Here is a 57,671-nt window from a genome sequence, read left to right as displayed (position 1 = left end):
CGAAGAAATGATCGGCGTTTGCAATTTCAGCAATATCGTTCGTGGTGTCTTTCAGGCCTGTCATCTGGGTTACGCAATCAGTGCAGCGCATCAGGGAAAAGGAATGATGCGCGAAGCGGTTGAATCCGGAATTCAGTTTATGTTTGAACAACAAGGCCTGCACAGGATTATGGCGAACTACCGCCCTGAAAATCTGCGCAGCGCTGCACTGCTGGCCAGTCTGGGATTTGAACGCGAAGGGTTTGCCAGACGCTACCTGAAAATAAACGGCGCCTGGTGTGACCATGTTCTGACTGCAAAAGTCCGCGATGACGACTGAGTCATTATAAAATTACAAATATCTGATACACATATCGTTAGTCGCTATGTCTCTATTTTTGCGTATGACTGCAATGGTCTTCGCGACCGTGTTCGCATGCAGCACAGCTTCCGCTCAGAATAACCCACCTGATGCAAAATCTCAGGACGCTGAGTCTGCAAGACCGAAAATCGCACTGGTTTTGTCCGGTGGCGGAGCGCGTGGATTTGCACATATCGGTGTTCTTCGTGCCTTGCGGCGCATGCAGGTTCCGGTTGATATGGTGGTTGGAACCAGTATGGGTGCTGTTGTAGGCGGTGCCTACGCCGCCGGACGCACACCGGAACAACTGGAGGAAATAGTCCGCAGTACACGCTGGGATGAGGTACTGGCTGACAGACCTGCACGAAACGAACTCGAATACCGACGCAAAATTGAAGACACGCTGCTGCCGACACGTATTGAAATGGCTGTCACGAAGTCCGGCGTATATTTACCTAAGGCTGCAGCAGGCAACGCCAGCCTGGAACACGCACTTACTCGTCTCCTGCCGGAAGGAATGCGCGACCAGCCGGTGAATCAATTGTCGCTGCCATTTATTTCAGTTGCCTCCGATCTGACAACCGGCGAGCTGGTTGAACTGAACGATACCCCATTACTCGCATCCATGCGTGCCTCGCTAGCCGTCCCGGGTGTTTTTGCACCGGTTCGTATCAAGGAAAAATTAGTTGTGGATGGCGGACTCGTCAGCAATTTGCCAGTAGAGCTGGCGCGTACTATGGGAGCCGACATTGTCATTGCAGTTAACGTCGGAACACCACTATCTCCGGAAAAAGATATACACAGTGCTTTCGATGTGGCCAATCAAATGCTGCAAATTCTGACCGAACAGAATGTACAGCGCTCAATAAAACAATTAAGAAAGCAGGATGTCCTGATCGCCCCGAAACTCGATGGCATCAGCTTTCTCGACTTTTCTGCGTTTCCGCGCGCTATCAAAGCAGGGGAACAAGCTGCTGAACTCGCACGCGAGCAATTGATTAAACTGGCGATACCACGTGAAATGTTTGCTGAACTGGAAGAGTTCCGCGTTATGAACACCCGGCATGCAAAAGATACCGTTCGCGTCATGCCAATTGCCAGCCTCGAAGTCAAAGGAACGCAGTACGTGAACCCTGAAGCACTGATTACGCAGACAGGTTTGCACGAAGGACAGAATCTGACTCAGGATGAAATCAGGCAAGCAGCAACACGTCTTTACGGGCGTGGCGACCTTGAGGAAGTCAAAGCCATCATCGATGATAGCGGCAATGAACGCAAAGTCACCATACTGACGAAAGAGTCCCAGTCCAGTCGCAACCGCCTGCGTCTGGGCATGGAGCTTTCCAGCGACTTTAACGATGACAGCCGTTTCGCACTGAGCCTGATGCATGTTGCATCCAGCCTGAACGGATATGGTGCAGAATTGCGTACACTGGCAAAGATCGGAAGTCAGCAGCAGTTCAGCACTCAATTGTGGCAGCCACTGGCACCGGCCTCAGCATGGTACGTCGCTCCGGGACTGGAATACAATGCGTCTGGACTCGATTTCTATCAGGGAACGACACGAATCGCCAGAATTAACAGCAGCCAGACCGGCGCCAGCTTCGCACTCGGGCGTCAGCTCGGTAACTGGGGCAGTATCGAAGCCGGTATTCAGCGCGGATTCCAGAAAATCAATGCCATTCTTCCGAGCGAGATCGAAAACGATCCCAAAGCACGTTATTTTGCGACGACAAGATTTATCCATTTTCACGCCGACACACTGGATTCGATCAGTTTCCCGACCAGTGGCTCCATGATTGACTTTGCATGGCAAAGTTCACCCGGCAAAGAGGGCAAACAGGCAGCGCAGGCAAGCGCTGAAATTTCAGCCATGAAAGCCTTGTCGTTTGGTGATTGGGCGGGTCACCTTTATGGTGAATGGACAAGGGCGCAAAATACGACAACGCCTTCGCCGCTGGGAGGATTTCTGCGTCTGACCGGACTTCCCAGAAACTCACTGTACGGTGATACAACCTTGTTCGGCAGACTGGTAGTCGCACGGCGTATCGGCGCGCTGCCATCCACAATCGGTGGCGCAGTACGCCTGGGATTCTCGATGGAGCTGGGTGGCAGCTATGGCGGCAATGAACCATATTCAATTGGCCGCATGAAGCAGGCTGCCAGCGCCAGCTTATCCGTGGACACACGGTTTGGTCCCGTGTATCTGGGTGCCGGTGCGACCCGGGGAGCCGGGTCGGGGGTTTATCTCTTTCTCGGACCAATATGGTGAGTAATTGATGCCGGCTCAGGTTTTGCCTGTGGCCGGCGCAAAGCGGTAAATGCGGAGAACTCCCATGAACGGAAACCGACAACCAGTGTAAAGCCATCTTTTTGCTCTGGCGGCAAACGACGCTCTTCCTGATGGAAACGTGCCAGCTCTGCAACCAGCTGCTGAATTTTCAGTACGATTTCCTGTGCACTGCGATCTGACAAACGGGCCGGAACACACAACAGCATTTCGCCCTTTCCATCAAAGCGACCATCAAAATAATCGGCAACAACGTGTTCACGGAAATACTGCTGTACCGGTCCGTCTGAACGCCAGTGGAATGCCGGAGACACTTTCAGCCTGTACTTATTATTCGGACGCAGTTCGATCACGTCCAGCTTATCAAGCGCAATCATATTCAGAATGCACTCTGCTTCCGTCATCTGATACGTTTCGACAATTTGCTCCAGAGTCCAGTGTCCGAGGCAGGAAATAGCAACCAGCAACAGCTTGGGATCTGCCATCAGAGACTTTTCCTGCTCAAGGGTCAGCGTATCATTCGGCGGCGTCACATCAGCCGACTGCCGCAGAATGTCTTCCAAAGCAACGCCGGCAGCCTTACAAATTTCCGCTAAACGGGTCAGGCTCATATCTTTTTGTCCGAACATCCGTTTGACGCTGGACTCACTCATACCAATACGTTCAGCAAGCATCTTGTAGGTGACACCCGCAGCACGCAGCTCAGAACGTAACACTTGCAGAATCAATTCCGGGGAACTCATCTGGTCTCCTTTTTGAAAGAATAGAGTTTCAAAATTTAATACCACGACATAGATAATATCTCATTTCGAATTAAAAAACAGTACCAAATTTTCTGGAATTTTCATAAATACAAGGTAATGATTGGGCTCTGACGATGCCTGTATCTATTGAAGAGTCATATAATGCTGGCGTTCCTGCATTCCGCTCACTGATTATGCTGAAAGAAAAACTATCGCTGTATTTTCGTCTGGTACGACTGGATAAACCGGTAGGTATCATGTTATTGCTCTGGCCGACTCTGACGGCGCTCTGGCTCGCATCAGACGGACATCCCGACTGGAAGCTGGTAACCATCTACACGCTGGGTACGATACTGATGCGCTCTGCCGGATGTGCAGTCAATGATTATGCAGACCGGGATTTTGACAAGCATGTCAAACGGACAGCTGACCGCCCCGTTACGAGTGGAAAAATTTCCGGCAAGGAAGCGCTGGCGGTTGCAGCAGCCCTGGCACTGCTGTCTTTCTGCCTTGTGATTCCGATGAATACGCTGACCAAGCAAATGTCAGTCGCTGCACTGATCATTGCCGCAACTTACCCCTACTTCAAGCGATTCTTCGCGATTCCGCAAGCCTATCTCGGGATCGCGTTCGGCTTCGGGATTCCGATGGCGTTTGCCAGCATTCAGAATCAGATACCGGTTGCGGCCTGGGTATTACTCACGGCGAATATCTTCTGGGCCGTGGCCTATGATACGGAATATGCGATGGTGGATCGCGATGATGATCTGAAAATCGGCATCCGGACTTCCGCCATCACTTTTGGGCGATACGACGTTCTTGCAGTCATGCTGTGCTATGCGCTCAGTTTCGCTCTGATCACGATCACGGGTCTGCAATACGGACTGGGTATATTTTTTCTGACAGGGATGTTCGTCGCAGTACTTTTCGCAGCGTATCACTACACACTGATAAGACATCGTGAACGCATGGCTTGTTTTGCGGCGTTTCGCCACAATAACTGGTTAGGAGCGGTCATATTTGCCGGTGTCGTGGCAGATTACAGTTTCCGTTAAACCTGAATATCCGGTAAAGGCTATACTGAGTGCGCCGGATTTTGCGTTCAGACAACATCCGGTAAGATGACTGTTCTACACTGAACCTGACGTATTGTGAAGTTGTATTGCTAACACTGTGAAAGGAAAGACCATGAGCAGCACTGAACAGCAAAAAGACAAACTGATGCAGGATTTGCAGCAAGTCATCCGTGATGCCGAAGATCTGCTCCGGCACTCAGAACAACAATCCGGTGAGGGCTTTCAATCCGCCAAAGCGCGTTTTGAACATACCTTGCGCCATGCGAAAGCAGAGGTCGCACGTATCGAAGACATGGTCGTCACGCGTGCGCGCGAAACAGCCAAAGCAACCGATGTTTATGTCCGCGAAAATCCATGGCAGTCAGCTGGTATTGCGGCAGGCGTTGGCTTGCTGGTGGGTTTGCTGATCGGCCGCAGTCGTTAATCAGTATGGCACTGCTGGATTCGGTAGGCCGTCTTGCGGCCAGCATGACAGATATCCTGCAAACCCGGCTGGCGCTGGCATCGCTGGAGATCGAAGAAGAACTGCAGCGTTTTCTGCAGTTACTGCTCTGGTCTCTGGCTGCATTTTTCTGCGCCTGCTTTGCCGTGGTTTTGGTCGCTGTATTGCTGATCGCATTATTCTGGGATCATTACCGCCTGCCACTGATCGGCGGACTGATTGCTGCATTCGGCGGTGCCTCTTACTGGATGTTTGCCCATATCCGCCATCAGTTGGCCAGTAAGCCACGCTTACTGCAAGCCACACTGGATGAGCTGGAAAAAGATGCTGCACATTTACGCGGTGCTGTGCAGGAGGAAAGGCAGGAAAATGCAAACTGATCCTCAACTGCAGTTGCGCAAACAAGCCTTACTGTTAAAGATTCAGGCGCAGCGCCAGTTATGGCATTTACAGACGGAACAATTCCGTTCCGAGCACAAACTTGCCGATATGGCGCAACGTGTAATAGGACAAGCCGGCGAAGCATTTAAAAAGCGTCCGCTTGCGATAGGACTGGGCGTACTGACACTTGCCATACTAAAACCCGGTCGGGCGCTGCGACTGGCACAAGCCGGATTGCAGGCATGGCGTTTATGGCAAGATTTGTCAGCATCACGTACGGATCAGCATCCGCCGCGCTGACTGGCAATCAGCGTAAGTGCTGAGGCCGGTCGCCTGCTGCCAGACGAGAACTCAGATGATGATTCCTGAATAACCACAGACGTTCCCGCGCATCACCAGGACGGGCACCGTCCCAGACCAGCTCCCAGTCGCGGTCAGATAACAGAGATTCCGGCGCATTATTCGTCAGTCCGTTCACAATCAGCAAGTCGCATTCGCGGTACGGCTCAGTCTCTTGCCTATGCGTAATAATCCCTGAAAAATAACGCAGCATCGCCCGTTCAGACTCGCCGAGATTCTGACTCGCCATACAATGGAAATCACCCGGCATCACGGCCTGCATATCAGAAAAAACACTGCGGTAACTTTTTGCATGATCCAGCCACGGTAACCATAAAGTACAAAGTACCAGCCAGCACAGGCTCAGCCCTGCCGTCCAGATTCGCAGCGGATTACCACGCAGATGGCGCACTTGCCACAAGCACACGGCTGTCAGCACAAAGCAGGCTGCCACCACCAGTAATTGCGTATAGCTGACGGGCATCGAAAAATCTGCTGGCAAAATACGTAGCAGCCACTGCCAGGCGGGTGCCGCGTTGTATACCATTTGCCACCAGACATACAGCAGCAGGCTGCAGATCGCGCCGAACATGACCCCGATCACGACGCTCAGGCCGCGTTCCCCAATGTATCTGACTGCAGGGGCGGCCAGAACTGCGATAGGGAACAGCAAAGGCAAAGCATAGTTGTCACGGGCAGACGCTGCCGTACCCAGCACTGTCAGCATCACGATAAATACCAAACTGCACACCTGAATTGCCGGACTGCTCATGATACGGGTACGCCAGTGCCAGATTGTCAGCAAAGCCAGCGGCAGCGCCGGGAATGTAAACCATGGCAAGGTAGTAATCCAGAAATTCTCTGTATGCGGCGCACCGAGTCTGGCGACGGAAAATCCAAAAAAACGGCCAACATTATTTTCCCAGAACCATTCCATAAACAGCGGCTGGGAGGTTTGCCACAATGCGACAGGCCAGATCAGCAGCCACGGCAACGCTACCATGAAAGCAGTCAGCAGAAATTCAATATAACTGCGACGACGCCATACCGGAAACAGTAATGGCAACAGCATGGCGACGACAAAAAATACGCCCGGGCCGAGCACACCTTTCGCCATCATAGACACGCCGATCCCTGTTCCCAGTACTACTGCGGACTTAAGATCAGGCGCTTTATTCCACATCGCGAAGCCGGTGACGGATAAGGCAAAACCGGTGAGCAAAGGAACATCTGTCACCATTAAGTGCGCATGAAATATCAGCCCCAGACATCCGAACAAGGCCAGCAATGCGGACGCTGCATGACCTTTTCCCCACCAGAGCCTCGCGCAAAAAGCGACACAGAAACCAGTGATACCCATCAGGATTCCGCTGGTCAGACGGGCTGCATCATGTGCTGGCAGGAAACCGTCAAAAGTGTGGACCAGAATTGTCGCAATCCAGTAATACAGCGGTGGTTTTTCCATGAACGGCTCACCGGCCATTGCCGGGACTACCCAGTCACCGCTATCAACCATGTGATGAATAATTCCGAACACATAGGTTTCATCCTGCTTCCACGGGTCATGCCCGGTGAGTCCGGGAATCAGATAAAGCAGCGAGAAGAACAACACCCAGCTGTGATGACGACAACTTTGAATCAGTGCGCGAACAGAGGAAAAAGTAAATATCGCAGGAGCAGAAAAACGTGAGCTAAGCATGGATTGAACACAAACAGAAGCGTCTATTCATCCTGCAGCAAGCTGGCGGAGGCGGCTGACTGACTGCGCGGGATACGAAAAGTAACGCATTGTATATGCAAAAACTCATCATGTAACACATTGTGACAGATAAAAATCTCTAATTTTCAGAAAATTTCCCTTAAGAAACAGATACTTGCAAATAAATTACAGAAAACAAAAAAGCCGACCTGTTACAAGGTCGGCTTTTTTTGTACGCAAGGTAGCTGCAAATGCTACCCGATGAAACCTGCAGGCTTAGTCCTGACTACCAAGCTCATCACCAAGTTCGCGGGCGCGCGCTGCTGCCGCTTTTGCACCGCTGATGATCGATGCTGCAACACCGGCTTCCTGCATCGATGTCAGGGCAGCAAACGTCGTGCCGCCTTTTGATGTGACACGTTCACGCAACACCGACACCGGCTCGTCAGCATGGACTGCGAGGCTGGCAGCGCCTTCAAATGTCGCAATCGCAAAACGGGTTGCCTGTTCCGGCGTGAATCCCATGTCTCTCGCAGCCTGCTCCAGTGCCTCGATGAAATAGAACACATAAGCCGGGCCGCTGCCGGAAATGGCCGTCACCGCATCCAGTTGCGCTTCCTGCTCAAACCATGCGTACTGACCGACCGCCGATACAACTTGCTCTGCAACAGCACGCTGATCTGCGCTGACATCCGGCAAAGCAAACAAACCGCTAATTCCTTTTTGTACCAGCGCCGGTGTATTCGGCATGGCGCGCACAATGGCAGGATAATCACCGAGCCAGCGCGACATATCCGCAGCGCGGATACCGGCCGCCACCGAAATCAGTAACTGTTGTTTCAACCAAGGCTGAATACTGGCGATCACATCACGCATTTGCTGCGGTTTCACCGCGAGCACAATCACATCCGCTGTTGCCAGCGTTGCGTCCGGCTGCAAAGCGGTGCTGACACCCAGCTCACTTTCAAGACGACTGAGCGTTTGCTGACTGACATCCACCACATGCACAGTTGCCGGCGGATTGGATGCGGCCAGCATGCCGCGGATTAAAGCGACGGCCATATTGCCGCCACCGATAAATGCGATGTTCTGATTACGCTGCATAATGTCTCTTTCCAAAAATTGCGGTTCCGATTCTGACCATGGTGCTGCCTTCGCTGATCGCAGCCTGCATATCTGCACTCATTCCCATCGACAAAGTATCCAGTGCGATACCATGATTGCGGATTTGCTCTGCCAGTACGCGCAGACTGGCAAAAGCAGCGTGCTGTGCCGCAGTATCCTCCGTCGCTTCCGGCACCGCCATCAGTCCGCGCAATCGCAGACCGGGTAAATCCTTCACAGCCTGCGCCAGTGCCAGCGCTTCTTCCGGGCTGGCACCACTCTTACTGCTTTCTCCACTGACATTAATTTGTAAGCAAATGTTAAGCGGCGGAAGATGCGCAGGACGCTGCTCAGACAATCTTTGCGCAATTTTTAAGCGGTCAACGGAGTGCACCCAGTCAAAATGTTCGGCAACCGGACGCGTCTTATTGCTTTGTAACGGGCCGATAAAATGCCAGCACAGCGCCAGCTCAGGATGCTGATTCCGTATCAAAAGCAGCTTATCCTGGGCCTCCTGCAGATAATTCTCACCGAAATCACGCTGTCCGGCCTTTGCCGCTTCGATCACAGCATCGGCCGGAAACGTCTTGGATACCGCGACCAGACAGACACTGCCGGGAGCACGCCCTGCCTGCTGTTCAGCGCTGTCAATCTGCGCCCTCACTGCTTGCAAGTTGTCAGAAATTGGGGACATAATCAGTTACCTTCTTTGGCATAATCGTTGATTCTGCGCGGTCTGCGCAAAATGGTTTGCCTGCACTTTACTTACCTTCCCGGAATTATAAATGGACATCTCTGAACTGCTCGCGTTCTCGGTCAAGAACAATGCATCCGATCTGCACTTATCGTCCGGGCTGCCGCCGATGATACGTGTGCACGGCGATGTGCGCCGTATTAATCTGCCACCGCTGGAACACAAGGATGTGCACAGTCTGATCTATGACATCATGAATGACGGTCAGCGCAAGACTTACGAAGAAACGCTGGAGTGCGATTTCTCGTTTGCGATTCCCGGCCTTGCCCGTTTCCGTGTGAATGCATTTAATCAGGAACGCGGTCCGGCAGCGGTCATGCGTACGATTCCTTCTAAAATCCTGACGCTGGAACAATTGAACGCGCCGAAGATTTTTGCGGATCTGGCACTGAAACCGCGCGGTCTGGTACTGGTGACTGGTCCTACCGGTTCCGGTAAATCGACCACTCTGGCGGCAATGATCAATCACCTCAATGAAAATGAATACGGTCACATTCTGACCGTGGAAGATCCGATCGAGTTTGTGCACGAATCCAAAAAATGTCTGATTAACCAGCGTGAAGTCGGCCCGCACACGATGTCGTTCAACAATGCGCTGCGCTCTGCACTGCGTGAAGATCCTGATGCGATTCTGGTTGGTGAGTTGCGTGATCTGGAAACCATCCGTCTGGCACTGACCGCTGCTGAAACCGGCCACTTGGTGTTCGGTACCCTGCATACTTCCTCTGCTGCAAAAACCATCGACCGTATCGTCGACGTGTTTCCGGCGGAAGAAAAAGAAATGGTACGTGCGATGCTGTCCGAATCGCTGCAAGCGGTCATTTCACAAACCCTGCTGAAAACCAAAGATGGCAGCGGTCGTGTGGCAGCCCATGAAATCATGATCGGAACACCGGCGATCCGTAACCTGATTCGTGAAGCGAAAATTGCGCAGATGTACTCTGCGATTCAGACCGGTAATAACGTCGGTATGCAAACACTGGATCAAAATCTGACGGATCTGGTACGCCGCAATGTGATCGCTGTCGGCACCGCGCGCGCTGCCGCAAAAATCCCGGAAAACTTCCCGGGTTAAGAACAGGAGTAAGCAAACATGGAACGCGATCAGGCCACCAAATTCATGCACGACCTGCTGCGGCTGATGCTGAACAAAAACGGTTCAGACTTATTCATCACAGCAGACTTTCCACCCGCTTTCAAAATCGACGGCAAAGTCACGCCGGTATCGAATCAGCCGCTGACGCCGGCCCATACGATTGATCTGGCCCGCGCCATCATGAATGACAAGCAGGCTGCCGAATTTGAAGCATCGAAAGAATGTAATTTCGCGATTAATCCTGCAGGCATGGGACGTTTCCGCGTGTCGGCATTCATGCAGCAGGGCCGCGTCGGTATGGTTCTGCGGACAATAACCACCGCCATTCCGAAATTCGAAGATCTGGGCTTGCCGGAAGGTCTGAAAGACGTCGCCATGACCAAGCGCGGTCTGGTGATCATGGTCGGTGCAACCGGCTCCGGTAAATCCACCACGCTGGCAGCGATGGTCGGTTTCCGTAACATGAACAGCTTCGGTCACATCATCACGATTGAAGATCCGATTGAATATGTGCACCCGCACGGCAATTGCATCGTTACCCAGCGTGAAGTCGGCATTGATACCGAAGACTGGGGCATTGCACTGAAAAACTCGCTGCGTCAGGCACCGGACGTGATTCAGATCGGTGAGATCCGCGATCGCGAAACCATGGACTTTGCGATTGCGTTTGCCGAAACCGGTCACTTGTGTCTGGCGACACTGCATGCGAACAGCTCGAATCAGGCGCTGGACCGTATCATCAACTTCTTCCCGGAAGAACGCCGCGCGCAATTGCTGATGGACTTATCGCTGAACTTAAAAGGCGTGATTTCTCAGCGTCTGATTCCGCTGAAAGGCCGTAAAGGTCGTGTTGCCGCAGTGGAAATCATGCTCAACAGTCCACTGATTTCTGACCTGATTTTCAAAGGTCAGGTGCATGAAATCAAAGAGATCATGAAGAAGTCGCGTGAGCTTGGTATGCAGACTTTTGACCAGGCGCTGTTCGATTTGCACGAACAGGATAAAATCACTTACGAAGATGCATTACGTAATGCGGATTCTGTTAATGAACTGCGTCTGGCAATCATGCTCAACGGTAAAGAAGCAAAATCGCGTGATCTGAGCGCCGGCACACAACATCTGGGAATTGTCTGATGCAAACGCTGGATTTCACCGTCAACGACCTGCAGGGTCGTCCGGTCGATTTAAAACAATATGCAGGAAAAGTCGTGCTGGTGGTCAATACCGCCAGCCGTTGCGGTTTTACGCCGCAATACGAAGGTCTGGAACGCCTGTACCAGACTTACCGCGATCAGGGACTGGTGGTACTGGGTTTCCCGTGCAATCAGTTCGGCCATCAGGAACCGGGCGAAGCAACGGAAATTGCGCAGTTCTGCGAACTGCGTTTCGGTGTCAGTTTTCCGCTGTTTGAAAAGATTGAGGTGAACGGTAAAGCCGCCCATCCGTTTTATCAGCAGTTAAAATCCGCTGCACCGGGCTTACTGGGCACCGAAGCGATCAAATGGAATTTCACCAAATTCCTGATCGACCGTCACGGCAAAGTCGTACGCCGTTACGCGCCGCAATCCAAACCGGAAGAACTGGAAAGCGCCATCCGTGAATTACTCGGACTGGGCATCTGAACCGGCATTTTCACCGGAACATGCTCATTGAAAAAGCGGCGCTCAGCCGCTTTTTTGTTTTCTCTCTTTGCGATCCTGAAAACCCGGCGTAAACAGCCCGAAAACCCCTGTTTTGCGGAGTTCTGCATAGCGATCCGGCGCTCGTCGGCAGAAAGTCCGGTGCTTGCAAAATGCCGGATGCGGCATTCTGCATAGTCCCTGTGTGTTGACGCTGCAAAGATGGCGTTCAGCCGGCGCTGGTGGCAGCAGACAGGCGGCGTTCCAGCAAGACGATCCAGTGCTCTACCGGTGTTTCGGTTCCTGATTGCAAATGGGCGATGCAGCCTATATTGGCGGAAACGATGCGGTCCGGCGTGGTGGCCTGCAAAGCGTTCAGTTTGCGGTCACGCAGGGTTTGCGCCAGCGAGGATTGCAAGATCGAATACGTCCCCGCAGAGCCGCAGCATAAGTGGCTGTCAGCACACAGGCTGACCTGAATGCCGTGCTGCGCCAGCAGGCGTTCGACTTTGCCACGGATTTTCTGACCGTGCTGCAGGGTACACGGCGGATGGAACATGATTTTTTCCTGATCTGCTGGCGCTGGTGCGAGTTTGCTCAGATCATCGGCGAAACCTTCCAGCACTTCGCTGATGTCTTTGCACAGCGCCGAAACCTGACGCGCTTTGGCGGCATACGCGGCATCATCCTGCAGCATATAACCGTAGTCACGCACGGTGACCCCGCAACCGGATGCAGTCATCACAATCGCTTCGGCACCGGCTTCAATCAGCGGCCACCAGGCATCGATGTTATTGCGCATATCCTGCAGCGCGGCTTCGGTCGCATTCAGATGATGATGAATCGCGCCGCAGCAACCTGCTTTCGGCGCAGTCACCAGTTGCACGCCGAGCTTATCCAGCAAACGTGCCGCGGCCGCATTGATTTCCGGCGACATCACCGGCTGCACGCAACCATCCAGCAGCAGCATAGTGCGCTGATGGGTACGCAATGCCTGTGCGCCGCCGGTTTGCGGCGCGGCGGCAGGTCGCAGTTTATTGCGTAATCCTGCCGGCAGCAGCGGACGCAGCAACATACCGGTACGGTAAGCCGGACGGAACAGCCACTGGCGTGTCAGCCCGGTTTGCAGGGTTTTGCGCAGTAATTGCTGCGCCGGTGAACGCCCGACGCGCTGCTCGACGATATGGCGGCCTATGTCCAGCAAGCGGCTGTAATGCACGCCGGACGGGCAAGTGCTTTCGCAGTTGCGGCAAGTCAGGCAGCGGTCCAGATGGGTTTGTGTCGCTTCGGTCGGCATCTTGCCTTCCAGCACTTGCTTGATCAGATAAATGCGGCCGCGCGGCCCGTCCAGCTCATCGCCGGTGACCTGATAGGTCGGACAGGTGGCGGTACAAAAACCGCAATGCACGCATTTACGCAAAATCTCGTCTGCTTCACGCCCTTCGCGGGTGGCCAGTAACGAGGCCAGCAAATTGGTTTGCATGACTCAGAGCTCCTTATACAGACGACCGGGATTCAGAATACGCTGCGGATCCAGCGCCTGTTTCAGACGCTGGTGTACCTGCATCAGTGCGGGTGACAAAGGGCTGAACACGTCATCACCGGCAGCAGCACCACGGAATGCGGTGGCATGACCACCGGCAGCTGCGCAGACTTCGCGTATTTTGTCGGCAGATTCTTCCGAGCGCAGCCAGCGTTGCGCCCCGCCCCACTCCCACAGGGTTTTGCCATTCAGCGCCAGCGCCGGTGCGGTGGCTGGCAGTGATAAGCGCCACAGAATATGGCTGCTGTCTTCCTGAAAATAGGCGTGGCTCTGATCGCGCAGCGAACGCCACCAGTTGCCTGCGTCACGCAATTCTTCGCCACCGCTGTGGCGCACCGCTTCGCGCACCGCGGCTTCTGCACCGGAAAAACGCACGATCAGGCGTCCCATATGCCAGCTGGCAGCGCTGACCGGCAAGGCGCGTCCGCACCACTGACTGACGGTGCGCAGCGCATCGGCTTCGCTCAGCATCAGCACACGGCTTTCTTCGGCAAACGGACGCGGCAACACTTTCAGCGATGCATGGGTAATCACACCCAGACAACCGAGCGAACCGGCCAGCACGCGTGATACATCGTAGCCAGCGACGTTTTTCATCACTTGCCCGCCGAATTCCAGTAGTTGTCCCTGCCCGTCGATGATGCCTGCACCGAGTACGAAATCGCGCACCGATCCGGCATACGGACGGCGCGGCCCCGCCAGCCCCGCAGCAATCGTACCGCCGACGGTGCTGTGTTCAGAAAAATGCGGCGGTTCAAACGCCAGCATCTGACCATGCTCTGCCAGCAGCGCTTCGATGTCGCGCAAGGGCGTGCCGGCGCAAGCAGTAATCACCAGTTCGGTCGGATCATAGGCCAGCACGCCTTGCCACGGGCGCATGTCCAGTGTTTCGCCTTCGACGGCGCGGCCATACCAGGCTTTTGAATTTCCGCCGCGTATCGCCAGTGGCTGACGGCTTGCTGCCGCATCGCGTATCTGTTCTGCCAGCGCAGAAAATTGTGGAGTGGTTTGCGTCATGTGCGGAATCATCCTCAGAAACGGGGCAGTTCAGGGAAACGTAACTGTCCCTGACGGACATGCAGGCGGCCGTATTCGGCGCAACGGTGCAGGGTCGGAATCGCTTTATCCGGATTCAGCAGCATCGCCGGATCGAATGCGCGTTTCACGGCAAAAAAAGTATCCAGTTCGCTGCGCGTGAACTGCACGCACATGGATTGAATTTTTTCGATACCGACACCGTGTTCACCGGTAATCGTGCCGCCGACTTCGACACACAATTCCAGAATCGCTGCGCCGAATTGCTCAGCACGTTCAAACTCACCCGGCTGGTTTGCATCAAACATAATCAGCGGATGCAGATTGCCGTCACCGGCGTGGAAGACATTGGCGCAACGCAGGCCGTAGGTTTTTTCCATCGCAGCGATACCAAGCAGCACTTCGCCGAGACGTTTGCGCGGGATGGTGCCATCCATGCAGTAATAATCGGGCGAAATCCGTCCGGCGGCCGGAAATGCATTTTTACGGCCAGACCAGAAACGCAGACGTTCATCTTCGGTCGCAGATACCGCAATCCGGCGCGCACCGGCATTGCGCAGCACTTCGCTCATGCGCGCGATTTCTTCTTCCACTTCCGCCGGTGTGCCATCGGATTCGCACAGCAGAATCGCTGCGGCTGCGGTGTCATAACCGGCCTGCACGAAGGGTTCCACCATTTGCGAAGAGGTCTGGTCCATCATTTCCAGACCAGCCGGAATAATGCCGGCGGCGATTACATCCGCCACCGCCTGTGCGCCCTGCACCACATCATCAAACGAGGCCATGATCACACGCGCCAGTTGCGGCTTCGGTACCAGTTTCACCGTGACTTCGGTGACGATGCCGAGCATGCCTTCCGAACCGATCACCAGTGGCAGCAAATCAAAACCGGGGCTGTCCAGCGCTTCGCTGCCGACTTCCAGCACCTCGCCTTCCATCGTCAGCAAACGCACACGCAGTACGTTGTGCAGCGTCAGACCGTATTTCAGGCAGTGCACGCCGCCGGAGTTTTCCGCGACATTGCCGCCGATAGTGCAGGCAATCTGGGATGAAGGATCAGGTGCGTAATACAAACCGTGTGGTGCCACCGCATCGGAAATCGCCAGATTGCGCACACCCGGCTGCACTTTTGCCGTTCTGGCATGCGCATCAATCGTCAGAATCCGGTTCAGTTTGGCGGTAGATAACACAATGCCCTGCGCCATCGGCATGGCGCCGCCGGACAAACCGGTACCGGCACCGCGCGGCACTACCGGCACATTAAAGCGACGGCAAATCTGCAATATCGCCAGAATCTGCGCTTCGTTTTCCGGCAGACAGACCAGCAACGGCAATTGCCGGTACGCAGTCAGTCCATCGCATTCATAAGGCCGGATTTCTTCTTCGCTGTGCAACAGCGCATGGGCTGGCAAGACTTGCGCCAGCGCCCGGACCAGAGTTTTCCGGTCGGCTGTCGCGACCGGATTCATATTGTGCTCTGCCATCGTCTCCTCACACCATCGCAGAAAATCAACAGCATCACGCATCCCCGCCGGGCGCTGTCTGTGCTGTCTGGAATGAAAGCAGTGTATCGGGGAATCAACAGCCTGAGATGAATTGTTTATCCGGATCGGATTGAATAGTTTTCAAGCGCAATAAACAACAACAGTGACAGCCTCTGCATGCGTAGCAACGCAGGTTGCGCGTTGTCAAAGCCCTGAAAATGCCTTGTACAGGCCAAAATGCGGTGTTCTGCACAGCGATCCGGCGGTCGTCGGCAGAAAGTCCGGCTCTCCGGAAATGGCAAACGCGGATAGCTGCATAATGACAGATGCCGGCACGCTGATGACGATGACCGGACGTTCTCACCGCCGGAAAGCAAAACAGCCCGGCGAACCGGGCTGTTTTGTGTAGCGGATGCTGCCTGAATTACACAGAGAACGAAGAACCGCAACCGCAGGTGGTGGTTGCATTCGGGTTCTTGATCACGAACTGTGCGCCTTCCAGATCATCTTTGTAATCGATTTCTGCGCCGACCAGATACTGGTAGCTCATGGAATCGATCAGCAATTGCACGCCGTTTTTGGTCATGGTGGTGTCGTCTTCATTGGTGATTTCATCGAATGTGAAACCATACTGGAAGCCGGAGCAACCGCCACCCTGTACGAAAACGCGCAGTTTCAGATCAGGATTGCCTTCTTCTTCAATCAGTTGCGCTACTTTGGCTGCCGCACTTTCAGTGAAGTTAATCGGTGCCGGCATTTCTGCTACTTCGCTCATTTCAAACTCCTGTTTTCGGTGAATAACGCCATTATAGACCTGCTCACCGGACTATGCATTCGAGGCCGCCAGTTTCAGCACCGGCTCTTCTTCCTGATCATGGGTTAAGGTACCGGACACCAGTGCACCGCTGAGCATTTCCAGCGCTTTGTAATGCACATCACCGGCGATTCGTGCTTTTGGCTGCAGTTCCAGTAACTCGGTGGAAATCACCGGCCCCTGAATCACGCCATTCACAATCAGATGTGCGGCACGAACCTCGCCTTCGACCACCGCCTGCTCGGAAATAATCAGCATGCTGGGCTGGGAAGGATCGGCAATCACATTGCCGCAGACGCGGCCATCAATGCGCAGGCCACCCTGAAAATGCAGATCGCCTTCTATGCGGATACCGGTGCCGATCAGACTGTCTATCGTATTACGTTTAGCTTTGCGACTGAACATTGCTTCTCCATGTCACGGTTAATGGGCCGGGCACCGGCAGCAACACCGCTCAGAAACTGACGGTGTGCTGCGCACGCTGCTGGCCACGTTCCAGAATCCGGATCTGCACTGATTTCAGCACGCTGCCTTCGGGTAGCGGGATGCTGCCCTCAACCCGCTGGTAATGACGGAAGGTCAGTTTCAGCGGTGGCGTTTCCGGGTTTTTCGTATCGGGGAGGGTGATCGTAACAGGTTTTCCGCCCTGCACCAAATTCAGCGAAAACTGGATTTCCCCCGAGAAATCACTGTTCGCTTTCGCGCCCTGCACGACCAGCGCTCGGTAACGCAATTGTCCCGGCACCGGCGTTTCCAGCTTCACATTCGGCAGCGAAATACCGTCAGCGCGGGTTCCGGCTTGTGCCAGTCCTTCAAAGAACGATAAATCGTCTTTCAGCTTCTGGTTTTCCGCGGTCAGACTGCGGACTTGCTCGGTCAGCTCTTTCTGCACCGATTTTTCGATGGTGGATTTGCTGTCTACCGTGCTGGCAGCACGCTGCAGTTTATCGCGTTCCGCCAGTAACTGATCACGCTGCTCGCGTAACTCACCGACTTCTTCCAGCGCAGCACCACCGGCAGCATAACGCTGCCCCAGATGGTAAGTCCAGCCAGCCAGTGCCGCTGCCGCTGCAACTGCAGCAGCAACCACCGCCCATTTGACCGCCCAGTGACGCTCGTGGGTGATCGTCATTTTCGGCGCCAGATAGCGCCGTTGCAGGAAGCGGCTGCGGCGCATGTTACGGCAGTACCGGTACGTGCTGCAGGCCGGTTTGCTCAGGCAAACCAAACATCAGGTTCATACATTGCACAGCCTGACCTGACGCGCCTTTCACCAGATTGTCCTGCACCACCAGCACAATCACATTTTTACCATTGCCCGGACGGTGCAGCGCCAGACGCAGCATATTGGATGCGCGGACAGAACGGGTTTCCGGATGGCTGCCGAATGGCATTACGTCGATGAATTCCTCATCTTTGTACGCATCTTCAAACAGTTGTTGCAGCGCTTCATTGCTGATATCGGTTTTCAGACGCGCATACAGCGTGGAGTGCATGCCGCGTATCATCGGAATCAGATGCGGTGTGAATTGCAGGCTGACCGGTTCAGATGTCAGTTTCTGCAGTTGTTCCACGGTTTCCGGTGTATGACGGTGCGCAGACACGCCATAGGCCTTCATGGTGTCACTGGCTTCGGAGAACAGGATACCGATTTCCGCTTTACGGCCGGCACCGGACACGCCGGACTTGCAGTCGGCGATCAGGCTGTCGGCTTCGATCAGCCCCGCGCGCAACAACGGCGCATAGCCAATCTGCATAGTGGTTGGATAGCAACCCGGATTACCGATCACACGCGCATTGCGAATCGCAGCGCGGTTCAGTTCCGGCAAACCGTACACCGCTTCTGCCAGCACATCGTGGCAGGTATGCGGAATGCCGTACCATTTTTCAAACTGCGCAACATCTTTGAGGCGGAAGTCTGCTGCCAGATCGATTACTTTCACACCGGCTGCGAGTAATTCCTGCGCCTGCGCCATCGCCACACCATGCGGTGTCGCAAAGAACACCACATCACATTCGGTCAGATTCGCTTTGTCCGGCGCGGAAAACGCCAGATCCACTTTGCCGCGCAGCGACGGATACATGTCAGCGACTTTCACGCCGTCTTCTTTACGCGACGTAATCGCTGTCAGTTGCACTTCAGGATGCAGCGCCAGAATACGCAGCAATTCGACGCCGGTATAACCGGTTCCGCCAACAATACCAACTTTAATCATGGGTTTTCCTTGCAAGAAACAATGTGCTTTATTCTAACAGCAGTCTGTGACAGACAATCCAGCGCCAGAAAAAAGCCGATAAAAAAAGCCGCCTGAAAAGGCGGCTTTTTTGTACCACAAGCGGAAATAAATTAACGCTTGGAGAATTGTTTTGCGCGACGTGCTTTGCGCAGACCAACTTTTTTACGCTCAACTTCACGTGCATCGCGGGTAACGAAACCTGCTTTGGACAGTTCTGGTTTCAGCGCTGCATCGTAGTCGATCAGGGCACGTGTGATACCGTGACGAACGGCACCAGCCTGGCCGGATTCACCACCACCGTGAACGTTAACCATGATATCGAATTTTTCGATATTGCCGGTCAGTTCCAGAGGTTGACGAATAACCATCAGACCTGTTACGCGGGAGAAGTATTCGTTGGCTGGTTTGCCGTTAACAACGATCTTGCCACTGCCAGCTTTCAGGAATACACGCGCTACTGCGCTCTTACGACGGCCAGTACCGTAGTTGTAGTTACCGATCATGGCTTATCCTTAGATTTCGAGAACTTTAGGTTGCTGTGCAGCATGCGGATGAGTTGCATCAGCATACACTTTCAGCTTCTTGATCATTGCGTAGCCGAGTGGGCCTTTTGGCAACATGCCTTTAACAGCTTTTTCCAGGGCGCGGCCTGGGAAGCGTTGTTGCATTTTTTGGAAGCTGGTTTCATAGATACCGCCTGGGTAACCAGTGTGACGGTAGTATGTTTTGTTCTGTGCTTTAGTGCCAGTCACGCGCAGTTTAGCTGCGTTAACAACAACGATGAAATCACCGGTGTCGACGTGTGGAGTAAATTCTGGCTTGTGCTTACCACGCAGACGGAGTGCTACTTCGCTGGCAACACGTCCGAGTACTTTGTCTGTCGCGTCAATCACGAACCAGTCACGCTGAACCTCATGGCCCTTAGCGGAAAAGGTTTTCATGTTGAATCCTAATCAAATAAATAAGCCCTTTTGTGGTGGTTCTGCATCACTTCCTGCAGACTCTCCCTTATATTTCCCGTTCGGGCGGATCGGGAATCGGAAATTATAGGGTTTTCAAAGACTTAGTGCAAGAACTGTTTAATTTTTAGGCAGAATATTTTGACGGGCAAATGTCGCGGGCAAAAAAAAGCCTGAAGTCTGTGCTTCAGGCTTGAATCCACCAAAGGAGTAGGTGGAGGAGACAACTGCAAAGTCAGTCACATCAGTAACTAACTCACGAGTCAATAATAGACAATCCTATTGTGCAGCGCAAGATAAAATGCGCCTCAGGAAAGGAGGACTTCCTCTAAATCCTGCGGATTAGGATATGATTGCCCGCAGACGAAATTTTATTTATGAGGTCAACATGGAAACTACAGTACGCTGGACCGGTAACGGTGGCATGTCTTTTATTGCAGAAACCGGCTCAGGCCATGCAGTTATTATGGATGGCGCTCCGGAAGGCGGCGGCAAAAATCTGGGCCCGCGCCCGATGGAAATGGTATTACTGGGAACCGGCGGTTGTACCGCCTATGACGTAGTGCTGATATTGCAGCGCGGCAAACAGGATGTGCGCGGCTGCGATGTGAAGCTGACAGCGGAACGTGCCGAAACAGAGCCAAAAGTGTTTACCAACATTCACTTTCACTTCACGGTACGTGGTCGTAATCTAAAGGAAGCAACGGTAGAACGTGCAATTAAACTGTCACACGAAAAATACTGCTCTGCTTCGATCATGCTGGCAAAAACTGCCAGCATGACGCACAGCTTTGAAATTATTGATGACCTGACCCTGCCGTCCGTGCACGATCAACAGGCCTGATATTACTGCTCCGTTCCGGGCTGCCCAAACAAATCGGTGTAGCTCGGGTAATAACTCAGGTAACGAAGACAGGTAATCACTGCGAGCAACGGCAAAATCAAAACGCCGATCAGCGCGGATTTGCCGAGTATCAGCATCAGCACCTCAATAAACATGACAGGCAGCATTCCGGCAAGCATCGCCATACTTGCGCCATACACCAAAAATGCACGCCAGTTACGTGAAGTTGCATAAAAACTGAAATACATCGCTTTAATCAGCGGAAGATTTTTCCACATCACCAGCGGTGCGGCATACCAGGTCAGCATCAGTACCGGCAGCATTGCAACCATGCCCCACAAGGCCCCCGTCAGCAACTCCTGCGTATCGAGCAATTTCGGATCAATTTTATCCTGTGCTGTCAGCACCATTTCCCAACCGTTTTCACCAGGCAGCGTAGCAATCCACAAAGCAATCATCAGTGAAATACCATAGATTGCACCCAGCGTTGTCAGGCGACGCAGCGACGGTGAGTAGAATCCGGAAATCAGCGTTTGCGACGTGACCTTCTGCCCCTTCGCTGTCTGGTGTGCCGCCTCCATGAACCCCATATTAAAAACGGGAGTCAGCAACAACGGCAATACCGGACCTATATACGGCGGAATACTGAGGACAACCATCGCCAGAAGATACAAAAAAAACAATAACATCAATTGCGTCGGCTGCTGACGAAAAAGTCGTATCGCCTCTGAAAACCATTGCCAGCCTGCGCTTGCGGATAATACTTTCATGCAGAAAAATAAGGTAAAGGTGGAACCGGCCCGGTTTCACGCAGACGTAAAATGCGTTCAAAATGACCGGGATCATGCGGCGTCAGCATTTCAGCTTCGCGCGGCATATAAAAATCGTACAAACGGGATAACCAGAACCTGAGCGCTCCTGCCCGCAGCATTGCTTGCCAGACCAGTGCTTCCGGCTCAGTGAATGGCCTGACAGAGTGATACGCATTCAGCAAAGCAAGTGTGCGTGCATCATCCAGCGCCCCACTCTCGATATCAATACACCAGTCATTGACGGTCACTGCGACATCGAAAATCCAGGTATCACAGCCAGCAAAATAAAAATCAAAGAATCCTGTCAGCCGTTCGCCGTCAAACATGACATTATTCCGGAACAAATCCGCATGTACAGGACCATTCGGCAAACCACGGTACAAAGGTGATGCTTCCAGTGCATCCTGAAAATGCACTTCGGCTTTCAGCAAATGCTGTTTTTCGGCATCCAGAAACGGCAAAACATCCGGCACGGTGGCGTGACGCCATTCTGCCGCACGCAGATTTTTTTGTCTGATCGAAAAGTCAGCTGCTGCCAGATGCATCTTCGCAAGCATGGCACCAACCTCTGCACAATGCACCGGAAGCGGTGACATCTGCGAGCTGCCCTCCAGTTTACTGACGATCGCAGCGGGCTTTCCATGCAATGCAGTCACCAGCTCACCTTGCTGATTACAAACAGGGTCAGGCACCAGCACCCCGCGACTGGCAAGGTGTTTCATCAGTTTCAGATAAAACGGCAGTTGCTCAAAGCTTAGATTTTCAAAAATCGTCAGGACATACTCACCACTTTCAGTCGTGATGAAAAAATTACTGTTCTCGATACCTGATGAAATACCGCGAACCGCACTAACTTGCCCAAGAGAAAACTGTTTGATCCATTCCTGTAAATCATCCAGCGTAACGGATGTAAATACTGCCATTCTTGCCTCTGATTACTTGGTTTGGGTTTGACTGGCGGTTGCCGGCTTGGCGGCAGGTTCTGGTGGCGTCGCATCTTTCACATCAGCCGGACGCGCAGACTTACCACCGAACTCCAGAATTTTCCACTGTGCCGGGCGGTTTCCTTGTCCCTGAACCGTACCTGCAGGCGCGTTGCCAACCTCAGGATCCGCTTTCAGTGTGTAGCTGGTATTACCGGTTTTCACTTCAACTTCAGTTACTTTGCCGGCATTGTTACGTTTTTCGGTGATTTTTTTATTTTCCTGTTTGCCGAACGAAGGATTTTTTTCCGGTTTCACGGAAGGACCTTCCTCGAGTTTTTCTATACGAGGTGGTGGAGGCACATCAGTCTTCACCGAAGATGCCGAAGTTTGTGCAATGACTTGCGTGCTCAGGCACAGACTCGCAATAAACCCTGCCAGATAAACAGCTTTCATGATTATTCCCGCATTATCAACTCAATGATCTGATTGTAACAAACCTGCGTCAGAACACATCTTTCTGACTGAAAATAAAAAAAGAGCAGCGAAACGCTGCTCTTTTTCATTCAACAGATCGGGCAACCGATTAGAAACGGTGCTGGATACCTGCTGTCAGTTCGTTCACTTTCTGACCATTCACGCCACCAAACTGTGTACCAACGATGTTGGATTTAGACTCTTGCGTGGAGTATGCATAAGCAGTGTACAAATCTGTACGTTTAGACAGGCCGTGTACGTAACCGATGTTGAACTGTTTTGCACCTTTGTCGCCAGACTCGTTCACTTTTGTGAAGCCAGCCAGTACTTTACCAGTTGCAGTTACTGGTACGGAAACAGCCAGGGTAAATGCCTTGCGATCCGTGCCATTATCAGCCTTTTGTTTTTGATAGATCACAACTGGCTTAGCAACACCGAAATCATAAGCAGCAGCCAAAGTGTGAGCGGATGGATTGAAAGCTACCGCTGCATTGTCTTTCGCGTAGTTGTAGCCAACTTCCAGTGCATCGACTTTGTAGTTTACTGTCAGACCAACCGAACGCTCACCGGAATTATCGCCAGCTTTTTCACCAGCTGCGTAAGAAACGTTAGCAGTGAAACCGCTCAGATCGGTTGTGTTGTAGAAAATCGCGTTACTTACACGACCATTGGTGTCTTGTGCAGTTTTACCTGCAACAAAGTACAGAGCGCGAGTACCGTTACCATTGTTAACGAGAGCGGAACCAAACGGATCGTATTTATCAAAGAATTTCAGAGTTGTTGTTTTGTCGCGGCCGATATTGATCGAACCGAAGTCGCCAGACAAACCAACCAGAGTTGTACGACCGAAAGTACGACCACCTTGATCGGATGCGCCAGTATCCATCAGAACGCCTTGCTCCAGAACGAAGTTAGCTTTCAGACCGCCACCCAGATCTTCAGTACCTTTGAAGCCCAGACGGGAACCGCCTTCCTGGCCACTGGTTACTTTTGCAGTTTTGGAACTACCGGTACTTGTACCTTGAACACCAACGTCTGCCACACCGTAGATAGTTACGGAAGATTGAGCAAAAGCTGCGCCGGAGAATGCACCCAGCAGAGAGAGCGCGAGGATCGATTTTTTCATTTGTCTAATATCCTAAGATAAAGTTAATTTTTGTGCACAGAGGAGATCTGATTTCACAAAAAAGAAAGTTGCAGGTTCTTTTTACAGCTGTGAACCAAATTGATTCAACGTCAAACGCCACATTACCTGCTGAAAATGACTGTTTGATGAATTCAAACCGCTACTTCAACGAAGTAACCTGAATGCGTTGCAATAAGCAAACACTTTTTCAGGCTTCAGACAGCTGCAAATACAGCCCTGATCGCAACCTAAGGTGACATTATAGGCAATTTTCGCCTATGCTGCACAGCATCATGATTTGGGGACAGGTCAGCCGGATTTCAAGCCACCGACCTGAGAACCTAACAAAATTCCTTTTTTGCGAAATCAGTTCTTTTGCTTCGGGATATATCTTATCGCAGACCAGAGGCAAGCGCTTACGCAGCAGCAGACAAATTGGCCGAGTGCAAGATACGGTACCGAATGGCTTAACAGAGGAGACATTACGCCCGCAATCAGCGCACTGAATAACGTTGATGTTGCAGATTGACACGATGCAACAACGCCACGAATTTCAGGAAACATATCAAGAGCAAGTAATGTTGCCCCCGGCGCAACCAGCGACATTCCGAAAGAGTAAAAAAGTAAGGGAGCGACTGACCAGGGCAAAGCTGGCGGCAGAAATGCGTGATACAGAACGTTTACACCCGCCGCTGCAATCATAAAAATAAATCCGGTGCGAACCTGCTTCCAGATATTCCATTTTCCGGCGAGGCGGTTTGCCGCCAGTGCCCCCAGGAAAATTCCACCGACGGTGGGGACAAATTGCCAGGCAAACTGGGAAGAATTCAGGTGCAGATGCTGAATCAGAAATACCGGTGCTGACGAAATATATAAAAACAAGCCGCCAAAGTTCAGCGCGACTGTCCCGGCTTTCAGATAAAAACGGCCGGATGAAAAAACAGTACGGTAACTTCTCCACAAAAAATCTGCGCTGAATTCCTGACGTTTATGCGGTGGCAAGGTTTCCGGCAGCCAGCGATAACAAGCAATCACCAGTATCACTGCAAAAGCACAGAGAAACAGGAAAATCGCACGCCAACTCCAGATATCAATAATCCATCCGCCCAGCACCGGTGCAATTGCCGGTGCAATCGAAAAGATCATAGTGACCAGCGACAGCAAGCGCTCTGCCTCTGGCCCGTGATACAGATCACGAATGATTGCCCGTCCGACCACCATGCCAGCACCGGCAGAAACGCCCTGCAGAATACGGAATCCCCATAAATAATGAATACTGACTGCGCCTGCACATCCGAAACTCGCTGCGGCGAATACCATCAACGCAATCAGAATCACTTTCCGCCGCCCGAACGCATCCGACAGGGCACCGTGCCACAGGGTCATCACGGCGAACGCCAGCATGTAGGCACTGAGGGTTTGCTGCACCTCCAGTTCATGCGCCCGCAAACTTGCCTGTATCGAAGGAAATGCCGGCAAATAGGTATCAATAGCAAATGGCCCCAGCATGGACAACGCTGCGAGCAGCATTGCAAGTGCGGGGTACGAAAGAGAATTTTGATGACGCATATGTATAAACTATTTGACGGAATGCTCCGTCTGAGAAAATTTTCAGCCGATAAAAAACAAAAGGCGGAAATTCCGCCTTTCAGAAATACGCTGGAACTTCGCTTAGCGAATGCCGCCGATACAAAGGTATTTCATTTCCAAATACTCATCGATACCGTACTTTGACCCTTCACGCCCCAGGCCAGATTGCTTGACACCACCAAACGGGGCGACTTCATTGGAAATCAGGCCTGTATTGATGCCTACCATGCCATATTCAAGCTGTTCAGCAACCCGCCAGATACGTGTCATATCGCGTGAGAAGAAATAAGAGGCCAGTCCGGAATCAGTATGATTTGCAGCGGCGATCACCTGCTGTTCGCCAGAGAATCGCGCAATCGCAGCAACAGGGCCAAACGTTTCCTCTGACATAATCAAGGCATCTTCTGGGACATCTGCCAGTACGGTTGGTTCAAAAAACAAAGTATCAGCTTGTATCCGCCGCCCGCCTGCAACTAATTTCGCTCCCTTAGACACAGCATCAGCGACATGAAGTTCGATTTTGCAAATAGCCTGTTCATCTATGACTGGCCCCTGCTGTGTCTCAGGTGCCAGACCGTCACCAACACGAATGCGTTTTACTGCCTCACTGAATTTCTCTACAAATGCATCGTAAATATTTTCCTGTACATAAAACCGGTTAGTACAAACACAGGTTTGTCCTGCATTGCGATATTTGGACTGCAAAGCACCCTCAACCGCCGCATCCAAATCTGCATCGTCAAACACAATAAATGGTGCATGCCCGCCAAGTTCAAGTGCCAGCTTTTTTACGGTAGAGGCGGACTGACGCATCAGAATACGACCAACCGGTGTCGATCCGGTGAATGACAGATGCCTGATGACAGGACTATCGCAAAGCACAGTTCCTATTTCGACGGAGCGCTGACTGTCCGCAGGCAAAATATTCATAACACCCTCAGGCATGCCGGCACGGATAGCGAGCTCCGCAAGTGCGAGCGCGGACAGTGGGGTCTGTTCTGCAGGTTTGACGATAATCGTACACCCTGCTGCAATCGCTGGTGCAACTTTTCGCGTAATCATTGCCAGCGGAAAATTCCACGGCGTAATGGCGGCACAAACGCCGACTGGCTGTTTCAGAACCAGCGTACGCTTATCTGTCCATGTTGATGCCATCACATCGCCGCTGACACGCTTGGCCTCCTCTGCAAACCATTCGAGAAAACTGGCACCATAGATCACTTCTGCTTTTGCCTCTGCTAAAGGCTTGCCCTGCTCTGTTGTCATTATCAGAGCGAGATCATCCGCATGAGCAACAACCAGCTCATACCAGCGGCGAAGAATACCCGCACGCGCCTTGCCTGTCAGGGCTGCCCAAGCCGGAAATGCTGCGTTCGCTGAAGTAATCGCCTGCTCAGCATCCTGCACAGACGATTGCGCTACCCGGGCAACCAGACTACCGCTGGCCGGATTGGTGACGTCAAATGTGTCAGCGTTTGCGCGCCATTGATTCGCGATCATCACACCCGTTTTCAATAAATCAGGCGCATTCAGTTTTTGCAGTAAATCCATCATCATTCCCGGAAAATTCAGTCAGCTTTATCGAATTCAATCATAAAGAAAAAGGCCGGTAACAGACCGGCCTGTATCATGCTTATTCTGCTTGTTCAGCGCCTTGCTGAGGTTTCGCCTGTTCCCGGCGGTTAAATCCTGCCACCATATCAAAGCGGAACAAACGGCATTCCAGTGCACCGTTAAAGAATGGCGTTTTACGGGACTCTTTCAAACGCAGCAGTTTTGGCACACCAAGATCCGCCGTGAATAAAAAGACAGTCCAGCCAGCAAAACGCTGTTTCAGTGTACGACTGAATGCGCTGAAAAATGCGGTCGCCATTTCATCGGAATCCAGCTGACTGTTACCCCGCACACCAATACGCTCGCCGTATGGCGGATTCGTCAGTACAACGCCAGGACCTTCAACCGGTGGTTTCACTTCCTGCGCTTCGATCTGTTTCAGCGGAACCTCAAATGGAATTCCGGCATTACGCAGATTGTTGCGCGCCATCACCAGCATATCACCGGAAATATCACTGCCGAACAGTTGCGGCTCTGTCACTGTATTCAGCCTTACTGCGGCTTTAATCGCCTGCCATGCATTCTTATTAAACTGATTCAGTTTTTCAAATGCAAAACTACGGTTGTAACCCGGCGGAATACCGGCAATCATTTGCGCGGCTTCTACCAGTATCGTTCCGGAGCCGCACATAGGATCCAGCAAAGGTGTTCCCGGTTTCCAGCCCGATGTACGAATCAGGCCAGCCGCCAGATTTTCACGCAACGGTGCATCACCCGTTTCCATGCGCCAGCCGCGTTTGAATAATGGCTCACCGGACAAGTCCAGATACAAGGTGAAACTGCGCGCATCCAGAAAACCTGCAATACGTATATCCGGATTGCGGGTATTCACTGATGGACGCTGGTTGTACATATCGCGGAAGCGATCACAAACACCGTCTTTAATTTTCAGCGTCACGAATTCCAGACTTTTCAGCGGAGACTTTACAGCGGTCACATCGACACGAATCGTGTGATGTATGCCAAACCAGTCTTCCCACTTCGTGCCAAGAACCAGATCATAAATATCATTTTCGTTGGCGTAACTTGTATTTGCCATACGCAGCAGGACGCGCGATGCAATACGTGAATATAAATTAATACGCCAACCGTCTTCCATCGCGCCTGAGCAGTGCACACCGCCCGGAACCTGATTATGGACACTCATGGTGCGACTCAGCGCAGCGATTTCCTGCAGTTCTTCTGCCAGTGCAGCTTCCAGGCCGCGCGGGCATGGACAAAAATAAGAATATTGCATCTCAGGGGCTCCCTTTTTCCTCGGTAAAAAACATTCCGGTCAGACTTCTTTCACGACACTCGTACCTGACATGTCAGCCGGATTTCAAAATAATTCAGATTCAACAACACCGTCAAAACGGCTTTACTACCACCATGATTAATACAATCAGCATCATGATGACAGGCACTTCATTAAACCAGCGGAACCAGACATGGGAACGCTGATTCTGACCGGCCTCAAACTTTTTCAGCAAACTGCCGCAGGCATGGTGATAGCCGATCAGCAAAATCACACAAGTCAGTTTGGCATGCATCCAGCCGTTACCCGGCCCGCGCCCCACGCCGAACCCCAGCCACAGCGTCAGGCCGAGTACCAATGCAGGCACAGCCAGTATCGTCATAAAGCGATACAACTTACGTGCCATCAGCAATAAGCGCTGCACTGCCGCAGGTTCCTGCTCCATCGCCAGATTCACAAAGATTCGCGGCAGATAAAACAGTCCTGCAAACCAGGAAATGATGAATAACAGATGAAATGTCTTAACCCATAAATACAGCATGCATGCACTCCTGATTAGTATTCAAGCTTACTGACGAATCTGACCTGAGCCGAACACCACGTATTTCTGTGAAGTCAGACCTTCCAGCCCGACAGGACCACGCGCATGTAACTTATCGTTCGAAATACCGATTTCCGCACCCAGTCCGTATTCAAAACCATCCGCAAAGCGCGTCGAGGCATTCACCATGACCGATGAAGAATCGACTTCGCGCAGGAATTGCATGGCACGGGTGTAGTCTTCTGTGATGATCGATTCCGTATGTTTGGACGAGTAACGGTTGATATGGGCAATCGCTTCGTCCACGTCAGCAACGATTTTAACGGCCAGCACCGGGGCCAGATATTCCGTGTGCCAGTCTTCTTCGGTTGCCGCGGCCAGATGCGGATAAGTCTGCAGAATTGCAGCAGCCTCCGGATCACAGCGCAGCTCGACTTGTTTTTCCTGATACAGTGCAGCGACTGCGGGCAGGAACGCCGGCGCAACAGAACGTGCCACCAGCAGGGTTTCCATTGTGTTGCAGGTGCCGTAGCGATGGCATTTTGCATTGAATGCAACAGGCACGGCTTTTTGCAGATCCGCTTTATCGTCGATGTACACATGGCAGATTCCGTCCAGATGCTTAATCATCGGCACGGTTGCCTCCTGCATCAGACGGGCGATCAGACTTTTCCCGCCGCGCGGAACGATCACATCCACATATTCCGGCATGGTGATTAAAGCGCCTACCGCTGCACGGTCAGTGGTATCCACCACCTGCACGGCATCCGCTGGCAAACCTGCGCTGCTTAAGCCTTCGCGTACCAGTGTGGCCAGTGCGCGATTGCAATGTATTGCCTCAGAGCCGCCACGCAGTATCGTGGCGTTACCGCTCTTAATACATAAGCCGGCAGCGTCTGCGGTTACGTTCGGGCGCGCTTCGTAAATAATGCCGATGACACCCAGCGGCACGCGCATTTTGCCGATCTGAATTCCGGATGGGCGGAATTTCATATCGGTGATCTCACCCACCGGATCCGGCAATTTGACCATTTGCTCCAGACCTTCTGCCATCGTCTGAATTGCCTGCTCCGACAACGTCAGACGATCAAGCATCGCCGGTTCCAGTCCGGCAGTTCTGGCTGCAGCCAGATCCTGTTCATTGGCTGCACGCAAAATAGCGGCATCTCTGCGAATCGCATTCGCAATGGCTTGCAAAGCCTGATTTTTTGCTGCGGTACTGGCTTTCGCCATGGCAGAGGATGCGACGCGGGCACGCTGCCCGAGCGCCTGCATATGTGCTTTGATATCCATGATTCAAATTCGGCCGGCACTGCCAGCAAGTAAATAAGTGATTAACAATGGTCTGAGCACTGCGCAACGAATACCGGTAAACGGCATTATCGGGCGCGTGCGACTTTCAGACCGAGTTGCAACAAGGCATCCCAGGGATCTCCTGCAAATGCTTTTGCCCGCAGCCCTTTGACCATCTTATCGATCTGGGCAGCTTCCTGAAGCGCCTCGCGTAACACTGCCAGTTGCACCCGCCTCAAAGCGGGCTCAACCAGACGTTCGCGCGGGCCCCAGATCCGGTTTTCTTTGAGCAATACCGGTAAGGGTTTACCTTGTACCAGTCCGGATTTAATTCTGAGTAAAGTACGGATTTCTTCTGCAACTGCCCATAACACCAGCGGGAGTGCTTCACCTTCGCCCTTCAGACCTTCCAGCATCCGCACCAGTCGTGCAACATCGCCGCTAAGCATGGCTTCATTGAGTTTGAAAACATCGTAACGGGCAACATTCAGCACCGCGTCGTGCACCTGTTCAAAACTCAGTTTACCTGCAGGATACAGCAAACCCAGTTTTTGTATTTCCTGATGGGCTGCCAGCAAATTGCCCTCGACACGGTCGGCAATAAAATCCAGACTCTGCCGTTCTGCAGACTGCTGCTGCAAAGCCAGGCGCTGCTGCAACCAGACGGGCAACTGCGCCCTTTCCACTAAAGGAATATCAATGTAGACCGCAGCCTGCTGCAACGCCGTGACCCAGGCCGCCTTTTGCGTTGCCCAGTCCAGCTTCGGCAGGCTGATCAGTGACAGGTTATCCGGTGACAAATGGGAAATGTATTCCTGCAAAGCCTGCGCTCCGTCTTTGCCCGGCTTACCGGAAGGAATACGTAACTCGATGAGTTTTTTATCGCCGAACAGAGACTGAGACTGATTTGCTGCCAGTAAAGCACCCCACTTAAAGCTGCGCTCTACTGTCAGCACTTCACGCTCGGAGAAACCCTGCGTCCGCGCTGCCTTGCGGATTTTGTCAGCCGCTTCCATCGCCAGCAAATGTTCATCGCTGGTGATGACATACAAAGCGGATAAGCCTTTGCTCAGATGCTGATCAAGGCTGTCAGCGCGTAACTGCATATTAAGCTTCCGGCTTCAGAACACTCAGGCGTCTGAGCACTTGCTGTACCAGATCATTCTGCATATCGCGGAACAATAAAGCTTCTTCCGCTTCTTTCGCCCTGACCTGTGCTTCATTGAATGTCAGCGTACGTGACAGCTGGATATTCACGGTATCCATCAGCTCTTTTCCATCCGGTGTGCGTACGCGGAAACTGAAGTCATAAATCAGTTTGTATTCACGTACACGACCCTGACTGTTCAGCGACAGAATCTGCTTATCCCGTTTTTCACTCAGCACTTCCAGCACCACTTGCGCGCTTTGCCGGGTATCGCTGATCTGCGCCGGACTGGTTGAACGGATCTGTCGCTTTAACTCAGCAGCCAGCGGCGAAGTGACCGGTAAGCCGATATAAATACTGCTGAACGGCAGTGCAACCGGTTCACGTAAATGGAAACCGCAGGCTGCCAGCAACATACTTGCGGCAGTCAGCGACAACAACAAACGCAGGCAGCGTGCAGAAATCCATTGACGCATCACGACTATCCTTTTAGCCAACAACATTCACCAGTTTGCCCGGCACAACAATAACTTTCTTCGGCGCGCCTTCGAGGAATTTCTGCACTGCCTCGCTGGCAACCGCTGTCGCTTCAATCGTTGCTTTATCAGCATCTTTGGCGACTTTGATACTGCCGCGCAGCTTACCGTTGACCTGCACCATCAGTTCAATTTCATCCTGCACCAGTGCTGCTTCTTCAACCTGTGGCCAAGCCATGTTGATCAGCTCACCGTGCTCGGCTGCATAACCCAGCTCCACCCACAGCACATGCGTGATGTGAGGGCAAACCGGATACAGCGTGCGCAACAGAATGCTGAAGGCTTCGCGCAGTGCTGCTGCACCGCCGGCGGCTTCCGGTTTGAATGCTTCGATTGCATTCAGCAATTTCATCGCGCCGGAAACCACGGTGTTGTATTGCAGACGTTCGTAATCGGAATCGATCTGGCGCAGGGTCAGATGCACTTCACGACGGAAGTTCTTCACATCTGCTGCCAGCTCCGGCGCTGCTTGCTGACCCGATGCAATCACCGGTGCCAGTTTCAGCGCAGTCGCCCACAAACGACGCAGGTAGCGGTATGCACCTTCCACGCCGCTGTTGCTCCATGCTGCGCTCTGATCCGGAGGACCGGCGAACATCGTGAACAGACGTGCGGTGTCCGCGCCGAACTGAGAAATAATGTCTTTCGGTTCGACGACATTGTTTTTGGACTTGGACATCTTTTCGATGCCGCCCATTTGTACCGGCTGACCATCGCTCTTCAGAATCGCTGCGACAGGACGGCCTTTGTCGTCGTGCTGTACTTCGATTTCATTCGGGTAGTACCAGACTTTTTTGCCGCCTTCGACTTCACGGTAGAAGGATTCATTCAGCAGCATGCCCTGTGTGAACAAGCGTTTGAACGGTTCATCAATCTTCACCAGACCCATGTCACGCATGACTTTGGTCCAGAAACGGGCGTACAGCAAATGCAGTACCGCGTGTTCCACGCCGCCGATATACTGATCCATCGCCATCCAGTAATCATTACGGCCATCCACCATGTCCGGTGCATCCGGGCAGGTATAGCGCATGAAGTACCAGCTGGAATCCACGAAGGTATCCATGGTGTCTGTTTCGCGCTGCGCCGGTTTGCCGCATGTCGGGCAATCCACGTTCAGGAAGTCAGCACGGGTTTTCAGCGGATTACCGGAACCGTCAGGAATGCAGTCGGTCGGCAGGACGACTGGCAGATCTTCGTAAGGAACCGGTACGGCGCCACAGCATTCGCAATGGATAATCGGGATTGGTGTACCCCAGTAACGCTGACGGGAAATACCCCAGTCACGCAGACGCCATGTGGTTTTCTTTTCGCCCAGACCTTTGGCGATCAGTTCTGCGGCCACGGCATCCACTGCCGCTTTATAGCCCAGACCATCGAAACGGCCGGAATTCACCGTCACAGATTTTTGTTTGTCGCCGTACCATTCCGCCCATGCGTCGGCGCTGAAGGTTTCACCTCCAACTGCCACCACCTGACGGATTGCAATGCCGTATTTACGGGCAAACGCAAAGTCACGTTCATCATGTGCCGGCACGCCCATCACCGCGCCGTCGCCGTAGCTCATCAGCACGTAGTTACCGACCCAGACTTCGACCTGTTCACCGGTGAACGGATGTGTCACGAACAGGCCGGTTGGCATGCCTTCTTTTTCTTTGGTCGCCATTTCGGCTTCAGTTGTGCCACCGGCTTTGCAAAGTTCGGCGAATTCTGCCAGTTTAGGATTGCTGCGTGCTGCCAGTTGTGCCAGCGGATGTTCTGCTGCAACTGCACAGAAAGTCACGCCCATGATGGTGTCAGCACGGGTGGTGAACACGTACAGTTTGCCATCCTGAATCAGCTGGCCCTGCTCGTCGCGGATCTCATGCGGGAATGCGAAACGCACGCCTTCGCTCTTACCGATCCAGTTACGCTGCATGGTGCGGACCTGTTCCGGCCAGCCGTCCAGCGTATCGATACTGGACAGCAATTCTTCTGCGTACTGCGTGATGCCGAAGTAGTAACCCGGAATTTCGCGTTTTTCCACCAGTGCGCCGGAACGCCAGCCGCGACCATCAACCACCTGCTCATTGGCCAGCACGGTCTGATCAACCGGGTCCCAGTTCACGATCTGGGTTTTCTTGTAGGCGATACCTTTTTCCAGCATCTTCAGGAACAGCCACTGGTTCCAGCGGTAGTAGTCCGGATCGCAGGTCGCAACTTCGCGCGTCCAGTCGAACGCCAGACCCAGCGGTTCCATCTGCGACTTCATGTCGTCGATGTTGGCGTAAGTCCATTCCGCCGGCGATTTTTTATAGGCGATTGCCGCATTTTCTGCCGGCAGACCGAAAGCATCCCAGCCCATCGGCATCAGCACGTTGTAACCCTTCATACGCAGCTGGCGCGCCAGCATATCGTTGATAGTGTAGTTACGGACGTGGCCCATGTGCAGCTTGCCGGATGGGTAAGGCAGCATGGAGCAGGCGTAATACTTACCTTGCGGAAAACGGGGATCGTTTTCTACCGTTTTGTATGCTTCAGTATTTTTCCAGTGAGATTGCGCCGCTTGTTCGACGTCGGATGGGGAATATTTTTCTTGCATAGCGTGGGCCGGAAAGGAATGCAGTTATCAATCACAATCTTTCATTATAACCGCTAGTGCAGCAAGTTGAACCAGAACGGCAGTGGCTCAGCGCAGGAAAACACTGCTGATGACGCTGTTGGCGACCCGGTCGGTGCTTGCCACAACAACATGCGCGGCACAGACTACATTGTGCAAACTTCGTCATCTGCCATTTCCGGAGACCCGGACTTTCTGCCGACGACCGCGAGATCGCTATGCTGAACACCGCATTTGGGGCATTTTCTGGCAATTTTCACCGCTCTCAGGCGCTTGCGGGTGCTGCTGCAGCAAATCCCCCTGACGGACTACGAAACAGCAAAAGAAAAAGGCCGCGAAACGCGGCCTTTTCAGATTCTGCTATGTACTGCAAATGTCAGCGTATGCTCACAGTGCTTTCAGACCCAGCACGTCAAACATATCAAACAAACCGGATTGCTTTTCCTGCAGGTAACGTACTGCACGCAGACTGCCGTGCGCATAGGTCACGCGGCTGGAAGATTTGTGGGTGATTTCAACGCGCTCACCGATACCGGCAAACAGCACGGTGTGGTCACCGACGATATCGCCGCCACGGATGGTTGCAAAACCGATTGAGGACGGATCGCGCTCACCGGTCACGCCTTCACGCGCAAACACACCAACTTCGTTCAGATCACGGCCAATCGCATTCGCAATTACTTCACCCATTTTCAGTGCCGTACCGGACGGTGCGTCCACTTTATGACGGTGATGCGCTTCCACGATTTCAATGTCGTAGCCATGAGAGAAACTGCGCGCCGCCATTTCCAGCAACTTCAGCGTCACATTCACACCCACGCTCATATTCGGCGCAAACACCACGCCGGTTTTCTGCGCCAGCTCGGCGATGCGTGCTTTACCAGCCTCATCAAAGCCAGTCGTGCCGATCACCATGCGGATACCGTGCTCTGCACAGTAAGCCAGATGATGCAGCGTGCCTTCAGGACGGGTGAAATCGATCAGGAATTGCGCATCTTTCAGACCGGTTGCCAGATCAGACGTGATCAGCACGCCGGTGGCTTTACCCGCAGACAAGCCTGCATCGGTGCCGATGGCAACCGAGCTTGCCACATCCAGCGCACCAGCCAGTTCCATATCATCCGAAGCCAGAATCGCTTCGATGAGCATTTTGCCCATACGGCCGGATGCACCGGCCACTGCCACACGTAATTTACTCATAGTAATGAAAACGGATTATTTGCCTTCTTTGCGGGCCGGTTTGCCATCGATATCGTTGACGGACTCGATACGCTGTTTTGCCAGCGCAGATTCGGTCACACGTGCCAGATATTCCTGTTCATTCGGCAAATTACCGCCTTCAAATTTGGAAACCAGATTGTTTTTGAAATGAATTGAGACTTTACTGATAATCAGTTCACCATTCGGCTTCATCAGGCGGAAAGGATAATCCCAGCGGTCTTCATGGAAAGGATCGGTCAGCAAGGCGGTACCCAGGACATTACGCACCTGCTCACGGTTCATGCCTTCTTTGATCTGCGCCATCATTTCCTGCGAAACGAAGTTGCCCTGCTGTACAGCAATGCGGTAAGGGGAGAAGAAGCCCAGGAACTTACGTGTTCCGGTCGGCGAATACACCTGTGTACCGTCTTTACCGGCAACCGCTTCGGTTTTCAGATTTTCATCTGTCAGTTGCACCGAACGCGAGGCGCAGGCACCCAGACTGACAGCCGCCAGCACGACCGCAATGCGACCCAGACTGGCAGAAACAGAACCCGTGAACAACTTTCGCATACAAAACCTCAGTAAATGAGCAGTAAGCCCTAAAACCCGATATCATAAAGCAGATAGCTCTCTTTTGACGGAAAACATGACTAACAGTACGACAAATCTGAAAGCCAGCGGTCTGAAAGCCACCCTGCCGCGTCTGAAGATACTTGAAATATTTCAAAACAGTAAGGTCCGCCACCTGACTGCAGAGGATGTTTATAAAATCCTGCTGACAGAAAACATGGATGTCGGACTCGCGACAGTGTATCGCGTTTTGACGCAATTTGAACAAGCGGGGCTGCTGCACCGTAACCATTTCGAGACCGGAAAGGCGATTTTCGAGCTGAATGAAGGCTCGCATCATGACCATCTGGTTTGCCTGAATTGCGGCCGTGTGGAAGAGTTTTATGATCCGGAAATCGAGCAGCGCCAGCACCAGATTGCTCTCGAACGCGGCTTCAAAATCACCGATCACTCGCTGGCGATTTACGGCAACTGCACCAAAGAAAACTGCGAGCACAAAGGCTGATCCGCCTTTTCAGCATGCATAAAAAAACGGAACCCGCGGGTTCCGTTTTTTGTACTTTGCAAATACCGGATTTTTCAGCGATTTTCCGGCAATTTAATGTCAGCAGTGACTGCTGACTATGGCGTATCACCTGCAGATATCAGACCCGGTATCACTTTGCTGACCGCTTCCGTAATATGCCGGGCGCGGAATGGCTTCATGATGAAGCCGTCGATTCCGCTGCGCGCTGCTTCGCGCAGGGTTTCATGATCTTCGCTGCCGGTGACCAGCAAAATTCTGGTGTCCGGCAATTGTTCACGGATACGCGGCAGAATATCCAGTCCGCTGACCTGCGGCATCATCACATCCAGCAGAATCAGATCCGGCTTTTGCTCCAGCGCCATTTGCAAACCCTGATCGCCGTCACCGGCTTCACCGACAATCTGGTACCCCTGACCACGCAATACCACGCGCAATACTTCGCGGGTGATATCGTTGTCATCAATCAGCAGTATGCGAAGTTCTTCAGGTTTCATAGCAAGCCTATTGACTGAGCGCGTTCGACAGCAATTTTGCGGTGATATCCACAATCGGAATCACCCGTTCATACGCCATGCGGGTCGGGCCGATCACACCGAGGGTACCGACAATTTTGCCATTCACGCCATAGGGTGCGGTCACAATACTGACTTCATCCACCGGCATCAGTTGCGATTCGCCGCCGATAAAAATCTGTACGCCGTCTGCTTTGCTGGACACATCCAGCAATTGCATCAGGCCGGTTTTCTGCTCAAACAGATCGAACATTTTGCGCAGTGCGCCCATGTTCGATGACAAATCCTGTACGTTCAGCAGATTGCGCTCGCCGGAAATCACCATGCCTTCATCATCCTGCGCCAGCGCATCACTGCCTGCCTGCACAGCAACCTGCATCAGGCTGGTCATATCGCCCTGCAACTGCCGGATTTCTGCAGTTAAGCGGCGTCGTGCTTCTTCAAAACTGAGACCGGCAAAATTCTGATTCAGATAATTCGCCGCCTGCGTCAGTTGCGACGGTGTGTAATCCGCCTCGGTTTGCAGCAAGCGGTTATGCACTTCACCGGAAGGCCCCACCACGACCAGCAAAATCCTTTTTTCGGATAAGCGCAAAAATTCCAGCTGATGAAACGTGGACTCGGTACGCGGTGTCATCACCACACCGGCAAACTGCGACAGCGATGACAAGATCTGCGCCGCACTGGTAATAATCTTCTGCGCGGGCTGCGCCACGATGCCCGGTTGCAGACGGGATTCCAGCGACACTTCATCGATTTCCTGCACCGTCAGCAATTCATCCACAAACAGGCGGTAGCCGCGCGGCGTCGGGATGCGTCCCGCCGATGTGTGCGGACTGCAGACAAATCCCATGTCTTCCAGATCGGCCATCACATTGCGTATCGTTGCCGGTGACAAATCCAGTCCGGAAATACGGGATAAAGCACGTGAGCCGACGGGCTGGCCGTCAGCAATGTATCGCTCTACGAGCGCTTTCAGCAAGGTCTGGGCACGGATATCGAGTTGCATAATGACATTGTATGCGAGCAATCTTCAAATGAACATCAGACGCGTGTTAATCGCTGTCTCAGATCATGTAAATCGCGAATCTGTGCCGGAATGGTCACATGCTGCCATTCCGGCTTATCTGAGGAGATGCCGTGACGGTTCATCCAGACGGCCTGCAAACCCGCCTGCGTTGCACCGTGCACGTCCAGCAGCACATCATCACCGACGTACAGGGTTTCATGTGGGGCCACTTGTAGGGCTTCACAAGCAGCCAGAAAAATACGCGGATCCGGTTTCGCGCAGCCGAAACTGTGTGCCGCCAGCGAGACTCGGAAATACGGCGCCAATCCGATACTGTTTAAATCGGCGAAACCATTGGATACCGAGCCGGTAATGAAATCCGCCTGCAATTGCTGAAGCGCTGGCAGAACATCGTCATACAGACTGACCTGATTTCTGGCCTGTGCGAATACCTGCATCGCGGCATCAGCATGTGCCGGATCAGCGCCCTGCTCTGCCATCACATCCTGCAGCAAACGATGACGCAGACTCCACAGATCATAAGAAAACCGCGGGTCAGTTGGCACCAGTGCCTGACGACGCCGGCGCAGGCCTTCGATATCGTAAGCCGCAGTCACTTGCGGTGTATGCACTGTCAGCCAGTCATGCAAGGCTTGCTCCGCGTGGCGAATCACCGGCCCGACCGGCCATAAGGTATCGTCCAGATCGAACAGGATGGCTTTAATTGTCATAATGCTGTGGGAATATCATCAATCTTGCACTAATTATGGTCTAATCTGGGCTTTTGCGTCATGCACAGATGCGGACGCAATGCCCGACAGGCTGATCTGACAATGATGACAACACCGAAAACCATCGCACTGGTTGGCAAAACCCAGGCCAGCGGCATAGAAGAATCCATCCGTGAGCTGATTGTTTTTTTACAGCAACACGGCGTCACTGTGGTGCTGGAAACAGAAACTGCGCGCACCTGCGGCATCGACAGTCTGCAGCATTTATCGGTGGCGGAAATCGGTAAGGTTGCGAATCTCGCGATTGTGCTCGGTGGTGACGGCACCATGCTGGGTGTTGCGCGGCAGCTCGCACCGTATCCGGTGCCGCTGATCGGTATTAATCAGGGACGGCTGGGATTTATTACCGATATTCCGCGCGAGCGCATGATTCCGGTGCTGACCGATATGCTGGACGGTAAATACATCGCCGAAAAACGTTCACTGCTGCAAGCCATCGTATTACGTGACGGCAGCCAGATTTTCAGCGGTGTGGCGTTTAACGATATCGTGGTGGCGCGCGGTGCCGGTGCCGGCATGGTGGAATTGCGGGTCGAAGTCGATCAGCACTTCATGTACAACCAGCGCTCTGACGGTCTGATTATTTCCACCCCGACCGGCTCCACCGCCTATGCCTTATCCGCTGGTGGCCCTATGCTGCACCCGAGTCTGCAGGGCATTGCCATGGTGCCGATTGCACCGCATGCCTTATCGAATCGTCCTATCGTGTTGCCGGACAGCAGTGAGATCGTGATTGAAATTGCGGCCGGCCGCGATATGAGTCTGAATTTCGACATGCAGACCTTTGCCAGCCTGATGTGTCAGGACCGTATTGTGATACGGCGCTCTGCACATACAGTGACCTTCCTGCATCCGCAGGACTGGAACTATTACCACACCCTGCGCGAAAAGCTGCACTGGAATGAATATCCTACCGTGACCGGTGCACTGAATTAATGCCAGATTGCTACAATACCGCGCTGTGACTGACTTTCCGGGTTTCCTATGCTAAGGACGCTTGCCATCCGAGATTTTGTGATTGTGGATCAGCTCGAACTTGAGTTTTCCGCAGGCTTCACCGTACTGACCGGCGAAACCGGTGCCGGTAAATCGATATTAATTGATGCTTTGAGCCTGGTTCTCGGCGGACGTGCCGACGGCAGCATGGTGCGCGAATCCGCCGCCCGCGCCGATATCAGCGCTGAATTCGCCCTGCACGATGCTGCGCGCGACTGGCTGCAGCAGCAGGATCTCAGCGACGAAGGTGATCAGCTGATACTGCGCCGCACGATTGATAACGCCGGTCGCTCCAAAGGCTGGATCAACGGCATTCCTGCCACCGTCAGCCAGTTACGTGATCTCGGTGATTTGCTGGTCGATATTCATGGTCAGCATGCGCATCAGTCTTTGCTGCGCAGCGATGCACAACGTGAACTGCTCGACAGTCAGGGTGGTTTATCAGCACTGGCGCGCGATGTCGCGCAACGCTACAGCCACTGGAATCAGTTAAGACAACAATTGCAGCGTTTTGAAAACGATGCAAAAAATCTGCTGCAGGAAAAAGAACGGCTGGAATGGCAAACCGGCGAGCTGGAAAAACTGCAACTGCGTGATGGCGAATGGGAAAGTATTCAGCAGGAACACAGCCGCCTCGCCCATGCTGCCAGTCTGATGGAAGGCGTACAGCAGGCGCTGGCAGCGATTTCCGAATCCGATCATCCTGTGCTGTCGCAACTCAACAGCCTGCAGCAACGTTTATACAAGCTGGTGTCGTTTGATGCGGCACTGCGTCCGGCAGCGGAAGCGCTGGAAAACGCCTGCATACAATTGCAGGAAAGCAGTTATGCGCTGAACGATTACCTGCAGCGCACCGATCTGGATCCGGAACGTTTGCGCGAAGTGGAATTGCGCGTGGATGCAATCCACAGTACCGCACGCCGCTTTCACGTCAGCCCGGAACAATTACCCGATGAACTGGCGCGTTTGCAAAGCGAGCTGGAACAAATGAGTCTGGCCAGCGATCCTGAAAATCTGCGTAAACAGGAGCAGGCAGCGCAGCAAGCTTATCTGGAACAGGCACGCAGTCTGAGCCAGCAACGTGAACAGGTCGCACGCAGTCTGAGTGAGGCCGTCACAGTGGCGATGCAGGATCTGAGTCTGCGCGGCGGTCAGTTTGCGGTCGCGCTGCACGCCTGCGATCCCGCATCGTATGGTCTGGAGCAGGTTGAATTTCTGGTCGCGGGTCATGCCGGCGTACAACCGCGTCCGCTGGCGAAAGTGGCTTCCGGTGGTGAGCTGGCGCGGATTTCGCTGGCGATTTCCGTGATTGCTTCCAGCGCCACCACCACGCCGACACTGATCTTTGATGAAGTTGACAGCGGTATCGGCGGTGCGGTGGCAGAAGTGGTTGGCCGCCTGCTGAAGCGTCTGGGACAGGAAAGACAAGTATTGTGCGTCACGCATTTGCCGCAAGTGGCATCGCAGGCGAACCAGCATTTTCAGGTCAGCAAAGACCAGACCGGTGGCCGCACCAGTTCGCAAATTGCACGACTGGACAGCAAGCAGCGCGTGGAAGAAATTGCGCGTATGCTGGGCGGTCTGGAAATTACCGCCACCACACGTAAACATGCGCGTGAACTGCTGGCGCTGTAGACATTTATCAATATCTCTATTTACATTCATCAGGCCAGACTATGCCCTTTCTGAAAGAACCGGAATATACGCACGGCAAAACCGGCAAAACCGCGATCCTGCTGATTAATCTGGGCACGCCGGATGCGCCGGAACGCGGTGCGGTGAAGCGTTACCTGAAACAGTTTTTATGGGATCAGCGCGTAGTGGAAATTCCGCGTCCGGTCTGGTGGCTGATTCTGAATGGCATCATTCTGCCGTTCCGCTCCGGCCAGTCGGCAAAGAAATATGCGACGATCTGGACCAAAGATGGCTCTCCGCTGAAAATCCATACCGAAAAACAAGCGATGCTGCTCAAAGGTTATCTGGGTGAACGCGGCCATGATGTGCACGTGAGCTGGGCGATGCGTTACGGCAGTCCGTCGATTCCGTCTGCGCTGCAAAAGCTGAAACAGGAAGCTTACGACCGTATTCTGATTCTGCCTGCCTATCCGCAGTATTCCGCTACCACCACGGCGTCGAATATGGATGCTGTCTTCAGCCATTATCAGCAGGTTCGCAATGTGCCGGAACTGCGCTTCGTGCGTAACTACCATGATCATCCGGCCTACATTGAAGCACTGCGCCAGAGCGTGCTGAAACACTGGCAGCAAAACGGTCGCCCTGAAAAACTGGTGATGAGTTTTCATGGTTTGCCGAAAGCCTTTTTGCTGCGCGGCGATCCTTATCATTGTGAATGTTATAAAACCGCACGCCTGCTGGCGGAAAAACTCGGTCTAACCAAAGATCAGTATCTGGTTACTTTCCAGTCGCGTCTGGGGAAAGCCGAATGGCTGCAACCGTACACGGAACCGAGCGTGCAGCAACTGGCCAAAAACGGCGTGAAACGGATTGACGTCATTTGCCCGGGCTTTATTGCTGATTGTCTGGAAACGCTGGAAGAGATTGCGGTGGAAGTCAAACAGGCTTTCCTGACTGCCGGTGGCAAAGAATTTCATTACATCCCTTGTCTGAATGAATCTCCGGCGTGGCTGCGTGCGATGGCGGAAATTTCAGAGCAGCATCTGGCTGGCTGGCCAACCATGTTCACTGCCGGTATGCGTGAAGAACAAAAACAGCAGGCACTGATCAGCCGCGCTGAAGCAAAACGCCTGGGAGCACCGCACTGATGACGCAGGCTGTGTATGTGGTTGGTGATATTCAGGGTTGCGCCACCGAGTTAAACCGTTTGCTGGCGCTGACCGAAGCCGCCACACCGGGTGCACGCTATCTGTTTGCCGGTGATCTGATTAACCGCGGGCCGGAATCGTTGCAGGCTTTGCGCACAATACGGGCGCTGCAGCTGGAAGGCCGTGCTGAAGCCGTGCTTGGCAATCATGATCTGCATTTTCTGGCGGTGGCACAGGGACTGCGCCCGCCGCACCGGCAGGATACGCTGAATGAATTACTGAGTGCACCGGACTTACCGGAACTGATGCTGTGGCTGCGCCAGCGCCCGCTGGCGTGGTCAGAAGCAGGCTGGCTGATCGTGCATGCCGGTTTGTATCCGCAATGGGATGCCGCCAAAACGCTGGCGCTGGCGGCAGAAGTCAGCGCCATGCTGCAGACACCGGACTGGCTGGATTTTATGGCGCAGATGTACGGCAATCAGCCGGATCGCTGGGAAGACAATCTGCAAGGCCACGCACGCTGGCGTTGCATCATCAATGCGCTGACGCGTATGCGCTATTGCAGCGCCGATGGTCAGATGGATTTTGCGCTGAAAGAAGGTACGGCGAATGCGCCGGAAGGTCTGATGCCGTGGTTTGCAGCAGAGCGTGCCAGTGCGAATGACAAGATTGCTTTCGGTCACTGGTCTACGCTGGGGCTGATCGTGCGTGACAATTTACTGAGTCTGGATACCGGCTGCGTCTGGGGTGGCAAGCTGACTGCGGTGCGTTTGCAGGATTTGCAAGTGTTTCAGATTGACTGCCCGCAGCAGCAACGCCCCGGTGCCTGACGTATTTAAGAAACAAGGAAGTCTGTGAATTTTCTCGCGCATATTGCGCTGGCCAGCCACGACGCGGATGCAATGCTCGGCGCACTGCTCGGTGACTTTGCCAGCCGCAGCGAAGCAGCGCTGCTTCCGGCTGCCATTCAGCGTGAAATACACCTGCACCGGCTGGTCGATACCTTCACCGATCAGCATCCTGAAGTGCTCGCGATGAAAGCCGGTTTCGCCAGCCCTGCGCGGCGCTATGCCGGTATTCTGCTGGATATTTATTTTGATTTGCTGCTGACACGTCACTGGGAGCGCTGGTATCCGCAGTCACGCGCGGTGATGATTGCGGACTTTTATCAGCATCTGCAATACAGAGAAGCGCTGCTGCCGCCACGGCTGCAAAGTCTGCTGCCGCGCATGGTGCAGGAAGACTGGCTGACATCTTATGGTCACTGGGCAGGTCTGGAGCGTGCGGTGAGGCGCACCGCCAGCCGCTTATCGCGTCATGGTGAACATCTGATTGCGGGATTGCCGCATTTGCAGGCGCAGGACAGCGTACTGGAACAGGGTTTCCTGCGCTTTTATCCGGAACTGATACAGCACACAGAAACGCAGCGGCAGCGCCTGCTGCTCACATCGCCCTGAGCTGGCTGTGAGGGCCCAGAAATTGCACAAAAATGGTGCAAAATGCGGAGTTCTACACAGAAAAAACCGGTGCCCTGCCGGACGTCCGCGAATTCTCTGGCTTTCCAAGGGGGTGGGTTTTCAGCGAATGCGCATTCCTGCACAATCGCTGCGGTATGAAACAGGAAAAATCAGGCAGCCTGAGAGGCTTGAATGCCCAGTGCGTCGCGCACTGCCTGTTGTGACTGGCTGGCAACTTCGCGGCGGTGTGCGCCATCGGTGCTGATGGCTGGCAGACGAATCAGCTCTGCCGTCATGCGCGGTGCTTTCAGAATCACTTTCATACTTTCGGCAAATGTCATGTCACCGATAAAGTCAGCGGCATGATGAAAATGCCCGTTCTGATCCACATAACGCAGCGCAAACGGTTGTACCGGCACTTTGGCTTCAATCGCGGCTTCAAACAGATTGGCATGGAAGGGCAATACTGTGCCCTGCGCTGCTGTCGTGCCTTCCGGGAAAAATGCAATGCGTTTTCCGGCTTCGATCTGATGCACCAGACCTTCATAAATACGGCGTACTTCGCGCTGTTTGCCGCGCGCCAGAAAAATCGTTCCGGCACTGTGGCACAGCCAGCCCACCAGCGGCCACGAGCGGATATCTGCCTTCGCCACAAAATGGCAGGGATGCAGGGTGTTAATAACGAAGATATCCAGCCAGGAAATATGGTTAGACACGATCAGGGCACGTTCGGCATGTTTGCCTTCACTCTGATCGATAAAACGCACGTCCACGGTACAAATACCGAGCAGCTGACGCGACCAGCGCTGCACCAGTTTTTCGCGGGATGCCTGCGCGCACAGAGGAAAAAGAAATGCGCAAGTCATCAGCCCTGCGAGTAGATGCAGCGTTACCCGCACATAATGCCAAACGATCATACCGTATCCGCCAAACCCGATAGTGGAAAGAAAAGAATCAGAAACAGCCGGTCTGTACGCCGGTTTCCAGCACCTTGCGCAACTTACAGGCAAGGCAGCGAACCGGAAATACAGTGGTGCATAAAAAAGGGTTCTTATTATTTACCAGAAACAAGGCAGCACGCCAGCAATACTGAACGCATTGTTGCATCCGTCAACGGAAAGGCCCGCAGAATGGTGCTTTTTTGCGCAAGAGAACAACAAATACGAAAAAAAATTTGCACGAAAAACAAAAGGCAGCCGAAGCTGCCTTTGTGCGTTAGCTATCTGTCAGGATGCATTCCCTGTCTTCCGGCTTGGCTGCCAGTCTGACTGACAACAATTAAGCCGCGTACACAGTGCGTCCGCCAACCAGCGTCATGCGCACCACGCCCGGCAATTCATAGCCGAGGAAAGGCGTGTGCTTGCCCTGGCTGCTGAGTGCTGCGGCTTCCACTTTCCAGTGACTGTCTGCATCAAACACACACAAATCGGCAACTTCACCAACAGCCAGACGACCAGCCTGAATGCCTGCGGTGCGTGCTGCATCGCTGGTGATTTTCGCCAGTGCCTGCGGCAAGCTGACTTCGCCGTGGCTGTCTGCCGACCATTTCAGTGCCAGTGACAGCAGCAGTTCCAGACCGGTTGCGCCCGGCGAAGCTTCTGCGAACGGCAGCAGTTTTTCATCATCATCGACCGGCGTGTGATCGGAACAAATCGCATCAATCGTACCGTCTGCCAGCGCAGCACGGATCGCATCGCGGTCACGCTGAGAGCGGAACGGTGGCGTGACGCGTGCATTCGGATCGAAGAATCCGATATCGTGCTCTGTCATGTGCACATGGTGTGCGCTGACATCGCAACTGACCGGTAAGCCTTCGCGCTTGGCCTGACGAATCAGTTCCAGACCGGCAGCAGACGACACGCGGCACAGATGCACACGTGCACCGGTGGCACGCATCAGTTCAAACAAAGTGTGCAGTGCAATCGTTTCTGCCATCACCGGTACGCCGGACAAACCCAGACGGGATGCATATGCGCCGCTGTGCGCAACACCGCCCATGCCGATATACGGATCCTGCGGACGCAGCCAGACGGTGAAGCCAAAGGTTGCAGCGTAATCCAGTGCGCGCTGCAGCGTGGAGGTATCGCGGATAACTTGTTCTGCCTGTGAGAAACCGATACAGCCGGCTGCGCTCAGCGCTGCCATTTCTGTAAGTTGCTCACCTTTCAGACCGGCAGTCAGCGCACCCAGCGGATATACATTTGCCTTAGCCTGCATGTCGGCGCGACGGCGCAGCATTTCTACCAGACCGGCCTCATCCAGCACAGGATCGGTATCCGGCGGGCACACCAGACTGGTCACGCCACCGCGTACCGCAGCCTGCAATTCGGATTCCAGTGTCGCTTTGTATTCAAACCCCGGCTCACGCAAACGCGCGCTCAGATCCACCAGACCCGGTGCGACAATCATCCCGCTGACATCCACTACCTGCGCATCACTGGCGTCACTGCCCGCTGCGACGATGGCGGCAATCTTCCCGTTTTCAATCACCAGATCAGCGATCTGATCCAGACCGCTGGCAGGATCGATGACACGACCATTTCGTATTACTGTTTTCATCATCGCTCCTTACGCCTCACCACTGTTGCCGCCCAGAATACTCATCACCGCCATACGCACTGCGATACCGAAAGTGACCTGCGGCAGAATCACTGCCTGCGGACCGTCCGCAACGGCAGAATCAATTTCCACGCCACGGTTCATCGGTCCCGGATGCATCACGATCGCGTCCGGTTTCGCCAGCGCCAGACGTTCCGGTGTCAGGCCATAGTGTTTGAAGTATTCCTGCGCCGACGGCAGCAGCGCGCCGTTCATACGTTCATTCTGCAAACGCAGCATGATGATGACGTCCACGCCTTTCAGGCCTTCATCCATATTATGGAAGGTGCGCACACCGAGCTGATCCAGCCCGCCCGGCAACAGCGTGCGCGGACCAATCACACGTACTTCCGGCACGCCGAGTGTGGTCAGCGCATGGATATCCGAACGTGCAACACGGCTGTGCAGTACGTCGCCGACAATCGCCACGGTCAGATTATGAAATTCTTTTTTGTAATGGCGGATGGTGTACATGTCCAGCAAACCCTGTGTCGGGTGCGCATGGCGGCCGTCACCGGCATTCACCACGTGTACATGATTCTGGCGCGTATCGTTGAGATGCTTGGCAATCAGAAACGGTGCACCGGACATTGAGTGACGCACCACAAACATGTCAGCATGCATCGCTGCCAGATTGTCGATGGTATCGAGCAGCGACTCACCTTTACTGGTGCTGGATGCCGCAATATTCAGATTGATCACGTCTGCCGACAAACGTTTGGAAGCAATTTCAAACGTGGTGCGGGTACGGGTAGAGTTCTCAAAAAACAAATTGAAAACGCTTTTACCGCGCAGCAAAGGCACTTTTTTCACTTCACGGTCGCCGATACTGACGAACGACGAGGCGGTATCCAGAATATGATGGATCACGGCCTTCGGCAAACCTTCGGTCGTCAGCAAATGCTGTAACTCACCGTGTTTATTAAGCTGTGGATTATGCATGGTCGATAGAGATACGGAAGGTGCCATCGTCTGCGCGTTGCAGATTCACGGACACACTGGATTCAAATGAAGAAACCTGTGCAACAAAATCCGGCGCAACCGGCAAATGGCGACCACCACGGTCAACCAGTGCAGCCAGCCAGATACGGGCAGGCCGCCCGTAGTCGAATAATTCGTTAATCGCCGCACGGGTGGTGCGGCCTGTGTACAGCACATCGTCGACCAGCAGAATCTGTGCGCCATCGACAGAAAACGGGATATGGCTCGGTTTGGCACCGGAACGCAAACCTTTTTCCGCGTAATCATCGCGGTAAAAAGATACGTCAATCGAACCGGCTGCTGTGTTCAGTTGCAGATCACGTACCAGACGCTCCGCAATCCACGCGCCGCCGGAATAAATACCAACGACCGCCAGTTGCGGATGCGCCGCTGCCAGCGGGCGGATCTGTTCCAGCAATTGCTGATACAGTTGTTCTGCATGCAAAGTTGTGTCCGTCGTCATGGGTTTTCGTCGAAGTATTGTTGAAGAATGACAGCCGCCGACGCATCGTCGATGTATTCGCCTTGTCCGGCCTGAAGAATTGCTGATGAGTAACGCTCATCCACCTGCACCACCGGCAGGTTGTAACGCCCATTAAGCTGGTTTGCAAAACGACGGCATCGCACCGTCATTTCATGTTCGGCACCATCCGGATGGCGCGGCACACCAACGACCAGACAAAAAGGTTGCCATTCGCTGATCAGCGCGGCGATTTCAGCAAATTTACCGTCGTTAGTGGGAGCATGAATAATTTTATGCGGACTGGCATTGCGCGTGACCGTATTACCGACGGCAACACCAATACGCTTGAGTCCGAAATCAAAAGCCAGTAGGGTTCCGCCGGAAAGATTCATCAGGCATGCCCCGCTTCTGCCGTCAGCATCCACGGGTCGATGCCCAGCAGACGGATCGCAGCTTCAAAGCGCTGCTCCAGTGGCAGATCAAACAGGATTTCTGTATTCGCCTGCACGGTAAGCCAGCTGTTAGACAGCAATTCTTTTTCGAGCTGACCGGCACCCCAGCCAGCGTAACCAACACTCACCAGCACACGATCCGGCCCGTTGCCAGCAGCAACCGCTTCCAGAATATCGCGCGAAGTCGTAAACGCTACATCCGGCGTAACTTTCAGAGATGAGCTGTAACTGCCAGCCGGTTCATGCAGCACAAATCCGCGGTCTTCCTGCACCGGGCCACCGGACATCACCGGCATCTTGTGCAGTGGATTCTGCTCCGGATGGCCGGAAACGGTCAGATCGATCTTGTCGAGTAAGCTGGCCACCGTCATTTCCGTTGGCCGGTTGATCACGATACCGAGAGCACCACGGGCGTTGTGCTCGCACATATAAACAACCGCGCCTTCAAAGACCGAATCCTGAATTGCAGGCATCGCAATCAGAAAATGGTCTGTCAGGTTCAGTTCACCGGAAGAAACTTGATCAGAAGGTAATGTCGTTTGTTCAGAAACAGCTGAATCGGACGATGTACGCAGGTCATCGCCGGAATCAACTGAAAAGGGGGGGATTTGCTTCGCCATAGGCGGCATTTTAGCAGTTTTAGCGGGCTTTTTCGATGTGTGCTATCTTCCGGCAGTCCTGTCAGAAAACCGCTGATTTCCTGTCATTATCATGTCAGTACCTTCTTTTTCCCGTGCGCTTGTCTGGTTCCGCCGCGACCTGCGCTGCGATGACCATGCTGCGCTGTATCACGCTTTGCGCGCCAGTCAGCAAGTCTATTGTGTGTTTGTTTTCGATAAAACAATTTTGCAATCATTGCCGGAAAATGACCGGCGTCTTGGCTTTATCGATGAAGCCGTTTCCGAACTGCAAAACAAGTTGCGCGAAGCCGGTGGCGAGCTGATCGTTTTGTTTGACCACGCGGAAAATGCAATTCCGCAACTCGCATCCGATTTGCAAATTGATGCTGTCTTTACTAACCGCGATTACGAACCACAGGCCATATTGCGTGATCGGAAAATTGCCGATGAACTCAAAGCCCGTGGCCGCTGCTTTTTCAGCAGTAAAGACCAAGTCATTTTTGAACAGGATGAAGTGTTATCACAAGCCGGTACGCCCTTTTCTGTTTTCACACCATACAAAAATGCCTGGCTGAAAAAACTGGCTGCACAGGATACTGACTTTTTCAGTCGCGCCTATCCGGTACAAAAATACACCAGCCATCTGGCCAGTCACCGCTGGCCGTCACGTCCGACGCTGGCCGAGATGGGCTTTCAGCCAGACCCGCTACCTGCCGGTGTTCACGGCGGCAGCAGCGCCGCTGAAACACTGCTCGCCGATTTTCTGACACGGATCCACAGCTACCATACCCGGCGTGATTTTCCATCCGTGAAAGGCCCGTCGTATTTGTCCGTGCATCTGCGCTTCGGAACGGTTTCGATACGCCATCTGGTCAGACTGGCGCTGCAGGAAATCACACTGAATAACAGCGAAGGTGCACAAACCTGGCTGAGTGAACTGATCTGGCGTGATTTTTATTTCATGATCCTGCACCATCATCCGCGCGTTACACAGTCTTCATTCAAGCCTGCGTATGACGCGATTCGCTGGGAAAGTGGCGCGCAGGCAGATGCTGATTTTGCTGCGTGGTGCGAAGGAAGAACCGGTTATCCACTGGTTGATGCAGCAATGCGTCAGCTCAATCAGAGCGGCTATATGCATAATCGTCTGCGCATGGTGGCTGCGTGTTTTCTGATTAAAGATCTGGGCATAGACTGGCGACGTGGTGAAGCGTATTTCGCAAAGCAATTACTGGATTTTGATCTGGCCGCAAACAATGGTGGCTGGCAATGGGCGTCGTCATCGGGCTGTGATGCTCAACCCTATTTCCGTATCTTCAATCCGGTAACACAATCTGAAAAATTTGATGCCGATGGGAAATTTATCAGACGTTACTGCCCTGAACTGGCAAAGCTGGATAACAAAACGATTCATGCACCATGGAAAGCCGGTGCCCTGTTGCTGAACCATGCGGGCGTCAAACTCGGTGCCGATTATCCGCATCCGCTGGTACAGCATGATGCAGCACGCCAGCGTACACTGGATCGCTATGCCGTCGTTAAACAGGTAATGTGACTGGTATTTTTCTGCCGATTTACGTGCACATAAAAAAACGGAGCAAAATGCTCCGTTTTTTATTTCCGTTATGAATCAGAATATTTACATCAGACTATCACTGCGTTTTCCTGACCGATAAACCGCACAATCGCTTCCAGCAAATCATCTTCGCGATAAGGTTTACCGAAATACTCATTCACACCCAGCTCTTTCGCGTAGTTACGGTGTTTATCCGCAGTACGCGATGTAATCATGATAATAGGAATATGCGAAGTACGGTTGTCACTGCGCACGTTACGTGTGAGGTCGAAACCGTCCATACGCGGCATTTCAATATCAACCAGCATCACATCCGGCGTTACCGACTGCAATTGCTCCAGCGCATCAATACCATCTTTTGCCAGAATGACCTGATAACCTTCGCGGGTCAGCAGACGTTGTGTCACACGGCGTACGGTCAGCGAATCGTCCACCACCATTACTGTATGCTGCTTACGCAAGCCCTGAACAGGTTCTGTAGCAGCTGTCTGCACTGACTCTGCCTGCTCCAGATTCGCAACCGCACCCTGCACTGCTTCTGCTTCATGGTGCGGCAAACGCGCATGCTGCAACTGTTCAAAACGTCCCGCCAGCGGCACCGGATTCAGAATCAGAATAATTTCACCGGAACCCAGCACCGTTGCACCGGCAATGCCAGCCATACGTGCCAGCTGAGGGCCGATGTTTTTCACGACAACCTCGCGGTTACCGAGAATTTCATCCACGTGCAGCGCAACACGGTCTGTACCGCTCTTCAGGATCAGCACCGGAGTGTATTGGAGTGACATCGGTACAGCCTGATGATCGGCCAGCAGCGTGGAGAGGAAATACATGCCCACTCGCTGCCCCTGCCACATCACAGCGCCATCGTTATAGGCATTGGCCAGCGCATTGGCTTTCAAATGCTGTACCTGCTCCACCAGAACAGAAGGAACCGCAAAAGTTTTACCACCTGCACTCAGCAACACTACCTGCGTAACTGCCAGCGTCAGTGGCAAGCGAATAGTGAATTCAGCACCCTGCCCGGCAGATGTCGTGACTTCCACACGTCCGCCCAGCGAGGATGCCTCTGAACGGACGACGTCCATACCGACACCGCGTCCGGCCAGCTCTGTTACTTCCGATGCGGTTGTGAAACCCGGTTCAAAAATCAAAGCCGCCGTTTCTGCTTCGCCCGGTTGTTCGTCGCTGCCGATCAGACCTGACTGGCGAGCCTTATTCAGAATCGAAGGAAGGTTCAGTCCGCGACCATCGTCTTTAAAGCGGATAACAACCTCATTACCTTCCTGACGAATTTCAATCAGCAATTCGCCGGTTTCATTTTTTCCGGCCTGACGACGCTCTTCGCGACTTTCTATGCCATGCACAATGGCATTACGCAGCAAATGTTCAAATGGTCCGACCATTTTCTCCAGAACGCCGCGGTCCATTTCAACGCCGGCACCACGGATATCCAGATTCACCCGCTTGTCGAGCTCTTTGGCTGTCTGACGGGTCACGCGATACAAACGTTCCGACGCACTGGCGAACGGAATCATGCGCACCCGCATCAGATCCTGTTGTAATTCACGTGTCAGGCGTGCCTGAGTCAGCAGATCGCTGGATGCGCCATCAATCGTGCGGTTCAAGTTCTGCTGAACCGTCGCCACGTCGCTCACGCTTTCCGCCATCATACGGGTCAGTTCCTGCAGGCGCGTAAAGCGATCGAACTCCAGCGGGTCGAAGTCACGATCACCGGCATGCGACATTTGTGCCGTGATCTGACTTTCAGCCTGAATTTCCACTTCACGCAACTGATCACGCAAACGTGCAACGTTACCGGTCAGCTCAGACAAAGATGCCCGCAGTGTGGAAATTTCATTTTCCAGACGTGAACGCGAAATCGACACTTCACCAGCCTGGTTAACCAGACGGTCAAGTACGTCTGCACGCACACGGACCAGCGGAACCGGTCCTGCAGGTTGTACCGGCGCACTCAATGGCGCAGCCGCAGGCATTGCCCGGACTTGCGCACCTGCATTGACAGGAATGACCGGATTCAGGCTGACCAGTTCAGATGTTTTAGTCTCTGCAACAGGTGCATCTGTCCCAGCGATCAGTTCTTCCTGGAAGCGATCGAGCTCTTGTGCAGCAGTCAGCACTTCCGCAACCTCAGGTGCGACATATGCCTGCGGATTCTGCAGTTGATCAAACATCTGCATACTCAGATCATGACGGGCCAGCAAGTCATCCAGCAAAGGCTGACGCACTGCACCGCCGGTATTCGCCATACTTTCGATACGGCTTTCCATATCGTGGATATGCTGACCCAGTGTCATAGCACCGGCCATACGGGCACTACCTTTGATCGTATGCATCAGACGGGCAATCGACTGCGGAATACCACTGTCAGCCGGATGCTCCTGCCAGCTGCGCAGCAACTCTCCGACCATCGGCAGTAAATCCTGCCCTTCTTCAAGGAAGACCGGCAGTAAATCCTGATCAATCTCGTCGTTCAGCTTTGTGACTGTTGCCTGCGAAGCTTCAGGCGCAACAATGGCACTCAGAACTTCTTCTGCGACAGGCACTTCTGTTGCCGCAATATCACCGGATACCAGATCAGTTTCCGGTAAATCCGCGTCATCCTGAGCCAGATGCGCCAGATCTTCGAGATTCAGACGCTCGTTAGTGGACGTTATAAACTCTTCATCAGCACCTGCATCTGAACGCGCGATAATGCCCTGCAGCAAGTGTTCCAGCGCCTGGATTTGTTCCGGCGCTGCTTCCGGCAATTCTGATGTCGCAAATTTCTGCAACATGCGTTTTGCGGTATCCAGCGCTTCATCGAGTACGTCAAACTCGTTCGAATGCAGCATGACCGGATGACGCTGCAGCCGTTGCAGCACCAGTTCCATACTGTGTGCGAGTTCTTGCAATTGACGCAAACCTACTGTCGCAGAACTGCCTGCTAAAGAATGGCTTGCATGGATCGCATGTGTGGAGACAACACGTTCCGGCTCGTGACGCCATTCAGACAAATCCTGGGTCAGGAAACGCACAATTTCATCTGTTTCCGCCATATAGATGCCGTACAGCGGCAAGCTGATTTCCAGTCCGCCAATCCGTTTGACATTATCGTCCAGCACCGGTGCCGGCTTATTCACTTCCGGGAACTCAATAATTTGCGCAGTTTCCGCCAGCGCTTCATCCGAAGCGACGGATGCCGAACCGAGGTCTTCAACAATGGTATCCGGCGCAGCAAACTCCGCGTGGTCATCGCCCTGGTCATCCGCAACAGTCAGATCAGACTCGGTTTCTGTCACTGGTTCGCTGCTGACAACCGTAGCGACTTCAGAATCAGGGGACAATGCATCTTGTAACGGAGCAGCGACTTCTTCCGATGCAAATTCAGCTACAACCAGTTCTGGCGACTGATCGTCATCAGAAACGGAAACAGTCTCTGCTGTAACGGCATCAATCACATGTTCGTCATCGGAAACAATTTCCGGTAAAGCTTCTGCCTGTATTAGCAGATCTGGTTCTTCAGACAGCTCAGGTAATGCAAACTCTTCTGATAAAGCCTCATCTTCAACTGCTTCAGCATGTGCGACTTGTTCAGACAATAGTTCTGGTGTCAGATGCTCATCGACAACAGATACCTGATCTGCTGCAGCCTCGACAAACTGTACCGGTTCTGCAGCTGTGTCATCAGTGAGTACCGATAACTCTTCTGCAGCGTCCGTCAGACCTTCTGTTGCATCGATAACCGGCAAAAGTTCAATAACTGTTTCCGGTAATATCTCAGTAGTGTCCCGATGCTCTGCGGAGACTTCAGACCCGTCATGGGCAGGCGTATATATGTTGTCTGCCGCAGGAACAGAATCATTGTCCGATACCTGCTGTGCTACAGACTCTTCGATTTGCATTTCCGGCAGCGTCGAGTCTGTCAGTGAATCAGATACTTCTTCTGCGACTAGTTCAACGTCAACATTCAGCGCGCTTTCTGGCAGTACCTGATCACGAATTTCATCATCGGCAGATTCATCCATGCCAGAGACAGAAATATCTGCAGGCAATTCCGCAATTTCCTCCTGAGACTCAAAAGACGTTTCTTCCTGTGCATCAGCCAACACAGTGTTCTCAGTTTGCTCTGCAACATCACTAACAACTGACTCTGCATCTGTTGAAGGGACAGTCAATTCATCGTCAGCAACAGGCGCTGGATCAACAAATGATTCCGAATGTCCCAGGATTGCATCCGGTTCAGCAGGAGCAGCAACAACCTCTATCTGAGCAGACGGTGCAGCTTCGGCAATCAGTTCAACAGATGTTTCACCAGCCTTGAGTTTCTGCGCTGCAGTCACGATAGCCTGACCATTCCGGAACGAGCTACCGGAACTACGCAGCTCAGCTACCCACAATGTCATCTCAGCTGTGACATGATCGAGCAACTTGTACAGTGCTTCAGTTCCGTGGCGCGATTCAGACAGCCACAAATTCATGACCTGCTCGATGCTCCATGCAGTTTCACCAAAGACATTCAGACCAACCATGCGGCTGCTGCCTTTGAGTGTGTGGAAGGAGCGACGCAGACTCGTCAGGTATTCCTGATTATCCGTATCCTGACGGGATAACGGTAAGGTATCGCTCACAAACTGCAGGACTTCCTCCGCTTCCATGAGGAAAATTTCCAGCAATTCAGCATCAACCGCGTCATCTGTCTCCGGCATTAAAGAAGGTGCCAGAGCTGTAACCTGAGGAGCAACCGGTTGCGACACCAGTTGCGATACTTCTGTAGCGTCGGTTTGTGCCAGTGCAGCCATTGCCGCTTTCGCGCGCTCTCCGGCTTCTGCGTCATCCAGCAAAGTTGCAACAGAACGTTCAGCTTCCAGCGAATGCTTGAGCTGCTCACGAATCTCAGCATCATCCGGACTCTCTGCCAGCGAAGCTGCAAGGCGAACGCTCTCCTGCTGCTGGCGCGTGAGCTCCTCTTCCGCAGTCAGAACAGCTTCCTGCGGATACACTTCCTGCATTACAAGCTGATCTGTGTTCGGTAGCAACTCTTTCTGATTACCGGTTTCCAGCAAATGTGAACGGAACAGACCTGTATCTTCATCAAACGTAAACTTTTTCTTCGCTGTTTCCGGCTGACTTTGAATCGTTTCGATGAAAAAGCTGAGTGCGCCAATATTTTGAGCAACATTCTGATGTAATGTGTTTTGCTCGGCTTCACTAGAAGAAATCAGTGCCTCACCAAACCGACCGACAAGTTCCCGCGTATGCTCAACAGCACGCATTGCATCGTCCTGATCAAGAATAGCGAGTGCTCCACCGATTTGATGTAATACGCTGTCAACTGGCTTCAGCAAGTCCGTCTGTGTGTGATCACGGAAATACTCGTCGAGATTCTTCTCAATCTGTCGCAGACTGGTTTGCATCTCGGTTACCAGTACATGCATAGTCTGACGCTGTTGGGCTTCGCGGGAAATTTCCCCCATCCATGCAGCCTGCGATGTCAGCTCATCACCGGAGACCGCAGACAATAAACGAGAAGTAATTTCTTCTGCACGATCCTGAAAATGCGCAGGCAATCGGGTAATCTGATCCAGCGCATTCTCAACAAACAATAAGCTGGTCGCGAGCTCGAGACCGAATTTACTGCCTTCATCAGAATGCGCAACATGTCGCGCAATCCCACTGAGCTCACGTAATAGCTTGGATAACGCAGGAGTGCTCAGCGACTCGCCGGTTTCAGCCAGGTCCTTCATTTTCTGGGAGAACTTCTCCGCGAGCCCCTGCTCGCCGTTCGCAATTCTCCCCCAGAGATTCTTAACTGCAGTTAGTTGCTCTTTGGCTGCAGACAATGCACCGGCTGCGACTCTTCCATAATTTTTCTTGTCGTAATCCGCCGGTACCGCATTTTCAAGGGCGTAAGCCTGGCGAATGCTCGCAACCAGTGGCGTCGGTTGCTTTACCTGCGCAATAAAAAATAATGCATCGCGCAGCAAACGCTCCGGAATCGCCGTGCCACCATCTACCAGACGGCGTATCTGAAGATTGATACGACCGAGAATTTGCTTAACGTATTGTTCGTTCTGGATACGAGCAGATTCAACAGCCTCGGTGAACGCACGCATAACTACCCAGAAAGCCTTCGCCTGCGGGGTACTTTGTACCTGATCAATTTCTGCAATCAGGTCACGCATTTGCAAGACCGCTTTCAGTTGTGCCTCTGCATCTTTACTGGTCAGTACAGTCAGCAGTAATTTTTCAAAACGCTGGCGTAAGCCAGTGTATGACGGCGCAGAACCACGATAGCTGAGCGTCAGCTCTGGTATTTTTTCCTGAACGACCAGCGCAGGAAAAAACAGGTCTGCTGGATGAATACGCTCAGCGCCCTTCAGCTCTAAAACAGTACGATAATAAGGAAATAAACGAACAGGCTGATGGGGCGCACCGGA

The 57,671-nt window shown here is 53.1% G+C and carries 54 protein-coding genes (2 of these 54 cut by a window edge); 17 read left to right on the top strand and 37 right to left on the bottom strand.

What is annotated here, in order from left to right; all coding sequences use genetic code 11:
- Both IE092_RS13075 and IE092_RS13070 read left to right on the top strand, forming a co-directional pair.
- Positions 1 to 319 carry the 3' portion of a GNAT family N-acetyltransferase gene (locus IE092_RS13075; protein WP_189357635.1) on the top strand. 224 nt of this gene lie to the left of the window's left edge, so only the last 319 of its 543 coding nucleotides appear in the window; its start codon lies off the left edge, out of view; it ends in the stop codon at positions 317 to 319.
- A 46-nt stretch (positions 320 to 365) separates the two neighbouring features.
- Positions 366 to 2,612 carry a patatin-like phospholipase family protein gene (locus IE092_RS13070; RefSeq protein WP_189357634.1) on the top strand — a complete coding sequence of 749 codons (2,247 nt, stop codon included), beginning with the start codon at positions 366 to 368 and terminating at the stop codon, positions 2,610 to 2,612.
- Here IE092_RS13070 and IE092_RS13065 read toward each other — a convergent pair.
- Positions 2,585 to 3,373, bottom strand: a complete 789-nt coding sequence (locus IE092_RS13065) for a helix-turn-helix domain-containing protein (protein ID WP_189357633.1) — start codon at positions 3,371 to 3,373, stop codon at positions 2,585 to 2,587. The genes IE092_RS13070 and IE092_RS13065 overlap by 28 nt on opposite strands.
- 194 nt (positions 3,374 to 3,567) lie before the next feature.
- On the opposite strand from IE092_RS13065, the gene ubiA reads away from it, so the two are divergent.
- The 4 genes from ubiA to IE092_RS13045 all read left to right on the top strand — a co-directional run bounded on the left by ubiA (position 3,568) and on the right by IE092_RS13045 (position 5,572).
- Positions 3,568 to 4,428, top strand: a complete 861-nt coding sequence (ubiA, locus tag IE092_RS13060) for a 4-hydroxybenzoate octaprenyltransferase (RefSeq protein WP_189357714.1) — start codon at positions 3,568 to 3,570, stop codon at positions 4,426 to 4,428.
- Between the two features lie 133 nt (positions 4,429 to 4,561).
- On the top strand, positions 4,562 to 4,873 hold the full coding sequence (locus IE092_RS13055; RefSeq protein WP_189357632.1) for an ElaB/YgaM/YqjD family protein: 312 nt from the start codon (positions 4,562 to 4,564) through the stop codon (positions 4,871 to 4,873).
- Between the two features lie 5 nt (positions 4,874 to 4,878).
- Positions 4,879 to 5,271, top strand: a complete 393-nt coding sequence (locus IE092_RS13050) for a phage holin family protein (RefSeq protein WP_189357631.1) — start codon at positions 4,879 to 4,881, stop codon at positions 5,269 to 5,271.
- A complete protein-coding gene (locus IE092_RS13045) occupies positions 5,261 to 5,572 on the top strand; it encodes a YqjK family protein (protein WP_189357630.1) in 312 nt (103 codons plus the stop codon). The genes IE092_RS13050 and IE092_RS13045 overlap by 11 nt, the downstream gene beginning before the upstream one ends.
- 7 nt (positions 5,573 to 5,579) lie before the next feature.
- On the opposite strand, the gene IE092_RS13040 is transcribed toward IE092_RS13045, so the two are convergent.
- From IE092_RS13040 to IE092_RS13030, 3 genes are all read right to left on the bottom strand, one after another.
- Positions 5,580 to 7,310 carry an ArnT family glycosyltransferase gene (locus IE092_RS13040; protein WP_189357629.1) on the bottom strand — a complete coding sequence of 577 codons (1,731 nt, stop codon included), beginning with the start codon at positions 7,308 to 7,310 and terminating at the stop codon, positions 5,580 to 5,582.
- Between the two features lie 276 nt (positions 7,311 to 7,586).
- On the bottom strand, positions 7,587 to 8,414 hold the full coding sequence (gene proC / locus IE092_RS13035; RefSeq protein ID WP_189357628.1) for a pyrroline-5-carboxylate reductase: 828 nt from the start codon (positions 8,412 to 8,414) through the stop codon (positions 7,587 to 7,589).
- Complete coding sequence (locus tag IE092_RS13030; RefSeq protein ID WP_189357627.1) at positions 8,404 to 9,108, bottom strand: YggS family pyridoxal phosphate-dependent enzyme; 705 nt, start codon at positions 9,106 to 9,108, stop codon at positions 8,404 to 8,406. Before IE092_RS13030 ends, proC begins: the two co-directional genes overlap by 11 nt.
- A gap of 91 nt (positions 9,109 to 9,199) precedes the next feature.
- On the opposite strand from IE092_RS13030, the gene IE092_RS13025 reads away from it, so the two are divergent.
- From IE092_RS13025 to IE092_RS13015, 3 genes are read left to right on the top strand one after another with little or no spacing between them, the layout of a single operon-like run.
- Complete coding sequence (locus IE092_RS13025) at positions 9,200 to 10,243, top strand: type IV pilus twitching motility protein PilT (RefSeq protein ID WP_189357626.1); 1,044 nt, start codon at positions 9,200 to 9,202, stop codon at positions 10,241 to 10,243.
- A gap of 18 nt (positions 10,244 to 10,261) precedes the next feature.
- Positions 10,262 to 11,398, top strand: coding sequence for a PilT/PilU family type 4a pilus ATPase (locus IE092_RS13020; protein WP_189357625.1), 1,137 nt, complete (start codon positions 10,262 to 10,264; stop codon positions 11,396 to 11,398).
- A complete protein-coding gene (locus IE092_RS13015; protein WP_189357624.1) occupies positions 11,398 to 11,886 on the top strand; it encodes a glutathione peroxidase in 489 nt (162 codons plus the stop codon). The genes IE092_RS13020 and IE092_RS13015 overlap by 1 nt, the downstream gene beginning before the upstream one ends.
- Positions 11,887 to 12,112: 226 nt before the next feature.
- Here IE092_RS13015 and glcF read toward each other — a convergent pair whose 3' ends face one another.
- The 9 genes from glcF to rplM all read right to left on the bottom strand — a co-directional run bounded on the left by glcF (position 12,113) and on the right by rplM (position 19,937).
- On the bottom strand, positions 12,113 to 13,366 hold the full coding sequence (gene glcF, locus IE092_RS13010; RefSeq protein WP_189357623.1) for a glycolate oxidase subunit GlcF: 1,254 nt from the start codon (positions 13,364 to 13,366) through the stop codon (positions 12,113 to 12,115).
- Between the two features lie 3 nt (positions 13,367 to 13,369).
- Positions 13,370 to 14,443 carry a glycolate oxidase subunit GlcE gene (gene glcE / locus IE092_RS13005; protein ID WP_189357622.1) on the bottom strand — a complete coding sequence of 358 codons (1,074 nt, stop codon included), beginning with the start codon at positions 14,441 to 14,443 and terminating at the stop codon, positions 13,370 to 13,372.
- A 14-nt stretch (positions 14,444 to 14,457) separates the two neighbouring features.
- Positions 14,458 to 15,945 carry an FAD-linked oxidase C-terminal domain-containing protein gene (locus IE092_RS13000; RefSeq protein WP_373295334.1) on the bottom strand — a complete coding sequence of 496 codons (1,488 nt, stop codon included), beginning with the start codon at positions 15,943 to 15,945 and terminating at the stop codon, positions 14,458 to 14,460.
- A 424-nt stretch (positions 15,946 to 16,369) separates the two neighbouring features.
- Positions 16,370 to 16,720 carry an iron-sulfur cluster insertion protein ErpA gene (erpA, locus tag IE092_RS12995; protein ID WP_189357621.1) on the bottom strand — a complete coding sequence of 117 codons (351 nt, stop codon included), beginning with the start codon at positions 16,718 to 16,720 and terminating at the stop codon, positions 16,370 to 16,372.
- A gap of 51 nt (positions 16,721 to 16,771) precedes the next feature.
- Positions 16,772 to 17,164 carry a bactofilin family protein gene (locus IE092_RS12990; protein ID WP_189357620.1) on the bottom strand — a complete coding sequence of 131 codons (393 nt, stop codon included), beginning with the start codon at positions 17,162 to 17,164 and terminating at the stop codon, positions 16,772 to 16,774.
- Between the two features lie 49 nt (positions 17,165 to 17,213).
- A complete protein-coding gene (locus tag IE092_RS12985; protein WP_189357619.1) occupies positions 17,214 to 17,936 on the bottom strand; it encodes a DUF6776 family protein in 723 nt (240 codons plus the stop codon).
- A 1-nt stretch (position 17,937) separates the two neighbouring features.
- Entirely contained in the window at positions 17,938 to 18,975 is a 1,038-nt protein-coding gene (argC, locus tag IE092_RS12980) for an N-acetyl-gamma-glutamyl-phosphate reductase (protein ID WP_189357618.1), read from the bottom strand.
- 131 nt (positions 18,976 to 19,106) lie between these two features.
- A complete protein-coding gene (rpsI, locus tag IE092_RS12975) occupies positions 19,107 to 19,499 on the bottom strand; it encodes a 30S ribosomal protein S9 (protein WP_189357617.1) in 393 nt (130 codons plus the stop codon).
- 9 nt (positions 19,500 to 19,508) lie between these two features.
- Entirely contained in the window at positions 19,509 to 19,937 is a 429-nt protein-coding gene (rplM, locus tag IE092_RS12970; RefSeq protein ID WP_189357616.1) for a 50S ribosomal protein L13, read from the bottom strand.
- A gap of 406 nt (positions 19,938 to 20,343) precedes the next feature.
- Here rplM and IE092_RS12965 point away from each other — a divergent pair, with 406 nt between their 5' ends.
- Positions 20,344 to 20,799, top strand: coding sequence for an OsmC family protein (locus tag IE092_RS12965; protein WP_189357615.1), 456 nt, complete (start codon positions 20,344 to 20,346; stop codon positions 20,797 to 20,799).
- 2 nt (positions 20,800 to 20,801) lie between these two features.
- Here IE092_RS12965 and IE092_RS12960 read toward each other — a convergent pair whose 3' ends face one another.
- From IE092_RS12960 to IE092_RS12895, 14 genes are all read right to left on the bottom strand, one after another.
- A complete protein-coding gene (locus tag IE092_RS12960) occupies positions 20,802 to 21,569 on the bottom strand; it encodes a BPSS1780 family membrane protein (RefSeq protein WP_268249281.1) in 768 nt (255 codons plus the stop codon).
- Positions 21,566 to 22,534 (bottom strand): homoserine kinase, encoded by a 969-nt coding sequence (locus IE092_RS12955; RefSeq protein WP_189357613.1) that lies wholly within the window; start codon positions 22,532 to 22,534, stop codon positions 21,566 to 21,568. The genes IE092_RS12960 and IE092_RS12955 overlap by 4 nt, the downstream gene beginning before the upstream one ends.
- Before the next feature lie 12 nt (positions 22,535 to 22,546).
- Positions 22,547 to 22,990: a hypothetical protein gene (locus tag IE092_RS12950; protein WP_189357612.1), complete on the bottom strand. Its 444-nt coding sequence runs from the start codon at positions 22,988 to 22,990 to the stop codon at positions 22,547 to 22,549.
- 130 nt (positions 22,991 to 23,120) lie between these two features.
- Positions 23,121 to 24,137, bottom strand: coding sequence for a porin (locus IE092_RS12945; RefSeq protein WP_189357611.1), 1,017 nt, complete (start codon positions 24,135 to 24,137; stop codon positions 23,121 to 23,123).
- A gap of 366 nt (positions 24,138 to 24,503) precedes the next feature.
- Positions 24,504 to 25,667 (bottom strand): multidrug effflux MFS transporter, encoded by a 1,164-nt coding sequence (locus IE092_RS12940; RefSeq protein WP_373295333.1) that lies wholly within the window; start codon positions 25,665 to 25,667, stop codon positions 24,504 to 24,506.
- 141 nt (positions 25,668 to 25,808) lie between these two features.
- Entirely contained in the window at positions 25,809 to 27,281 is a 1,473-nt protein-coding gene (locus IE092_RS12935) for an NAD-dependent succinate-semialdehyde dehydrogenase (RefSeq protein ID WP_189357712.1), read from the bottom strand.
- A 79-nt stretch (positions 27,282 to 27,360) separates the two neighbouring features.
- Positions 27,361 to 28,578, bottom strand: a complete 1,218-nt coding sequence (locus tag IE092_RS12930) for a THUMP domain-containing class I SAM-dependent RNA methyltransferase (protein WP_189357609.1) — start codon at positions 28,576 to 28,578, stop codon at positions 27,361 to 27,363.
- Between the two features lie 112 nt (positions 28,579 to 28,690).
- Positions 28,691 to 29,119 carry a CopD family protein gene (locus tag IE092_RS12925; RefSeq protein ID WP_189357608.1) on the bottom strand — a complete coding sequence of 143 codons (429 nt, stop codon included), beginning with the start codon at positions 29,117 to 29,119 and terminating at the stop codon, positions 28,691 to 28,693.
- Between the two features lie 27 nt (positions 29,120 to 29,146).
- Positions 29,147 to 30,412 carry a glutamate-5-semialdehyde dehydrogenase gene (locus IE092_RS12920; protein ID WP_189357607.1) on the bottom strand — a complete coding sequence of 422 codons (1,266 nt, stop codon included), beginning with the start codon at positions 30,410 to 30,412 and terminating at the stop codon, positions 29,147 to 29,149.
- Positions 30,413 to 30,498: 86 nt separating this feature from the next.
- A complete protein-coding gene (gene holA / locus IE092_RS12915; RefSeq protein ID WP_189357606.1) occupies positions 30,499 to 31,518 on the bottom strand; it encodes a DNA polymerase III subunit delta in 1,020 nt (339 codons plus the stop codon).
- Position 31,519: 1 nt separating this feature from the next.
- On the bottom strand, positions 31,520 to 32,035 hold the full coding sequence (locus tag IE092_RS12910) for an LPS-assembly lipoprotein LptE (protein WP_189357605.1): 516 nt from the start codon (positions 32,033 to 32,035) through the stop codon (positions 31,520 to 31,522).
- 13 nt (positions 32,036 to 32,048) lie between these two features.
- Entirely contained in the window at positions 32,049 to 34,676 is a 2,628-nt protein-coding gene (leuS, locus tag IE092_RS12905; protein ID WP_189357604.1) for a leucine--tRNA ligase, read from the bottom strand.
- Between the two features lie 405 nt (positions 34,677 to 35,081).
- Positions 35,082 to 35,894 carry a 4-hydroxy-tetrahydrodipicolinate reductase gene (gene dapB, locus IE092_RS12900; protein ID WP_189357603.1) on the bottom strand — a complete coding sequence of 271 codons (813 nt, stop codon included), beginning with the start codon at positions 35,892 to 35,894 and terminating at the stop codon, positions 35,082 to 35,084.
- Between the two features lie 15 nt (positions 35,895 to 35,909).
- Positions 35,910 to 36,467: an outer membrane protein assembly factor BamE gene (locus IE092_RS12895; protein WP_189357602.1), complete on the bottom strand. Its 558-nt coding sequence runs from the start codon at positions 36,465 to 36,467 to the stop codon at positions 35,910 to 35,912.
- A gap of 76 nt (positions 36,468 to 36,543) precedes the next feature.
- On the opposite strand from IE092_RS12895, the gene fur reads away from it, so the two are divergent.
- A complete protein-coding gene (fur, locus tag IE092_RS12890; RefSeq protein ID WP_189357601.1) occupies positions 36,544 to 36,972 on the top strand; it encodes a ferric iron uptake transcriptional regulator in 429 nt (142 codons plus the stop codon).
- Positions 36,973 to 37,088: 116 nt separating this feature from the next.
- On the opposite strand, the gene IE092_RS12885 is transcribed toward fur, so the two are convergent.
- Genes IE092_RS12885 through IE092_RS12875 form a run of 3 tightly spaced genes read right to left on the bottom strand, consistent with a single transcriptional unit; the run spans position 37,089 to position 39,245 of the window.
- The gene (locus IE092_RS12885) at positions 37,089 to 37,487 is read right to left on the bottom strand and encodes a response regulator (protein ID WP_189357600.1); all 399 of its coding nucleotides are present in this window, start codon (positions 37,485 to 37,487) and stop codon (positions 37,089 to 37,091) included.
- A 7-nt stretch (positions 37,488 to 37,494) separates the two neighbouring features.
- A complete protein-coding gene (gene hrcA / locus IE092_RS12880) occupies positions 37,495 to 38,514 on the bottom strand; it encodes a heat-inducible transcriptional repressor HrcA (RefSeq protein ID WP_189357599.1) in 1,020 nt (339 codons plus the stop codon).
- A gap of 35 nt (positions 38,515 to 38,549) precedes the next feature.
- The gene (locus IE092_RS12875; RefSeq protein ID WP_189357598.1) at positions 38,550 to 39,245 is read right to left on the bottom strand and encodes an HAD family hydrolase; all 696 of its coding nucleotides are present in this window, start codon (positions 39,243 to 39,245) and stop codon (positions 38,550 to 38,552) included.
- Positions 39,246 to 39,347: 102 nt separating this feature from the next.
- Between IE092_RS12875 and IE092_RS12870 the strand changes: the two genes are divergently transcribed.
- The 5 genes from IE092_RS12870 to IE092_RS12850 are packed head-to-tail and all read left to right on the top strand — an operon-like array spanning position 39,348 to position 44,541.
- A complete protein-coding gene (locus IE092_RS12870) occupies positions 39,348 to 40,241 on the top strand; it encodes an NAD kinase (RefSeq protein ID WP_189357597.1) in 894 nt (297 codons plus the stop codon).
- 48 nt (positions 40,242 to 40,289) lie between these two features.
- Positions 40,290 to 41,936, top strand: coding sequence for a DNA repair protein RecN (gene recN / locus IE092_RS12865; protein WP_189357596.1), 1,647 nt, complete (start codon positions 40,290 to 40,292; stop codon positions 41,934 to 41,936).
- Positions 41,937 to 41,977: 41 nt separating this feature from the next.
- Positions 41,978 to 43,084 carry a ferrochelatase gene (hemH, locus tag IE092_RS12860; protein WP_189357595.1) on the top strand — a complete coding sequence of 369 codons (1,107 nt, stop codon included), beginning with the start codon at positions 41,978 to 41,980 and terminating at the stop codon, positions 43,082 to 43,084.
- Positions 43,084 to 43,914 (top strand): symmetrical bis(5'-nucleosyl)-tetraphosphatase, encoded by an 831-nt coding sequence (locus IE092_RS12855; protein ID WP_189357594.1) that lies wholly within the window; start codon positions 43,084 to 43,086, stop codon positions 43,912 to 43,914. The genes hemH and IE092_RS12855 overlap by 1 nt, the downstream gene beginning before the upstream one ends.
- Positions 43,915 to 43,938: 24 nt before the next feature.
- The gene (locus IE092_RS12850) at positions 43,939 to 44,541 is read left to right on the top strand and encodes an acyl carrier protein phosphodiesterase (protein ID WP_189357593.1); all 603 of its coding nucleotides are present in this window, start codon (positions 43,939 to 43,941) and stop codon (positions 44,539 to 44,541) included.
- A gap of 170 nt (positions 44,542 to 44,711) precedes the next feature.
- On the opposite strand, the gene IE092_RS12845 is transcribed toward IE092_RS12850, so the two are convergent.
- The 6 genes from IE092_RS12845 to IE092_RS12820 form a co-directional block, all read right to left on the bottom strand.
- The gene (locus IE092_RS12845) at positions 44,712 to 45,458 is read right to left on the bottom strand and encodes a lysophospholipid acyltransferase family protein (protein WP_189357592.1); all 747 of its coding nucleotides are present in this window, start codon (positions 45,456 to 45,458) and stop codon (positions 44,712 to 44,714) included.
- A gap of 361 nt (positions 45,459 to 45,819) precedes the next feature.
- Complete coding sequence (locus IE092_RS12840; RefSeq protein WP_189357711.1) at positions 45,820 to 47,100, bottom strand: dihydroorotase; 1,281 nt, start codon at positions 47,098 to 47,100, stop codon at positions 45,820 to 45,822.
- Positions 47,101 to 47,109: 9 nt separating this feature from the next.
- Positions 47,110 to 48,081: an aspartate carbamoyltransferase catalytic subunit gene (locus tag IE092_RS12835; protein ID WP_189357710.1), complete on the bottom strand. Its 972-nt coding sequence runs from the start codon at positions 48,079 to 48,081 to the stop codon at positions 47,110 to 47,112.
- The gene (gene pyrR / locus IE092_RS12830) at positions 48,074 to 48,583 is read right to left on the bottom strand and encodes a bifunctional pyr operon transcriptional regulator/uracil phosphoribosyltransferase PyrR (protein ID WP_189357591.1); all 510 of its coding nucleotides are present in this window, start codon (positions 48,581 to 48,583) and stop codon (positions 48,074 to 48,076) included. The genes IE092_RS12835 and pyrR overlap by 8 nt, the downstream gene beginning before the upstream one ends.
- Entirely contained in the window at positions 48,580 to 48,975 is a 396-nt protein-coding gene (ruvX, locus tag IE092_RS12825) for a Holliday junction resolvase RuvX (RefSeq protein WP_189357590.1), read from the bottom strand. The genes pyrR and ruvX overlap by 4 nt, the downstream gene beginning before the upstream one ends.
- Entirely contained in the window at positions 48,975 to 49,655 is a 681-nt protein-coding gene (locus IE092_RS12820; protein WP_189357589.1) for a YqgE/AlgH family protein, read from the bottom strand. Before IE092_RS12820 ends, ruvX begins: the two co-directional genes overlap by 1 nt.
- A gap of 91 nt (positions 49,656 to 49,746) precedes the next feature.
- Here IE092_RS12820 and IE092_RS12815 point away from each other — a divergent pair, with 91 nt between their 5' ends.
- Entirely contained in the window at positions 49,747 to 51,210 is a 1,464-nt protein-coding gene (locus tag IE092_RS12815; protein WP_189357588.1) for a cryptochrome/photolyase family protein, read from the top strand.
- A gap of 89 nt (positions 51,211 to 51,299) precedes the next feature.
- On the opposite strand, the gene IE092_RS12810 is transcribed toward IE092_RS12815, so the two are convergent.
- Positions 51,300 to 57,671 carry the 3' portion of an Hpt domain-containing protein gene (locus tag IE092_RS12810; protein WP_189357587.1) on the bottom strand. Its footprint extends 360 nt past the window's final position, so the window shows 6,372 of its 6,732 coding nt (coding positions 361–6,732); its start codon lies beyond the right edge, outside the window; it ends in the stop codon at positions 51,300 to 51,302.

This window comes from Cognatundibacterium squillarum (genome assembly GCF_014652435.1).
Classification (GTDB): domain Bacteria; phylum Pseudomonadota; class Gammaproteobacteria; order Burkholderiales; family Burkholderiaceae_D; genus Undibacterium; species Undibacterium squillarum.
This window is presented reverse-complemented; position numbering and strand designations above follow the sequence as displayed.

Excerpts from the sequence above, each read along its gene's own strand:
- IE092_RS13070 (WP_189357634.1), top strand. The coding sequence starts at position 366 with ATGTCTCTATTTTTGCGTATGACTGCAATGGTCTTCGCGACCGTGTTC.
- IE092_RS13065 (WP_189357633.1), bottom strand. The coding sequence starts at position 3,373 with ATGAGTTCCCCGGAATTGATTCTGCAAGTGTTACGTTCTGAGCTGCGT.
- ubiA (WP_189357714.1), top strand. The coding sequence starts at position 3,568 with ATGCTGAAAGAAAAACTATCGCTGTATTTTCGTCTGGTACGACTGGAT.
- IE092_RS13055 (WP_189357632.1), top strand. The coding sequence starts at position 4,562 with ATGAGCAGCACTGAACAGCAAAAAGACAAACTGATGCAGGATTTGCAG.
- IE092_RS13050 (WP_189357631.1), top strand. The coding sequence starts at position 4,879 with ATGGCACTGCTGGATTCGGTAGGCCGTCTTGCGGCCAGCATGACAGAT.
- IE092_RS13045 (WP_189357630.1), top strand. The coding sequence starts at position 5,261 with ATGCAAACTGATCCTCAACTGCAGTTGCGCAAACAAGCCTTACTGTTA.
- IE092_RS13040 (WP_189357629.1), bottom strand. The coding sequence starts at position 7,310 with ATGCTTAGCTCACGTTTTTCTGCTCCTGCGATATTTACTTTTTCCTCT.
- proC (WP_189357628.1), bottom strand. The coding sequence starts at position 8,414 with ATGCAGCGTAATCAGAACATCGCATTTATCGGTGGCGGCAATATGGCC.
- IE092_RS13030 (WP_189357627.1), bottom strand. The coding sequence starts at position 9,108 with ATGTCCCCAATTTCTGACAACTTGCAAGCAGTGAGGGCGCAGATTGAC.
- IE092_RS13025 (WP_189357626.1), top strand. The coding sequence starts at position 9,200 with ATGGACATCTCTGAACTGCTCGCGTTCTCGGTCAAGAACAATGCATCC.
- IE092_RS13020 (WP_189357625.1), top strand. The coding sequence starts at position 10,262 with ATGGAACGCGATCAGGCCACCAAATTCATGCACGACCTGCTGCGGCTG.
- IE092_RS13015 (WP_189357624.1), top strand. The coding sequence starts at position 11,398 with ATGCAAACGCTGGATTTCACCGTCAACGACCTGCAGGGTCGTCCGGTC.
- glcF (WP_189357623.1), bottom strand. The coding sequence starts at position 13,366 with ATGCAAACCAATTTGCTGGCCTCGTTACTGGCCACCCGCGAAGGGCGT.
- glcE (WP_189357622.1), bottom strand. The coding sequence starts at position 14,443 with ATGACGCAAACCACTCCACAATTTTCTGCGCTGGCAGAACAGATACGC.
- IE092_RS13000 (WP_373295334.1), bottom strand. The coding sequence starts at position 15,945 with ATGGCAGAGCACAATATGAATCCGGTCGCGACAGCCGACCGGAAAACT.
- erpA (WP_189357621.1), bottom strand. The coding sequence starts at position 16,720 with ATGAGCGAAGTAGCAGAAATGCCGGCACCGATTAACTTCACTGAAAGT.
- IE092_RS12990 (WP_189357620.1), bottom strand. The coding sequence starts at position 17,164 with ATGTTCAGTCGCAAAGCTAAACGTAATACGATAGACAGTCTGATCGGC.
- IE092_RS12985 (WP_189357619.1), bottom strand. The coding sequence starts at position 17,936 with ATGCGCCGCAGCCGCTTCCTGCAACGGCGCTATCTGGCGCCGAAAATG.
- argC (WP_189357618.1), bottom strand. The coding sequence starts at position 18,975 with ATGATTAAAGTTGGTATTGTTGGCGGAACCGGTTATACCGGCGTCGAA.
- rpsI (WP_189357617.1), bottom strand. The coding sequence starts at position 19,499 with ATGATCGGTAACTACAACTACGGTACTGGCCGTCGTAAGAGCGCAGTA.
- rplM (WP_189357616.1), bottom strand. The coding sequence starts at position 19,937 with ATGAAAACCTTTTCCGCTAAGGGCCATGAGGTTCAGCGTGACTGGTTC.
- IE092_RS12965 (WP_189357615.1), top strand. The coding sequence starts at position 20,344 with ATGGAAACTACAGTACGCTGGACCGGTAACGGTGGCATGTCTTTTATT.
- IE092_RS12960 (WP_268249281.1), bottom strand. The coding sequence starts at position 21,569 with ATGAAAGTATTATCCGCAAGCGCAGGCTGGCAATGGTTTTCAGAGGCG.
- IE092_RS12955 (WP_189357613.1), bottom strand. The coding sequence starts at position 22,534 with ATGGCAGTATTTACATCCGTTACGCTGGATGATTTACAGGAATGGATC.
- IE092_RS12950 (WP_189357612.1), bottom strand. The coding sequence starts at position 22,990 with ATGAAAGCTGTTTATCTGGCAGGGTTTATTGCGAGTCTGTGCCTGAGC.
- IE092_RS12945 (WP_189357611.1), bottom strand. The coding sequence starts at position 24,137 with ATGAAAAAATCGATCCTCGCGCTCTCTCTGCTGGGTGCATTCTCCGGC.
- IE092_RS12940 (WP_373295333.1), bottom strand. The coding sequence starts at position 25,667 with ATGCTGCTCGCAGCGTTGTCCATGCTGGGGCCATTTGCTATTGATACC.
- IE092_RS12935 (WP_189357712.1), bottom strand. The coding sequence starts at position 27,281 with ATGATGGATTTACTGCAAAAACTGAATGCGCCTGATTTATTGAAAACG.
- IE092_RS12930 (WP_189357609.1), bottom strand. The coding sequence starts at position 28,578 with ATGCAATATTCTTATTTTTGTCCATGCCCGCGCGGCCTGGAAGCTGCA.
- IE092_RS12925 (WP_189357608.1), bottom strand. The coding sequence starts at position 29,119 with ATGCTGTATTTATGGGTTAAGACATTTCATCTGTTATTCATCATTTCC.
- IE092_RS12920 (WP_189357607.1), bottom strand. The coding sequence starts at position 30,412 with ATGGATATCAAAGCACATATGCAGGCGCTCGGGCAGCGTGCCCGCGTC.
- holA (WP_189357606.1), bottom strand. The coding sequence starts at position 31,518 with ATGCAGTTACGCGCTGACAGCCTTGATCAGCATCTGAGCAAAGGCTTA.
- IE092_RS12910 (WP_189357605.1), bottom strand. The coding sequence starts at position 32,035 with ATGCGTCAATGGATTTCTGCACGCTGCCTGCGTTTGTTGTTGTCGCTG.
- leuS (WP_189357604.1), bottom strand. The coding sequence starts at position 34,676 with ATGCAAGAAAAATATTCCCCATCCGACGTCGAACAAGCGGCGCAATCT.
- dapB (WP_189357603.1), bottom strand. The coding sequence starts at position 35,894 with ATGAGTAAATTACGTGTGGCAGTGGCCGGTGCATCCGGCCGTATGGGC.
- IE092_RS12895 (WP_189357602.1), bottom strand. The coding sequence starts at position 36,467 with ATGCGAAAGTTGTTCACGGGTTCTGTTTCTGCCAGTCTGGGTCGCATT.
- fur (WP_189357601.1), top strand. The coding sequence starts at position 36,544 with ATGACTAACAGTACGACAAATCTGAAAGCCAGCGGTCTGAAAGCCACC.
- IE092_RS12885 (WP_189357600.1), bottom strand. The coding sequence starts at position 37,487 with ATGAAACCTGAAGAACTTCGCATACTGCTGATTGATGACAACGATATC.
- hrcA (WP_189357599.1), bottom strand. The coding sequence starts at position 38,514 with ATGCAACTCGATATCCGTGCCCAGACCTTGCTGAAAGCGCTCGTAGAG.
- IE092_RS12875 (WP_189357598.1), bottom strand. The coding sequence starts at position 39,245 with ATGACAATTAAAGCCATCCTGTTCGATCTGGACGATACCTTATGGCCG.
- IE092_RS12870 (WP_189357597.1), top strand. The coding sequence starts at position 39,348 with ATGATGACAACACCGAAAACCATCGCACTGGTTGGCAAAACCCAGGCC.
- recN (WP_189357596.1), top strand. The coding sequence starts at position 40,290 with ATGCTAAGGACGCTTGCCATCCGAGATTTTGTGATTGTGGATCAGCTC.
- hemH (WP_189357595.1), top strand. The coding sequence starts at position 41,978 with ATGCCCTTTCTGAAAGAACCGGAATATACGCACGGCAAAACCGGCAAA.
- IE092_RS12855 (WP_189357594.1), top strand. The coding sequence starts at position 43,084 with ATGACGCAGGCTGTGTATGTGGTTGGTGATATTCAGGGTTGCGCCACC.
- IE092_RS12845 (WP_189357592.1), bottom strand. The coding sequence starts at position 45,458 with ATGATCGTTTGGCATTATGTGCGGGTAACGCTGCATCTACTCGCAGGG.
- IE092_RS12840 (WP_189357711.1), bottom strand. The coding sequence starts at position 47,100 with ATGAAAACAGTAATACGAAATGGTCGTGTCATCGATCCTGCCAGCGGT.
- IE092_RS12835 (WP_189357710.1), bottom strand. The coding sequence starts at position 48,081 with ATGCATAATCCACAGCTTAATAAACACGGTGAGTTACAGCATTTGCTG.
- pyrR (WP_189357591.1), bottom strand. The coding sequence starts at position 48,583 with ATGACGACGGACACAACTTTGCATGCAGAACAACTGTATCAGCAATTG.
- ruvX (WP_189357590.1), bottom strand. The coding sequence starts at position 48,975 with ATGAATCTTTCCGGCGGAACCCTACTGGCTTTTGATTTCGGACTCAAG.
- IE092_RS12820 (WP_189357589.1), bottom strand. The coding sequence starts at position 49,655 with ATGGCGAAGCAAATCCCCCCCTTTTCAGTTGATTCCGGCGATGACCTG.
- IE092_RS12815 (WP_189357588.1), top strand. The coding sequence starts at position 49,747 with ATGTCAGTACCTTCTTTTTCCCGTGCGCTTGTCTGGTTCCGCCGCGAC.